Source organism: Streptosporangium sp. NPDC006007 (assembly GCF_040614315.1).
Classification (GTDB): Bacteria; Actinomycetota; Actinomycetes; order Streptosporangiales; family Streptosporangiaceae; genus Streptosporangium.
Genome location: NZ_JBEXUG010000002.1, coordinates 114,025 through 169,956, shown reverse-complemented (window position 1 = coordinate 169,956; position 55,932 = coordinate 114,025). Strand labels below are relative to the sequence as shown.

The following is a 55,932-nucleotide window of genomic DNA, read 5'->3' as shown; positions in this document are numbered from 1 at the left end:
CGTCAGGCCCAGCTCCTTCGCGACGCCCGAGGCGGCCACGATGCAGCCGGTCGCGCCGTCGTTGACCCCGGAGGCGTTGCCCGCGGTGACCCGGCCGTGCGGGCGGAACGGGGTCTTCAGCGCGGCGAGCCCATCGAGGGTGGTGCCGGGGCGAGGGGCCTCGTCGGCGGTCGCCAGGCCCCAGCCCCGCTCGGCCGACCGGACGGCCGTCGGGACCAGGTCGGGCTGGATCCTGCCGTCCGCGTAGGCTTTGGCGACCTTCTCCTGGGAGGCGACGGCGAAGGCGTCCGCGCGCTCCTTGGTGATGGCCGGATAGCGGTCGTGCAGGTTCTCCGCGGTCATCCCCATGATCAGGGCGGAGCCGTCCACGAGCCGCTCGGCCAGGAACCGGGGGTTGGGGTCCACGCCCTCGCCCATCGGGTGGCGGCCCATGTGCTCGACGCCGCCGGCTATGGCGACGTCGTAGGCGCCGAAGGCGATGCCCCCGGCGACCGAGGTCACCGCGGTCATGGCCCCGGCGCACATGCGGTCGATCGCGTAGCCGGGCACGCTCTTGGGCAGTCCGGCCAGGACGGCGGCGGAGCGGCCGATGGTCAGGCCCTGGTCGCCGATCTGCGTGGTGGCCGCGATGGCCACCTCGTCGACACGGTCCGGTGGCAGGTTCGGATTGCGCCGCATCAGCTCGCGGATGACGCGGATCACCAGGTCGTCGGCGCGGGTCTCGGCGTACAGGCCCTTGGGGCCCGATCTGCCGAAGGGTGTGCGCACACCGTCGACGAATACGACGTCACGAGACGAAGGCACGGGGTTCGCTCCTCGTTGCTGGATGGCTTCCCCTCTATGCTACTCGCCGGTAACTAGCTTTGGGGAGACCGGGCCCGGCCGAGATCGCCGGGCGCCGGCCGCCCGGTTCCGCGTGGTCGAGCTGAGGCCGCTCCCGGGAGCGAACGAGGGGACGTGAAGGAGACGCTCGTTCACACCGTCGTCACTGTCAGATCTCGCCCTTGGCCTCCAGCCGGAGAAGCGCCTTGGCCATCGGATGGGCGGTCAGCCCGATCTGCCACTCCCGGGCGCCCAGCTCGCGCAGCCGGGCCGCGATGGTCTCGTCGTCGATGACCGGCGGAGGCTCCCAGGTCAGACGGCGTACGGCGTCGGGCTGGACCAGGTTCTCCGTCGGCATGTGGTGCTCGTCGGCGAGCGCGGCCACCACGGCCCTGACCGCGGCGAGCCGTCGTGCGGCGACCGGGTCGCGGTCCATCCACCGGTTGGCCGGTGGAGGCCCGTCCCCCGGGGCGCTGGGTTGCGGGAGCTGTGACTCCGGCAGCGCGCGAGCCCTGCCGACCGCGGCCAGCCACTCGCGCAGGTGCCGGCGGGCGCTGCGGCCGGTGAACGGGGGGATGTCGGTGAGCGACTTGGTGGTGCGGGGCAGTTCCAGGGCCGCGGTGACGATCGCCGAGTCCGGCAGGACCCGGCCCGGCGCCAGGTCGGACTCGCGGGCCAGGTCGTCCCGGAGCGTCCACAGCTCCCGGACCACGGCGAGCCCCCGCAGTGAGCGGACCTTGTGGATTCCGGAGGTGCGCCGCCACGGGTCCGAGCGCGGCGTGGGGGACTTGTGCGCCAGCACGGCGGCGAACTCCTCCTGTGCCCATGACAGCTTTCCGCCGGCGTCGAGCTCCTGGTAGAGGATGTCCCTCAGCTCGATCAGGACCTCGACGTCGAGGGTCGCGTAGCGCAGCCAGTCCTCCGGCAGCGGGCGGGTGGACCAGTCGGCGGCCGAGTGCCCCTTCTCCAGCCGGAGACCGAGGACGTTCTCCACCATCATGCCCAGCCCGACCCTCTCGTAGCCGAGCAGTCGCCCGGCCAGCTCGGTGTCGAACAGCTCTCGGGGATGGAAGTTGAGCTCTGCCAGGCATGGAAGGTCCTGGGAGGCGGCGTGCAGCACCACCTCGGTGTCCGCCAGGACCGCGTCGAGCTCCGACAGGTCGGGGCAGTGAACCGGGTCGATCAGCGCACTGCCCGCGCCCGCGCGGCGCAGCTGGACCAGGTAGGCGCGGCCGCTGTAGCGGTAGCCGGAGGCCCGCTCGGCGTCGATGGCGACCGGCCCGGTGCCCTGGGCGAAGGCACGGACGGCACGTGCGAGGTCGGCTGGGTCCTCGATGACGGGTGGGATTCCCTCCCGTGGCTCCAGCAGCGGAACGATGGTTGTCTCGTCGGTCACGTTCGGAAGGACTCCGGATCTTCGCGACGGCGTGGCGGCAGGGACGCCACGTCGGGTGGCAGGGGTGGTATGCCGGCCGCCAGGCACATCAGATCGCACCAGGCGGCGACATGGCCGGAGAGGTCCTCCTCCAGCGGAGACCAGGAGGCGCGCAGCTCCAGCTCCGTGGCCACCGGATCTTCGGCCTTGTTGCCGAAGCCTTCGGACACAGCCCTGGTGACGGTGCCTCCGGCCGCGGCGTAGGTGGCGCCGTGCGCGTCGAGTGACTCGGTGAGCCAGCTCCACGCGACGGGACCGAGTAGCGGGTCTTCGGTGATCTCCGGTTCCATGTCCGCCCGGACGTAGGCGACCAGGCGGAAGCGGCCCTCCCAGCCGCGCTGGCCGTCCGGGTCGAAGAGCATGATGAGACGGCCGACCGCGAGTTCGTCGTCGTCGCGGTAGACCGATGCGCCGATGGCGGCCGAGTAGGGGGCGAGACGCTGTGGCGCTGGGATGTCCTCCAGCTCGATCTCCGGTCTGACCTCGGTGGGACGCATGCTCGCCGCCGCGCGCCGAAAGGCGGCGGGAGCAGGCGGAGCGTCACCGACGGTCATATCGGAAGCGTAAGTCGGAACTGAGCGCATGGGGACCACTGGGGTGTGTGTAGGAACCATTGGAGCCGATCAAGCCACTGCCGCCGGTCGGCGGGGAACGAACGTGTCTCCGTCTGCGGAGACACCGGGAAACAGTGCGTGACCGCGCTCGGCACAGGCCCGTTCGGGGCGGTGGCCCGCTCGGTGACCGTCGAGGCAGGAGGGTTGGTCGAAAACCCGCTCGTCGGCACAGGAAGCACAGTGCTCACCGCGGTGTTCGGGTGAACTCCACATCGTGGACATCGCACGGGCCTTTCGTCGGGTCGTGGTCCGACGTTGGCACGTCGCGCCGACATTTCCGCGCAACGTGCTCGGCGTGTCCCGAAAGTGGTGCCGGAATCGATGCCGCGCGGTGACATGGCGAACATTTGGATCAGCCGGGGCCGGGACCGTGTTCGTCGATGGAAGGAACTTTACCCGGAAACATGATCGCCTTGCGCCGTCCGGCGTCGCCGGAAGCCTGCTGACATTGGTTTCCGGTGGACGAAGCACTCGAAACGGGTAGAACCCTATCGTCATCATGACTTGAAGCTGTCTAGGCGTTGTTAGGTGTGATCTCATTTAATAACCGGCGATTTCGTACCCAGAACATCCGCTAACGGCCTTGCTGAGCGGACCGGGCACCCGGCATGGCACCCTGGTGAGGTGACTCCCGAGCTTGCCGACTCTCCGTTCCTGCGCGCCTGCCGTCGCCTGCCCGTCCCGCACACGCCCGTGTGGTTCATGCGCCAGGCGGGTCGCTCGCTTCCCGAGTACCGGGCCGTGCGCGGAGGGGTCTCCATGCTCACCGCGTGCGCCACCCCCGACCTGATCGTGGAGATCACGATGCAGCCGGTCCGCCGTTACGGCGTGGACGCGGCCATCTTCTTCAGCGACATCGTGGTGCCGCTTAAGGCGATCGGAATCGATCTTGACATCAAGCCCGGCGTCGGCCCGGTGGTGGCCGAGCCGATCAGGGACGCCGCCGCGATCGAGACGCTCCGCCCGATCGAGCCCGACGACGTCTCCTACGTCACCGAGGCCGTCCGGGCGCTGACCGCCGAGCTGGGCCCGACCCCCCTCATCGGGTTCGCGGGCGCGCCGTTCACCCTCGCCTCCTATCTGATCGAGGGCGGTCCCTCCAAGAACCACGACCACACCAAGGCGATGATGTACGGCGAGCCGCACCTGTGGCACGCCCTGATGGACCGGCTGACCGGCATCACGCTCGGCTTCCTGCGCGTCCAGCTCGCCGCGGGGGCCTCGGCCGTCCAGCTCTTCGACTCGTGGGTCGGCGCCGTCGCCCCCGACGACTACCGCGAGTTCGTCCTGCCGTACACCCGCCGCATCTTCGCCGGCCTGGCCGGTCTGGGCGCCCCGCGCATCCACTTCGGCGTCGGCACCGGCGAACTGCTCGGCCTGCTCGGCGAGGCCGGGGCCGACGTGGTCGGCGTCGACTGGCGGGTCCCGCTCGACGAGGCCGCCCGGCGGGTGGGGCCGGGCAAGGCGCTGCAGGGCAACCTGGACCCGGCGATCCTGCTCGCCCCGTGGGAGGTCGCCGAGCACCGAGCGGCTGACATCCTGGCCCGCGGGGCCAAGGCCGAGGGGCACATCTTCAACCTCGGCCACGGCGTGCTGCCCGCCACCGACCCCGACCAGCTCGCCCGTCTGACGGACTTCGTGCACGAGACCTCCGCCCGCTGACCCGCCCGCGGCGGGGAGCCCCGCTTCTCGGAGGTGGAGGCCCCCTCCAGGGGAGGGGCACGCCTCGCCGCCCGGCGGCCGGCTCGTCGCGGGGGCCGCCGCCGGATCGGGTCTACGGCCGTCCGGGCGGATCAGCCCCGTCCTCCCGCTCCGGGTCGCCGAGGCCGGCCGCTCCGCCGCCCTGACCGGGGCCGGCGGCGCCGGCCGTCTCGGCGGAGCCGGCCGGCGCCGGCCGCGACGCGGCCCGGACGGCGTCTGCGCTCCCGCGGCTTCTGCGGCGCAGCACGAAGACCGTCAGCAGCCAGAGCGGCACCACCACGATCAACCAGGGGATCAGCACGCCCAGTACGGTCAGACCCACCTTCACGGCCGTGCCGAAGGCCCTCCAGCCCATCCGCAGCCCGCCGAGGAACCCCGACGGCTCCTTCTTGGCCTTGCGGACCACGACCGCCGGGCCGATCAGGTTCAGGGTCAGCGTCGCCATGCTCGTCTGTGAGGTGAGCGTCTTCTGCCGGGCCTGGAGCGACTCAAGCTCGGACTCCCGCTCGGAGACCTCCCGCTCGACCTTCAGCACCTCGCCGATCGTCTTGGCCTTTCCCATCAGCGTGCGCAGCGAGTCGAGAGAGGCCTTGGCCGACTTCAGCCGGCTCTCCACGTCGGCCACCTGCTCGGTGACGTCCTCGGTGTCCTGCTGGAGTGACTCGCGGGTGCCCAGCTCCTTGCCCAGGCGGTCCAGCACGCCGGGATAGGCCGCGGGCGGGATCTTGAAGACCAGGCTCGCCGACCCCTTGCCGCCGGAGTTGGCCTGGGACTTCTCGGTGGCCAGGTAGCCGCCCGCCGTGGTGACCACCCCCCGGGCCCTGTCGGCCGCCACGGCGACGTCCTTGGCCCGGACCGTCATGTCGGCCCGGTAGACGATCGCCCGATCCTGCGGGACCAGTTTCGTCTGCCCGGCCGCCTGCGCGGTCGTGGAGTCCGGGGCGCGCGCCACGGATTCGGCCGTGCCGCCCATCTGGTACGCCGTCCCCTCCGCGGAGTCCGCGGCGACGGCCGGGGCTCCGCCGGAGTCGGAGACGGACTGCGGGGTCATGCCTCCGCAGGCCGACAGGAACAACGCGGTGCCCGCGAGGGGGGCCGCCAGGCGTAAGCCGTACCGGAGTCTGTTCATGCTCTTCATGACGTGCGCCACGCCGGTGAGGTTTGGGGTTGGGAGTCACGATGGAGTCACGTTCTCCTTACCGCCCGCTCATCGGGGTGGGCGGCCGGGAACGTGGGCGCGCACGGAGGGCGGTACGGTCGGGGACATGGAAGGCAACCGGTGCCACGTGGTGGTCGTCGGCGGCGGGATCGCGGGGCTGGCCGCCGCGTGGTACCTGCGGCGGGGCGGCGAAGGCGTCCGGGTGACCGTGCTCGACGGCGCCCGGCGGATCGGCGGCAAGCTGCACGCCGCCGAGGTCGCGGGGGTCTCGGTGGACGCCGGGGCCGAGGCCATGCTCGCACGGCGGCCCGAGGGCGCGGAACTGGCCCGGCTGGTCGGCCTGGGCGACGAGCTGCGGCACCCCGGCACCACCCGGGCGGCCGTCCTGAGCCGGGGCGTGCTCCGGCCCCTGCCCTCGGGGCAGGTCATGGGTGTCCCGTCCGACCTGACCGCGCTCGCCGGATCGGGCATCCTCAGCCCCGGCGGCCTCGCCCGGGTGCCGCTGGACCGGATCCTGCCGCCCACACTTGTCACCACCGACGTGTCGGTGGCCGCGTACATCCGCGCCCGGATGGGCGGCGAGGTGGTCGAGCGGCTGATCGAGCCGATGCTCGGCGGCGTCTACGCCGGCCGGGCCGACCGGCTGTCGCTGGAGGCGACGATGCCCCGGATCGCGGTCGCGGCCCGTTCGGAGCGGTCGCTGCTGACCGCGGCGCGGGAGATCGTCGCCGAGACGCCCAAGGACGCCGGACCCGTCTTCACCACGCTCCGGCAGGGCATGGGCACCCTGCCGGCAGCCGTGGCCGCGGCCTCCGGGGCTGAGGTCAGAACCGGGGTCATGGTCCGGGAGATGAGCCGGACGGAGACCGGCTGGCGGCTGGTGGCCGGACCGGTGCCCGAGCCCGAGGTCATCGAGGCCGACGCGGTGATCGTCGCCGTTCCCGCCCCCTCGGCGAGCCGCCTGCTGGCCGCGGAGGCGCCCCGGGCGGCCGCGGAACTGGCCGGGATCGAATACGCCGGCATGGCCGTCGTCACGCTCGCCTACCCCCGGGAGGCGTTCCCCGAGCCGCCGACCGGCAGCGGCTACCTGGTCCCGCCCGTCGACGGGCGCCCGATCAAGGCGGCCACCTTCAGCTCGGTCAAGTGGCCGCACCTGGCCGAGGCGGACCCCGGCCTGATCCTGTTGCGCTGCTCCATCGGCCGCCTCGGCGAGGAGGCGCTGCTCCAGCGTGACGACGCCGAGCTGGTCGCGCTGGCGACGGCCGAGACGGCCGAGGTCACGGGCGTGCGCGGGGTGCCGCGTGACTCCCGCGTGACCCGCTGGGGCGGCTCCCTGCCGCAGTATGACGTGGGGCATCTCGACCGGATCGCCCGCATCCGCGGCGCCGTCGCCGGTCTGCCCGGCCTGGCCCTGTGCGGTGCCGCCTACGACGGCCTCGGCATCCCCGCCTGCGTCTCCACCGCGCGCACCGCGGCGGCCCGGATTCTGGACCACCTGAATCCCGCGGGAGAATGGCAGCCGAAAGACGAGTCGCTGACAGAACTCACAAAGGGGTGAGGACGACGGACGAGAATCCACGGCCGAAGGCGCGTGACCTCAACCAGGTGATCCGCTACACGATGTGGTCGGTCTTCAGGCTGCGTGAGCGCTGCCCGGCCAGCCGGGAGGGCATGGCCGACGAGGTCGAGGACCTCCTGGCCCAGGTGGCGGAGAAGGACGTGGTCACCCGCGGCCTGTACGACGTGGCCGGATTCCGGGGCGACGCCGACTTCATGTTCTGGTGGCACGCTCCCACCGCCGAGGATCTGCAGGAGACCTACTCCCGGTTCCGCCGCACCGACCTCGGGCGGCTGACCGAGCCGGTCTGGTCGGCCATGGCGCTGCACCGCCCGGCCGAGTTCAACAAGTCGCACATCCCGGCCTTCCTGGCGGAGGAGGAGCCGCGCAGGTACGTCAGCGTCTACCCGTTCGTCCGTTCCCTTGAGTGGTATCTCCTGGATGACGCCGACCGCCGCCGGATGCTGGCCGAGCACGGCAAGATGGCCCGGGAGTATCCCGACGTGCGGGCCAACACCGTCGCCTGCTTCGCCCTGAACGACTACGAGTGGATGCTCGCCTTCGAGGCCGACGAACTGCACCGCATCGTCGACCTGATGCGCGTTCTGCGCGCGGCCGAGGCGCGGCGGCACACCCGGGAGGAGATCCCCTTCTACACCGGCATCCGCAAGCCGGTCAGCGAGCTGATCGCCTCGCTGCCGTAGCCGCCTCACCGTGTGGCCCGCGGTCGCGGGTGCGCGCGCCCGGTGGCGCAAGGGCGGCCGTTTCCGGGGAGTTCCGGGTGTTTCAGGGAGTTTCGGGAGAGCGACCGCTGGGAGGTGACGCCGGGAACGCCCCGGCGAAGGGTTAGCCACGACCCCCGGCGTTTGTAATACTCGGGGAAAGTCACCCGTCTACGTGAGGCCGAGGATTGAAAAGGGGCGAGGAGCCGGCACGGTCCGGGGAGAGGACGGGCGGGCGCCGCGGGAGGGGCCGGACGCGGATCCTGGAGATCTCGGTCGGAACGGCCGCGCTGGCGACCGCACTGCTGGCCCTGGGCGGGGCGCTGCTGCCGGCGAGGCCGCAGACGCAGTGGCAGGCCACGTCGGCCGACGTGATCGTGCCGGAGACCGGAGGGGAAGACCAGGCGGCGGCCGTGACACCGGACGGGACATCACCGGACGGGGAGGTACGGCGGGCGGACGAGACCCGCGCGGCGGGGCTGTCCAAGCACACCGACCGGAAGGCCCTCGCCTACTTCGTGGGTCACAAGGCGACCAAGCGTCTCAAGGACATCCGGATAGTGGGTGGTTATCTGCGGATATATACGAACCTTCCGGAGTCGGCGAGCAACTCGAAGCAGGCCCTCAAGCTCTGCGAGACGGGCCGGGACTATCTCGTCGGAGAGCTCGGCGAGCCCAGGCCGGTGGTCTTCGTCCAGGCGAGGTTCGGTGAGAACGGCAACCCCATCCTCGCCAACATCCTTGGCCCCGGTGACTCCGACTGCCGTGTCACCCATCCCAAGCCCGGAAAATAGTCACCCGGTCCGGGGCCGGAGGGCTCGGGAACGTTCCCGTCCGGTCAGATCACCCGGATCCTGGTCTTGCCGCAGATCCTGCAGCGCTGGGTGATCACTCTGCCGATGGTTTCCACGATCTCCCACCTGTGCCGGAGATGCACGGCCGCTCCTTGAGCAAGAACACGTTTCGGAGGTGCTCGCATACCACGAGTGATGTCGCCTTACCCGGCGAACGGTCCTCCTCACCTTCCCGCGAGGTCGATTGCGGTGTCCGGGGCGCGGGAAGCGCCCCCGGTGGAACGCGGGGCCCGTCCGGGGCCTATTCGGCGGGCTCCAGCCGCAGGGACACCGAGTTGATGCAGTAGCGGTCGTCCGTGGGGGTCGGGTAGCCCTCGCCGTGGAAGACGTGGCCGAGATGGGAGTCGCAGGTGGCGCAGCGGACCTCGACGCGGGCCATGCCCAGCGAGCGATCCTCGATCAGGGTGACCGCGTCGGACTTCGACGGCTCGTAGAAGCTCGGCCAGCCGCAGTGACCGTCGAACTTGGCGTCCGAACGGAACAGCTCCGTTCCGCAGGCCCGGCAGCTGTAGACGCCCTCGGTCTTGGTGCCGACGTATTCGCCGGTGAAAGGGCGCTCCGTGCCCGCCTGACGGAGGACGCGGAACTCCTCGGGAGACAGCTGGACGCGCCATTCGGCGTCGCTCTTGACCACCTTGTCCATGTCCCAAGCCTATGCGCTCCCCGTGGTGTCGACGGTGGAAGGGGAGGGGACACCGCCGTCCGGAATCGCCGGGAGGCGTTCTCCCAGGGCACCGAGGGGGCGGACCCCCGGGGCTTGGAAAAATCTTGAGGGTGAAGCATCCATTGATGCCCGATTTGGCGTCTTTATAGATGTGGGGGGTATTTCGCCTTCCTGTTGAGGGGTGAGATCATCCGTCAGGTCGTCCAAGGATCAACTGGACGGCTGGAAATGCCGCCGGCCGGGTGGCGCGCCAGCGCCCGGGACCGGAGAGCGAGACGGGTGGTCATACGGTCCGTCCCGTTGAGTGCGCGGTCCCGCCGCCGCAGCGGCTCCGGGGCGGACCCACCCGTCCCGCCCACCCCGCCCGTACGGTGCCGGGACGAGGCCGGGGCGGAACCGGGTGTGAGCGGTCACGGAGAGTACGGTCGGACGTATGGCGTCGCCGCACACGGAGCTTCTCGTCGGAGGCAGGACGGTCAGGCTCACCAATCCCGACAAGATCTACTTCCCCCGGATCGGGGTGACGAAGCGTGAGCTGATGGAGTACTACCTGAGCGTGGGGGAGGGGGTCCTGCGCGCCCTGTACGACCGCCCCACCTATCTCCGGCGCTATCCCGGCGGGATCGAGGGGGAGGAGATCTACCAGAAGCGCGTGCCTCCCGGGCGCCCGGAGTGGATGAAGACGGCCGAGGTCCGCTTCCCCAGCGGGCGCGCCGCCGAGACGCTCCGCGTGACCGAGGTCGCGGCCGTCGCCTACTGCGTGAACCTGGGGACCATCGACTTCCATCCCTGGCCGGTCCGCTCCTGTGACGTCGACCACCCCGACGAGCTGCGCATCGACATCGACCCGCAGCCGGGCACCGGATTCGAGCAGGCCCGCGAGGTGGCCTTCGCCGTCCGCGAGGTCCTCGGGGAACTCGGCATGACGGGTTTTCCCAAGACCTCCGGTGGCCGGGGCGTTCATGTCGGCGTGCGGATCGAACCGCGCTGGGACTTCGTCCAGGTGCGTCGCGGCGCGATCGCCTTCGCCCGGGAGGTGGAACGACGCCTGCCACGACTGGCCACCACCGCGTGGTGGAAGGAGGAGCGGGGGGAGCGGGTCCTCCTCGACTACAACCAGAACGCCCGTGACCGGACCCTGGCCGCCGCCTACTCGGTGCGGGCCAGGCCCTGCGCCCCGGTCTCGGCCCCGCTCACCTGGGACGAGCTGGTGGACGCTCACCCCCGCGACTTCGACATCCGTACGGTCCCCGCCCGGTTCGCCGAACTTGGCGACGTGCACGCCGCGATCGACGGGCGGGCGTTCTCCATCGAGCCTCTGCTGGAGTGGTTCGAGCGTGACGGAGGCGAGGACATGCCCTATCCGCCGACCTATCCGAAGATGCCCGGTGAGCCGAAGCGCGTCCAGCCCAGCAGGGCGCGTGACGAGGCGGACGGCTGACCGGGGGCGTCCGTGCCCGGGAGTCAGCCGGAGCGGTGCCGCCGGCCGAGGGTGAAGGAGGCGTTCACCCCGATGATCCCCACCCACATGAGCACCAGGACGAAGCCCAGGGAGTCGCCCAGATCGGCGAAGGCCAGTCCCACCGTTCCCGGCACGCCCAGCGCCAGGGAGATGATGGCCAGGGCCAGCCGCTGGCCGGCGTCCAGCGAGGGGCGGATCGCGGGGCTCTCCTTCTTGGCGCGGGCGGCGACCCGGTCGTCCACCCGCCGGTCGATCTCCAGGTCCACCTTCTCCAGGAAACCCTCGACGAGGGAGTCCTCATACTCGGGGCCGAGCTCGCGGCGGGCTCCGACGGCGGCTCGAAGTTCGTCGCCCGATGATGATCGTGCCATGTTCGAGATATAACGCTTCTTGGCCTTCGTGTCTATGCGAACGCCGTTTTGATCGGTTCGGATGTCGCCGGGCGCGGCGCCGTCCCGGGCCTGCGGGCCTCCACGTCTCCGAGGGCGCGGGCGGGCGCCGGCACGGGCGGTCCCGATGCCCGCCCGTTCAGCCGGGCGTCCGGACATATCTGGTGAAAAGAAAACCGTCCTCCTCCAGCACGTGGGCCAGCCGGAGGCGGGTGACCGATACCGGGCCGTTCAGGACCCGGGCCGCGTCGCCGCCGATCAGCATGGGGCTCACCGTCAGGCACAACTCGTCGACCAGGTCCGCCGCGGCGAGCTGCGCGTTGATCTTCGGCCCGCCCTCGCACAGCACCCGCTCCAGGCCACGCGCGGCCAGCTGCCCGACCGCCTCCGCCAGGTCCACCCGGTCGTCCCCGGCCACGATCACCTCGCCGTGCCCGGCGGCCTCCTCACGCCGCTCGCGGGGCGCCGCGGCGCAGGTGACGACGATGGTCCGCGCGTACGGCTCGGCCTCGGCGAACAGCCGGCCAGTCAGATCCAAATCGAGCCGCCGGGTGACCACGGCCACCGGCGGGGCCGCCGCGCGTCCCCGCCGCAGCTCACGCCACGACTCCCTCGGCCGGGCCGGGCCGTACCCCTCGGCTCTGACCGTCGACGCCCCCGCCAGGATGACGTCGGCCTGGCCGCGCAGCACCCCGAAGATCCGCCGGTCACCGCCGCCCGACAGTCCGCCGGACAGCCCCTCCAGCCAGGTCCCGCCGTCGGCGCTGGCCACCATGTTGAGCCGGACACACCGGCCGTCCGGATAGGCGTAGGCCCGCGCGAGATCGACGTCGTCCGAGACCGCGGGATGGATGAGGCGCATTCCCCCACCCTGGCACAGCGGAGACTCCTGCCCCGCGCGGGGGCCCGGTGCGGGGGGCGGTACGGAGGGCCCGGCGCGGGGGTCGTATGGAACGTTCCCAACACGGACGATAACGGATTAGACGCTCCTAGTGACATCGGGGAGATGTCGTTACATGATTCCTCCAGAACATCGGGGAGGTTGTGTGGGGCTGGTCGCGATCGTGACATGGTTGATCACTGCGATGCTCGGGGTCTACCTGCTTTATCTCTGGCTCTCCGGTGGGGGACTGCGTCAACAGGCGACGAAGGTCACCCGATTTCCCGCCGCGCTGGTCTTCGCCCACCCGGCCCTGGCGGTCTCCGCACTGGGGTGCTGGGTGACCTACGTGCTCACCAACGACCGGACCTACGCCTGGCTGTCCTTCGGCGTGCTCGCGGCGTCCGCACTGCTGGGCTTCGCCATGTTCACCCGCTGGCTGGGCGGGGGCCGGCACGCGCGCGGCGCCGAGCAGCGCTTCCCCGTCCTGGCCGTCCTGCTGCACGGTGTGGTGGGGGTGACCACGTTCGTCCTGGTGCTGCTCAGCGCGGCGGTCGCGAGCGGGTTCTAGGGGCGGCGGCAGCGCAGGATCCGGATGGAGCGCGAGGTCACCGCGGTCCCGGTCTCCGGCCGCAGGGACCGGTCGGCGAGCGGGTTTCCGGGCCCCTCGTCGGCGGTGTCCATCACGACCCGCCACTCTGTCCCGTACCTCGCGTCGGGCAGGGTGAAGGTCATGTCCTCGTGATGACCGTTGATCAGCAGGAGGAAGGAGTCGTCCACGATCCGCTCGCCCCGCGCGCCCGGCTCGGTGATGGCGTCGCCGTTCAGGAAGACGGTCAGCGACTTGGCGTAGCCGGTGTGCCAGTCGGCGGCCGACATCTCCTCGCCGGAGGGGGTGAGCCAGACGATGTCCCGGGTGCCGTCGTCCGCCTTGCGGCCGTGGAAGAACCTGCGCCGCTGGAGAACGGGATGCCCGCGCCGCAGCTCGGACAGGCTCCTGACGAAGTCCAGCAGCCCTCTCTCCTCGTCGACCAGCGACCAGTCGACCCAGGAGACCTCGTTGTCCTGGCAGTAAGCGTTGTTGTTGCCGCCCTGGGTCCGGCCGAGTTCGTCGCCCGCCGACAGCATCGGCACGCCCTGCGAGACGAACAGGGTGGTCAGGAGGTTGCGGCGCTGGCGGCGGCGCAGGCGCAGGATCTCCGGATCCTCCGACGGGCCCTCGGCGCCGCAGTTCCACGACCGGTTGTCGTCGGTGCCGTCGCGGTTGTTCTCCTCGTTGGCCTCGTTGTGCTTGCGGTTGTGGGAGACCAGGTCGGTGAGCGTGAACCCGTCGTGGCAGGTGACGAAGTTGATGGAGGCCACGGGGCGGCGCCCGGAGGTGGCGTAGAGGTCGGCGGAGCCGGTCAGCCGGGAGGCGAACTCCGGCAGCGCGGACCCGTTCCCGCGCCAGAAGTCCCGCACGCTGTCGCGGTACTTGCCGTTCCACTCCGTCCACAGCGGCGGGAAGTTGCCCACCTGGTAGCCGCCGGGCCCCACGTCCCACGGCTCGGCGATCAGCTTCACCTGGGAGATGACCGGATCCTGCTGGATCAGGTCGAAGAACGCGCTCAGCCGGTCGACGTCGTGCAGCTCCCGGGCGAGGGCGGCGGCCAGGTCGAACCTGAACCCGTCGACGTGCATCTCCAGCACCCAGTAGCGGAGCGAGTCCATGATGAGCTGCAACGCGTGCGGTGAGCGGACGTTGAGGGAGTTTCCGCAGCCGGTGTAGTCGAGGTAGTGGCGCCGGTCGCCGTCGTGCAGCCGGTAGTAGGCGGCGTTGTCGATGCCGCGGAAGCTCAGTGTGGGCCCCATGTGGTCGCCCTCGGCCGTGTGGTTGTAGACCACGTCGAGGATGACCTCGATCCCGGCGTCGTGCAGCTCCCGCACCATCGCCTTGAACTCCAGCACCTGCTCGCCCCGCTGTCCGGAGGCGGAGTAGGCGGCGTGCGGGGCCAGGTAGGCGACCGTGTTGTAGCCCCAGTAGTTCGTCAGCCCCCGGGTGACCATCGCGTGCTCGGGCACGAACTGGTGCACCGGCATCAGCTCGACCGCGGTGACGCCCAGGCTCAGCAGGTGGTCGATGACCGCCGGATGGCTCAGCCCGGCGTAGGTGCCGCGCTGCTCCTTGGGCACCGCCGGATGGCGCATGGTGAGCCCGCGCACGTGCGCCTCGTAGATCACGGTCTGGTGGTACGGCGTGCGGGGCGGCCGGTCGTTGCCCCAGTCGAAGAAGGGGTTGACCACCACGTTCTTCGGCATGAAGGGGGCGCTGTCGTCGTCGTTGCGCGTGGCCGGGTCGGCGAAGGAGTAGGAGAACAGCGACTCGTCCCACGTCAGACCGCCCTCGACGGCCTTGGCGTAAGGGTCGAGCAGCAGCTTGGCGGGGTTGCACCGGTGGCCCCGCGAGGGGTCGTGGGGGCCGTGCACGCGGTAGCCGTACCGCTGTCCCGGCGTGATCCCCGGGAGGTAGCCGTGCCACACGAACCCGTCCACCTCGGGCAGGTCAACGCGCTCCTCGCGGCCGTCGTCCCCGAAAAGGCACAGCTCGACCCGCTCCGCCACCTCGGAGAACAGCGAGAATCCGGTGCCCGCGCCGTCCCAGGTGCCGCCGAGTGGATACGCCTCTCCCGGCCAGATCTCGCGCATGTGGCCCTATTCTCCCTCAGTTGAGCCCTCGTGTGCAGGGTGTCGTCGTTCTTGTCGCCCTGCCGGCGGGGGAACACGAATGGTCGGACGGGCTCGGGTCCGTCCTGCGGGAGCGGGGGAGCCCACGGGGTGTCACGTCCTCCTCTCGGGCCGTCCGCTCCGTTGATCGCCGGCGAGCGGCCGGGACGGGCCTTCGCCGGACGGCCGCGGGGGTGGGCACGACGAGGTCGGGCGCCTTGGCCTTCGGATGGTCTGCCCGGTGGGGCGGGGGCTTTTGAGTGTATGTGTCCCCGGGTAGTGGTGGAACCTCGGCGGTGAGGCTCTGACGTGCGCGCTCACCGGTCGCGGGGCGGGGTGAACCGGGATGGCGGAGGGCGCTCGGCGCCCTCTTCCCCGCGCGTGACCGCGCCACTGGAGGGCAGGGCGCGGTCACGGACGGGGGTGATCAGCTCAGCAGCTCGGCGTTGAGGCTGATCGTGGTCCCCGCGAGGGCCTTGCTGACCGGGCAGTTGGCCTTGGCCGTCTCGGCCGCCTGCTGGAACTCCTCCGCCGACAGCCCCTCGACCTGGCCGCGGACCGAGATGACGATCCCGGTGATGCCCTCACCGGGCTGGAAGGTCACGTCGGCCTGGGTCTCCAGGGACTGCGGCGGGGTGCCCGCCTGCGCCAGCCCGTGGGAGAGGGCCATCGAGAAGCAGGAGGAGTGCGCGGCCGCGATGAGCTCCTCCGGCGAGGTCTTGCCGTTGGCCTTCTCCGCCCGTGAGGGCCAGGAGACGTCGAATGTGCCCACCCCGGAGGAGTCCAGCGAGACGGTGCCCGATCCGTCGAGGAGCGCGCCCTTCCACTGAGTCGTCGCGGTGCGTGTCGTCGCCATGCCGATGTCCTTTCGATCACGAAGCGTTAACCACGACCGACCCTACTCGCCGAGATCACGGAGCTCGTCCCCGGAGCGTCCGTTGCCGTCGGCCTTTTCCGGCCGCCACCCGGGCCGCGCGGCACCGCCCCCGCCGTGACCCGCCACAACTTTCCGTGACCGTTCGGGTGACATCTGTAATCGATCCCTTGGTGCTGGACATAAGAACCATGACGGCGGGTGGAGAAGGGGCGGCCATGTCGAAGGAGGAAGAGGATAAGTGGTTCGACTGGATGTTCCGCACCTTCTATGAGCCCGTATGGGCGTACGCGGCCCGCCGGGTCGGCCTCACGGGGGCCGACGACATCGCCTCCTGCACCTTCCAGACCGCCTGGCACAAGAGGCACCGGATCCCGAAGGACGACGAACGGGCCGTCGTCGCCTGGCTGTACCGCGTGGCCTGGGGGCACGTGCGGAACGCCACGCGTGGAGAGGGGCGCAGACAGCGGCTGGTCGGGCTGCTGAGACAGCTCCCGTCCGACCAGCCCGGCGACGGAGCACACGACGAGGAAGAGGTCAGGACCGCGATGGAGACGGCCATGGCGCGCCTGCGCCCCAAGGACGTGGAGATTCTCCGCCTGCACTACTGGGAGGACCTCGCGATCGAGGAGGTCGGCAGGGTCCTCGGCCTGACCCCCAACGCGGTCCGGGTGCGGCTCTGCCGGGCCCGGCTGCGGCTGGCGGAGCTGCTGCGCGGCATGCGCCTGTGGTGCGGGGAGGGAGGCAGGTGACCGCCGAGGGCCGCGACGAGGTCCGTGAGCTCATGGTCAGGCACAATCCGGTCCTCCCGCACGAGGTGCGGCAGAGGATGGGCCGGGGGGACGAGGAGGAGATCCTCCGGAGGATCCTGCGCGACATCGCCTCCCGGCGGACCCGCAGGAGGGGGCCGGCCCTGGCGGTCGCTGCCCTGGGCGCCGCGGCGGCGACGGTGATCTCCCTGTGTCTCCCGCCCGGCGCCCCGCGCACCCCGCCCTCCGCCGGAGCCGTACCGTCCCCCGTCGCCGGGCGCGTCGGCCCGCGGATCACGGAGGATCTGGCGAGGATCACGCGCATCTCGAACACCGAGCCCCTGCCTGCCCCCTCGCCGCGCCCGATGGCCGTCTTCCCCAGGGCGTCGGCCAGGTTGCTGGAGCTGGCGGCGATCGCGGCGGACCGGCCGCGCCCCGTGACGCGCCCGTGGGGCTACGTCACGACCGAGGAGTGGCTGCCCGCCACCACCGTCGCACCGGCCGGCACCACCTCGGAGGTCGTGCCGTGGGTGGTCCGGCGATGGACGCCGGTGAGCGGGCGGGGGACCTACCTCAGGGTGAGGACGGCCGGCAGGCCGTTCGGGGGCGGCGAGGCGGAGATTCCGCCGGAGGCCGGGCGGGCCCGGCCTCCGGCGGACCGGGGCGTCGGCCTGGTCGCGGATCGGGACACCGGCCTGGCCGCGGATCTGCGGCCACGGGCGGCCGAGCTGTCGCGTTCGGCCCCGGAGCTGCGCGGGCAGCTTCTCGGCAGTGAGCCGCAGACCACCATGACGGTGACGCGCCGCCTGGTCAGGGCGGTGGAGAACCTGCACTCCCACGACGTGGTGGAGCCGGCGCTGTCGGCGGCTCTGTGGAGGGTCTTCGCGGCCCAGGACGACCTGAGGCTGTTCGGGCGGGTCAGGGACCGGAGCGGGAGACCCGGGGAGGCGTTCGGATTCGAGGACGGCCCGCTGCTGGGGGTGTTCGTCGTCAGCCCGGCGACCGGGGGGCTTCTGGCGACCGAGCTGATCAGGGTCGGGGGGACGGGCGGCCCGGGGGGAGCCCGTCCCGCCGTCGAGGAGTATCGGACGTATCTCGCCGGCAGATGGGTGAACGGGGCCGGGAGGACCTCGTGACCGGCGGGGCCCCGGGCTGTAGCGGGGCCGCCGCCGGGTCACCGTCGATCCGTGGCCGTTGCGCCGCCGTTGCGCCCCCGTCGATCCGCGACCCGTTCACGGTCCGCCCCCGGCCGATTGGACGGGACGCCGCGGCCGGCGTCCCGCCGGAGTCACGGCCGTTCGAGGCGTCCGGGGGTCAAGGACATCTGCGCAGGCTGGGATGGGCATTCACCCAGCGCTGTTCGCTGATGTCGCTCACATTGCCGTAGCCCTCTCCGGAGGGGAAACAGGCTCCGTCGTCACCGCGGCTTTTCTTGACGAGGAAAACAAAAGGACGGTCGTTCCTGATGGACATGATGACGCCCGTCCAGTTCAGTCTCCTCGCCCCCGTCGCCTTGATGGCCTGCCGGGACCCTTCGAAGGCCCGGCGGTCGTAGAGGCACACCGCGTTGTCGAGGACGCCGTCCCCGTCGCAGTCGCGCTCCGCGCTTCGGCGGGCCGGCCCGCAGGACGGCGGCCGGAACGTTATCACCTCGGAGCCGTCGCCGTAGGAGAGCGTGTCCGGTGGGATAAACCGTGCCTGTGGCGCCTTCGCGAGCTGTTCCTCGACCGCCCGCGCGACCTCGGCCGCGCACCGGGAGGGCGGGTCGGCGGTGGAGGCCGGCGGTGGGGCGACAAGGGTGCCCGACAGGAGGAGGACACAGGCCGCCCCCGGTCCATTCAGGTTGATTCTCATGATTAATCCTTTTTGGGGGAATCGATCGCGACTGCGATATCGATCGCCTTTCGAGGGCCGAGAGTAGACCAGCCAATGGACACCCGCCGCTGAAAGATCGCTTCTTTGCCTCGCTGAAATCAATGAATATCCATGTCTCCACCTGTAATGAACGCCACTCCGGTGGACGTTTACCACCGGAGAACATTTCTTCGGCAGAACGGAGCGCTCCGCATGAGGACCCCCCCTTCGAGCCGTACAGGACACCGTGACCCGCTGCCGCGGGACGGCACCCGCGACTGCGGCGTGCTGGAGCGGGTGATCCACAGGCACTGGTCCGGGACGCCGCGCCGCGATCTGGTGATCGCGGTGGACGAACTGGCCGTTCTCCCGGCCCATTTGGCGACCCGGCTGGCCGAGGACCTCGACGGGATCTGGCTCGGCGCGGACGTGCTTCCCGAGCCGCCCGAACCGGACGACTCCTGTGACGCCCGGGTGGCGGCGCACTCCGCGGGAATCTACGTGGGCCGCACGGTCGTCATCGCGGGCGGGGCGCACTCGTCGGGGGCACTGGTCCATCACATGATCGGGCACGTGCTGTGTGACCTGGACGAGATGGACGAGACCCCCGAATGGCGGCGGATCATGAGCTCCTGCCGCCCGCTCCTCGTCCTGGACCGATACCGGGACTGTTCCTCCGAGTGGTGGGCCGAGAGCTACGCCCTCTGCGCCAGCCACCGGCTGGACCGGCTCGCCCGGCTGCTGGCCGACGACGCCCAGGCCGCCTCAGCCGTGGCGGCCTACCATCAGAGGCGCCAGGGATGGGTCAGATAACGGATCTTCGGCCTGACGGCCGGGCGGCGGCCGATGGGTTCTCACCGGGGACGCCGGGGATGATCGGGTGCCCTTCTCCCCGGGGCGGGAGCCCGGGGCCCCGCGCTCAAGGAGAGTCGACGGGAGAGCCGACGACGGCCCGGTCGATGACGGCCTTGAGATCCAGGCCCGCGGGGAGGGTGCCGAAGGCGCGACCCGCCCCGGCCGACAGCCGGGAGGCGCAGAAGGCGTCGGCGACGGCCGGGGGAGCCAGCCGTACCAGCAGGGAGCCCTGCAGGACCAGGGCCATCTCCTCGGCGACGCGGCGGGCGCGGGCCTCGACGCCGGTCAGGTCGCCCAGAGACCCGCGCAGCCGTCCGGCGGCCTCGTCCAGCCGCCGGTCGGCCCCGGCGGCCAGCGAGACCTCGGCGAAGAACGCCTCCAGCGCCTCGGGCTCGCGGCCCAGGGCGCGGAGCACGTCCAGCGCCGCCACGTTCCCCGAACCCTCCCAGATACCGTTGAGCGGGGATTCGCGGAACAGCCGGGGCAGCTGTGACTCCTCGACGTAACCGTTGCCGCCCAGGCACTCCAGCGCCTCGGCCGCGTGGGCGGGCGCGCGCTTGCACACCCAGTACTTGCCGGCGGCCAGTGCGGTACGGCGCAGCGCGCTCTCGGCGGGATCCCCGGCGACGGCCCGGTCGGCGGCCCCGGCGAGCCGGGTCATCAGCGTGGTCGCGGCCTCCGACTCCAGGGCCAGGTCCGCCAGGACGTTGCGCATCAGCGGCTGGTCGATCAGCCTTCTGCCGAACGCCGCGCGGTGCGTGGCGTGGTGGACGGCCCGTGTCACGCCGTACCGCATGCCGGCCGCCGAGCCGATCACGCAGTCCAGCCGGGTCATGTTGACCATCTCCATGATCGTCCGCACACCCCGGCCCTCCTCGCCGACCAGCCGGGCGGTCGCGCCGTGATACTCCACCTCCGCGCTGGCGTTGGACCTGTTGCCCAGCTTGTCCTTCAGCCGCATCAGGTGGACGGCGTTGCGGGTGCCGTCGGGCAGGACCCGGGGCAGCAGGAAGCACGACAGGCCGCCGGGGGCCTGGGCGAGGACCAGGAACACATCGCACATCGGCGCGGAGTTGAACCACTTGTGCCCGGTCAGGGCGTAAGAACCGTCGCCCAGGCGCTCGGCGCGGGTGGTGCCGGCACGGACGTCCGAGCCGCCCTGCCTCTCGGTCATGGCCATCCCGGCCAGCACCCCGCGCTTTTCCAGCGGCGGACGCAGCCCGAAGTCGTAGTCGCGGGAGGCCAGCAGCGGCTCCCACTCGGCGGCGAGCGCGGGGTCCTGACGCAGCGCGGCGACCGCGGCGTAGGTCATGGAGATCGGGCAGCCGTGCCCGGCCTCAACCTGGGTCCAGAGGTAGAACTTGGCCGCGCGGGCCACGTGCGCGCCCGGCCGGTCGCCTGCCCAGGGGGCGGCGTGCAGACCGTTCTCGACCGCGACGGTCATCAGCTCGTGCCAGGCCTGATGGAACTCGACCTCGTCGATCCGCCGGCCGTACCGGTCGTGGGTGCGCAGGATCGGCGGGTGCTCGTTGGCCAGTCGCCCCCACTCCCCGGCCCGCTCGGAGCCGGCGAGCGCGCCGAGCCGGCGCAGCTCCCCGGTGGCCCAGCCCGCGTTCTCCCGGACCACCCCGCTCAGGAGCGCGGCGTCCGAGGACGACAGATCGTGGCCGGTGAACGGGGGAGCCTGGTTGAAGACGTCATCGGTCACGCGCGGCCTCCGGGAACCCGGCCAAACCTTCGCCGGGTTCTGACAAAAATGTCTCGTTTTCGAGGACTGTCGCATTCCACAGAACCCGGCCTCCTCTGCTCGCGCGAGCACAACGGGTAAACCACGCCCGCCCCGGGAGGCGCGACGGGGTTCCGGCTCCATCCGCGGTCAGAGATCCTTGACCAGGTCGCGGATGTAGTCGTCGTCCTCGTCGCTCTCGGCGAGCACCCGGGACACACCTCGTCGCGCCCGCGGGTCGCTCCGGACGGCCAGGCCCCGGGTGGCCTCGGCCACCGTGGTCAGGTCCTCGTCGTCGAGCCGTGCGGCCAGCGCGTCCCGGATCTGCTCGGTGTCCTCCGTCAGGCACGCCAGGCCCATGGTCGCCCAATCGCGCACCTCCTCGTCGGAGTCCTCCGACATCGAGACGAGCAGCGCGAGCCCGTCGGCGTGGCCGGGTGGCAGGACGGCGGCCAGCGCGGCGGGGTCGGCCTGGGTGCGGGTCCAGCCGCCGGCGGTGATGATCTCCAGCACCTCTGGCAGGGCCCGGGGGTCGGCGTGGTGGCCGAGCGCGCCGAGCACTGAGCGCAGCACCCGCTCGTCGCCCTCGGTGGCCGCCATCCGCCGCAGGATCGGCAGCGTCCGTTCGAGGAACGGTTTGCCGTCCTCGGTGAAGCCGAACTGCGCGAGCACGTCCACGGCGAACTCCCGCTTGCGCGGATCCTCCGCGGCGCACAGCCGCGCCGCGGCCTCGAAGGTCTCCTCGTCCCCCCGCCGGCTCAGCGAGCCCGCCACCGTCCACCAGGTCTCCGCCTCCTCGTCGACGTCCCGGTACGGCAGCGCCCGTTCCACCAGCTCGTCGAAGGGCAGCCGTTCCGCGGTCGCGTCCTCCAGCAGGGTCGCGACGGCCGCGTGACCGCGCTGGCACCGCAACTCGATCACGCGCTCCCCGTCGGGCCCCACGGCGGCGACGGTCACCAGGTCGGTGCCGTCCTTGGCGCGGGTCCGGCCCACCACGAACTGGGACCCGTCGGGAGCCTGCTCGGTGACCTGCTCCAGCAGCGCGCTCTCCAGCTGCGTGCCCAGCCAGTCGTAGGCGATGGCCAGTGGCGTGTCGCCCTCCCCGTCCGGCCGGGAGGGGGAGGCCCCGTGACCGAGCAGTGCGCGTACGGCGCCCAGCGCCCCGCGCCGGACGGCCAGGGTGAGCGCGGTCTCGCCGTCGTCGTTGGCGTCCTCGGGGTCGGCCCCGGCCTTCAGCAGCGTCTGGAGCGCGTCGTCCTGCCCGTTGGAGGCGGCCCAGAGTAGCGCGGTCCATCCCCGGCCCTCCCGCCCGGCCAAAGCGGCTCCGGCGCCCAGCAGCGCCTCCAGGGCCTCGACGTGGTCCCAGGCCGCGGCCGCGCACAGGGGCAGGCCCTCCTCCTCACCGCCGCTGATCCGGTTCGGGTCGGCTCCGTGGGCCAGCAGCGCGCGCACGATCGCCACCCGGCCGCCGGCCGAGGCCGCGTACAGCGCCGTCGTCTCCGCCGCGCCGTCCGGATCCGCGCTCGTCCCACCCTGGAGCAGGCGCTCCACCCGCTCGGCGTCGTTGACGGCCACCGCGTCCAGAAGTTCTTCGTACATGATGGGGACCCTAACCTGTCCCGCCGCACGGGCGGGTCCGGGGCGGCCCACGTGTCCACCGGTTCCGGTAGGTGTAGTCCACCGGGTCCTCCTTACGAAGGATCCACCGTTCCATCAACTCGCGATATGTTGTGAGTTATGAACGATCCCGGTGCAATACGGGTCTCAGACGCCGAGCGGGAGGCCGCCGTCGAGCGGTTGCGTGTCGCCTCCGTCGAGGGCCGTCTGACACTTGGAGAGCTGACCGAGCGCACGGAGGCGGCTTACACCGCCGTCACCCAGGCCGAGCTGGTCGTGATCACCTCGGACCTGCCGTCCGACGGTCAGGGGGCGCCCGGCGTCGCCCACGTCCCCGCCCAGCCCGTGGCGGCGCGGGAGGGCAGGGCGCGGCGGTGGTTCGTGGCCGTGATGGGGGATTCCAAACGGCGCGGCAAGTGGCGGATCGACCAGGGGCTCGGCGCCGTCGCCGTGATGGGCGACGTCGTGCTCGATCTGCGTGAGGCCGAGGTCCGCACCGACGTGGTGGACATCGTCGCCACCGTGATCATGGGCGATGTGAAGATCATCGTTCCGGATGGGGTGGATGTCGAACTCGACGGCGTCGCGATCATGGGGGACAAGAAGGTCCAGGTCATCGAGGCGCCCGCCGGTACGAACGTGCCGCTCATCCGGGTTCGAGCCTATGTGATCATGGGCGATGTGAAGGTGATCGGCGACTCCCGGGCCAAACCCGTCAAGAAACCCTGGGCCGCCTGGCGGGAGCAGTGGCGTGAGCTGCGCGGCGAGCTCATGAGCGAGCCTCGGCAGGCTCTGCCGCCGCCCGACCCGCACCGTTAGGCCGTCCACCCCGGGGCGTGGGCCCGCGGGGTGGTGCCCCCTCCCGGCCGGCGGGACCGAGGTCAGGCGGTGGCCGGCTGGACCGCCGGGCGCAGGGCCTGCTCGTAGCGTTCGACCAGGATGGTCGCGAGCTCCGGGGCGGCACCGAGCACGTCGGCGACGACATCGGCGCCCGAGGCCAGCGTGTCGGCGCGGACCTTGTCGGCGAAGTGCCCCGGGGCCAGCAGATAGGGGGCCACCACCACGCGTGGCGCCCCGGCGCCGAGCAGTCGCCGGACCTCCTGCGCGGGTGTGGGCCCGGTGGCCGAGGCGTAGGCGGCGGTCACCGACCACCAATCACGCCCCCGGGCGCAGTCCCCGGCGATTCCGGCGACCGTCGCGTTGGCCCGCCGGTCACTGGAACCGGCCGAGACCAGTACCACCGCGGTGCAGGGGTCGCCCGGCTCCACCCCGGCCTCGGCCAGTCGCCGCTCCAGAGCGTCGACCATCAGCGGATGCGGGCCCAGCGTGGCGCCCCGGTGCACGTGCAACGGTCTGCGGGCCGTCACCTCGGCCAGCGCACCGGGAATGTCCACGCGGCTGTGGTAGGCGGCGGTGAGCAGCAGCGGCAGCACCACCGCCTCCGACAGCCCGGACAGTGCCATGGCGATCGTCGGGGAGGCGTGGTCGAGGTAGGCGGTACGCACGGTGAGCTCTGGGCGTGCCCGCCGTACCAGGTCGAGCAGGTCCTCCACCGTCGCGGCGGCGCGCGGGTCGCGTGACCCGTGCGCCACCGCGATCAGCGGAGGCCCAGACGGCCCGGACGGCCCGGCGCACACGCGCCGGGCCGTGGTCGCCTCGCGCGGGTACCAGGCCGTGGCCGTGTTGCGGGTGTACCGGGTCATTGGTGGAGGCCGCATTCGGTTTTGGCGGTTCCGGCCCAGCGTCCGCTGCGGGGGTCGTGGCCGGGGGCGACGCGGCGGGTGCAGGGGGCGCAGCCGATGGAGGGGTAGCCGTCGTGGTGCAGGGGGTTGAGGAGGATGGCGTGGTCGGTCATGTAGGTGTCGGCGTCGTCCTGGGTCCAGCGCGCGATGGGGTTGATCTTGACCATCTGGCGTTTGGGGTCCCATTCGACGGGTTTGACGGTGGTGCGGGTGGTGGTCTCGTCGTGGCGGATGCCGGAGATCCAGGCGAGGTAGGGGCGCAGGGCCTGGTTGAGGGGTTCGACTTTGCGCAGGTGGCAGCAGAGGTCGGGGTTGCGGCCGAAGAGGCGGGGGCCGAGGTCGTGGTCCTGCTCGGCGACGGTGCGGGTGGGGGTGACGTCGATGAGGTTGATGTCGTGGACGTGGCGGACGGCGTCGCGGGTGCCGAGGGTTTCGGGGAAGTGGTAGCCGGTGTCGATGAACAGGACGTCGATGCCGGGTTTGACGCGGCTGACGAGGTGGATGAGGAGGGCGTCGCTCATGGAGGAGGTGAGGCAGAGGCGGTCGCCGAAGGTGGCGGCGGCCCAGCGGATGATTTCGGGGGCGGGGGCGTCGTGCAGGAATCGTCCGGCGGATTCGACGAGGTGCCGCAGGTCGAGGGGGTCGCGGTGCCGGGGTGATCGGATGTCGGCGTCGACGGTGGTCATCGGCTGTTCACCTCCTTCTTCTCCTCCGGGTGTTTGTTTCTCCTCTGTTCCCGCTTCTGTCTTTGTCTCTGCGCCGGGTGGGTGGTCGTGCCTTGGCTCCGGGTCATGACCGCGCTCCGAGTCCGAGGAATGTGAGTTTGAAGGCGCGGGCGCAGGAGCGGCAGTACCAGCCGCCGTGGTCCTCGTGGGGCTGGAGGTCCTCCTCGCCGCAGTAAGGGCAGTGGAAGGGGACGGCTCGCTCGCTCATCGGCTTCTCCCCGCGCGGTGGTCGTTGCTAGTGGTGTGGGTGTGCTTGTGGCCGGCGGCGCTGTGGTGGCGGGGGGTCATGTGAGGTCTGTCTCGTCGGCGCGACGGGCCCACTGGGAGAAGGTCTCGTCGGGGTCGCGTTGTTTGGTGTAGGCGCCGAGCACGCGTTCGATGTAGTCGGGCAGGTCGCGGGTGGTGGTTTTGAGGCCGCGGACTTTGCGGCCGAAGCCGGGGGCGGCGCCCAGGGAGCCGCCGAGGTGGATTTGGAACCCCTCGACCTGTTGCCCGGTGTGGTCGGTGACGAGCTGTCCTTTGAGGCCGATGTCCGCGGTTTGGATGCGGGCGCAGGAGTTGGGGCAGCCGTTGACGTTGATGGTCAGGGGCTGGTCGAAGTCGGGCAGGCGGCGCTGGAGTTCGTCGATGAGGTCGGCGGCGACGGTTTTGGTTTCGACGATGGCGAGTTTGCAGAATTCGATGCCTGTGCAGGCCATGGTCTGGCGGCGGAAGGTGGAGGGGTGGACGGGCAGGTCGTGGGCGTCGAGTTCGGTGACGAGGTGGTCGGCTTGGCCGGGGGGGACGTCGAGGATGACCATCTTCTGCTCGACGGTGGTGTGGACGCGGTGGGAGCCGTGTCGTTCGGCGAGATCGGCGATGAGGTGCAGGAGGGTGCCGTTGAGGCGGCCGGCTCTGGGGGCGAAGCCGATGGACAGGTTGCCGTCTTTTTGGGGGAAGACGCCGACGTGGTCGCGGCGGCCGCCACGAGGGGGCGCGGGGGCGGGTCCGTCGGGCAGGGGGTGGCCGAGGTATTCGGTTTCCAGGATGTGCCGGAATTTTTCCGGCCCCCAGTCGTTGAGGAGGAATTTCAGGCGGGCGCGGTGGCGGAGCCGGCGGTAGCCGTAGTCGCGGAAGATGCCGAGGACGGCGCCGTAGACGGCGTTGACGTGGTCGGGGGCGACGAAGACGCCGAGGCGTTGGGCGAGCATGGGGTTGGTGGACAGGCCGCCGCCGACCCAGAGGTCGTAGCCGGCCTGGCCGGTGGGCGTGATGACGCCGACGAAGGCGACGTCGTTGATTTCGTGGACGGTGCAGTGGGCGGGGCAGCCGCTGAGGGCGGTTTTGAATTTGCGGGGGAGGTTGGAGTAGGCGGGGTCGCCGATGTAGGTGTCGTGGATTTGCCGGATGTGGTCGGTGGCGTCGATGGTTTCGTCGGCGTCGATGCCGGCGAGGGGGCAGCCGATGATGACGCGGGGGGTGTCACCGCAGGCTTCGGTGGTGGATAGACCAACGGTTTCCAGGCGGTCCCAGATGTCGGGGACGTCTTCGATGCGGATCCAGTGGAGCTGGATGTTCTGGCGGTCGGTGACGTCGGCGGTGTTCCGGGCGTACTGGGTGGAGATATCGGCGATGACGCGGAGTTGGGTGGTGGTCAGGCGGCCGCCGTCGATGCGGATGCGGAGCATGAAGTAGCGGTCGTCGAGTTCCTCGGGGGTGAGGATGGCGGTTTTGCCGCCGTGGATGCCGGGCTTGCGCTGGGTGTAGAGGCCGTACCAGCGCATGCGGCCGCGCAGATCGGTGGGGTCGATGGAGTCGAAGCCGTGCTTGGCGTAGGTGTTGATGATGCGGTGGCGGACGTTGAGGCCGTTGTCGTGGTGTTTGTTTTCCTCGTTCTGGTTGAGGGGTTGGTGGTGCCCGAGGGCCCATTGGCCTTCGTTACGCGGGGGGGTGGCTGGTTGAGCGGGAGTCGTCATGAGCGCGCGTCTCCTTCGGCGAATCGGTGAGATGATTTCCGGACGCGCGCAGGCGATTCTCGCCGCCTCATGGCCGAGCGCGGTGAGGTGTTCGGTCGCGAAAGAGAAGGACGCCTGTCACGCGCCCGGGCTGGACGAAATCAGCAAGGGGCGACGGTCAACGGACGTCGCAACAGATGGCACTGCGGACACGCAGGAGGTCGACGTGGCGTCGCACGACGAGCAACGGGTCCGCTGGCATGGTCACGACGATACCTTGATGACCCGAGATGTCCAATGTGTGGTCCAAAATCTGGACTCTTCCCAGGCTCAACCTTGGCGTGGCCGGCTCAGGCCGGACTCCTTGACCTCATCCGCGTTATCGGGGGCCTGGTGCTGGCAGTCGCACCATGAGCCGCCCCGGCACTCGTCGTGCCTGCGGTCCTTGCACCTGTCGCAGATCACCCTCCCATTGTGCGGGAGCCTGTGCGGGAGTTCCGCGCGGAACGCCGGCATAGAAGATCTCTAAGGGAGTTCCTTCCAGAACATCGCTCCGTTACCCTTGCCTGAACCCTGACGAGGAGGTGCCGTGGGCCTGATGGGCGAGCTGCTGGCGGATCTACGCGCCGAGACCGACGAGCTCGACACCATGATCCAAGGACTCGATCCGGCCGCCTGGGAGCTGCCGACCCCCGCGGAGGGCTGGGCGGTGCGCGACCAGATCAGCCACCTCGCCTACTTCGACGACGCCGCCGTCACCGCCGCGACCGACCCCGAGGGGTTCCGCGTCACGCTGCCGGCCTTCCTGGCCCGCGGCGACTCCGCGGCGGACGAGATCGCCGCCTCCACCCGCGACCTCGGCCCCGCCCGGCTCCACGACTGGTTCCGCGAGGCCAGGGCCCGGTGCCTGGAGGTCTTCGCCCGGCTGGACCCCGGCACCAGACTGCCCTGGTACGGACCCGACATGTCCGCCGCGTCCTTTGTCACCGCGCGGCTGATGGAGACCTGGGCTCACGGGCAGGATGTGGCGGACGCCCTCGGGGTGGTGCGGATCCCCACCGCCAGGCTCAGGCACGTGGTGACGATCGGGGTCCTGGCCATCCCGTACGGCTTCGCGGTGCGGGGCCTGCCGCCACCGCCCCGCCCTCTGCGGGTGGAGCTGACCATGCCCGACGGGTCGTGGTGGACGGCCGGGCCGGTAGGGGCTCCGGACCTGATCAGGGGGACCGCCCTCGACTTCTGCCTGCTCGTGGTCCAGCGCCGCCATCTCGACGACACCTTCCTGGAGGTGCGGGGCGAGACCGCGCGGACGTGGGCGGGGATCGCCCAGGCGTTCGCCGGAGCGCCGGGTAGGGGGCGGGCCCCTCTCGCATCGGGGATCTCTCAGGGACGCACCCGATGGAGCGGGTCGTGTTCCACCTGACATGCTCAGATCATGCGCACTCTGTTGAATGTCATCTGGTTGGTGTTCGCGGGGATCTGGCTGGCCATCGGCTATGTCGTCGCGGGCATCGTCTGCTGCATTCTGATCATCACGATCCCGTTCGGCGTCGCGTCGTTCAGGATCGCCGCCTACGCGCTGTGGCCCTTCGGGCGAACCGTGGTACGCGACCCCGGCGCGGGGTGCCTGTCCACCGTCGGGAATGTGATCTGGTGTGTCGTGGCCGGGATCTGGCTGGCCATCGGTCACCTGCTGACCTCGATCCCGCTCTTTCTGTCGATCATCGGCATCCCGATGGGGATCGCCAACATCAAGCTGATCCCGGTCTCGCTGCTGCCGCTGGGCGCCCGGATCGTCGACGTGGATGACGCCGACGCGTTTTACCGCAGGTAGCGGCGGCAACGCACCCGAGATTCGATCGTTGCCGAGTGAACTCGTGATCAAGAGACGCTGGGCATACCGTTGGGTGACATGACGTCCACCGACGCTCCGGCAGGCCGGCGCGGACCCGGAAGACGCCCACCGCGTGGGCGCCGGGCCCGCCTGCGCGCCGGCCTGTCCTGGGTGCGCGGCACGGACACGTGGGCACTGGCGAGCGCCACCACGAACGCGGGCGTCACCTACCGGGTGACCGGTCTGGCCGGTGAGGCGGCCTTCTTCGCGCTGCTGTCGCTGCCGCCGTTCATGCTCGGCCTGATCGGCGTGCTCGGTCAGCTCACCCGGGTGTTCGGCCCGGAGACGGTGCAGAACGTCAGAACCTGGATCGAGACCCAGGCCCATCTGCTCTTCACCGACAACGCCGTGAACACCGTCGTCACCCCGCTCATCGACGACGTGCTGAACCCCGAGAACCAGGTCTCGCTGATCTCGCTGGGCTTCCTGCTGGCGCTCTGGTCGGGCTCGCGGGCCCTGTTCGTCTACGTGGACCTGATCTCGGTCGCCTACGGGCTAGGCGAGGAGCGCGGCATCATCCGCACCCGCCTGATGTCCTTCGGCCTCTACCTCGCCGGCCTGATGGTCGGGCTGCTGGTCATGCCCGTACTCGTGCTGGGCCCGGTGGTGCTGCGCGCCGCCCTGCCCCTCGACTACGCCGGGCTGGTGAACAGCCTCTACTGGCCCGTGGTCGTCGTCGGCTCCGTGTTCTTCCTCACCCTGCTCTACCACGTGAGCGTGCCGGTGCGGACGCGCTGGTGGCGGGAGCTGCCGGGGGCCGTACTCGCCCTCATCATCTGGATCGCCTGCGCCGCCGTACTCCGTGCGGTGCTGGCCGTCTGGTTCTCCCCGGTCTCCATCTACGGCTCGCTCGCCGCTCCGATCGCGGTGCTCCTGTGGCTGTACATCACCGCGCTGGCGGTGCTCATCGGAGCGACGCTCAACGCGGAGGTGGACCGGCTCTGGCCTGTGGACGGTTCAGGCCGCGCCGCCCGTGCGGGCTGAGTACCACAGGTCCGCTATCGTCTAAAGCGCGACTGGCGCATTGGGTGGGAGAGACCACCGGGGAGCGGAAGAAGCGGAGGCCGTACGCCTGGGTCTCCGTGCGTTGTCAACCATGACAGGGGAGTGAAGGCGCCATGGGTTCTCTATCTAACGTCGATCCGCAGATCGCCGAGCTCATCAGGGCGGAGGAGCGCCGTCAGGCCGACACCGTCAAGTTGATCGCCTCGGAGAACTACGTTTCCAAGGCCGTTCTTGAGGCCACCGGCACCGTCCTCACCAACAAGTACTCCGAGGGGTATCCGGGCAAGCGTTACTATGAGGGCCAGCAGGTCATCGACCAGATCGAGACCCTCGCCATCGAGCGGGCCAAATCCCTGTTCGGCGTGAACCACGCCAACGTGCAACCCTATTCGGGCTCGCCCGCGAACCTCGCCATCTACCTGGCCTTCCTGAAGCCGGGCGACACCGTGATGGGGATGGGCCTGCCGTTCGGCGGTCACCTCACCCACGGCTGGTCGGTCTCGGCCACCGGCAAGTGGTTCACCCCGGTCCGGTACGGCGTGCGCCAGGACACCGGCCGGGTCGACATGGACGAGGTGCGGGAGATCGCCCTCCGTGAGCGGCCCAAGCTGATCTTCTGCGGTGGCACCGCCATCCCGCGCACCATCGACTTCCCCGCCTTCGCCGAGATCGCCCGTGAGGCCGGCGCCGTCCTCGCCGCCGACATCGCCCACATCGCCGGTCTGGTGGCCGGTGGCGCCCACCCGTCGCCGGCCGGCCACGCGGACGTCATCTCCACCACCACGCACAAGACCCTGCGCGGTCCCCGGGGCGCGATGCTCATGGCCACCTCCGACGAGCACGCCACGGCGCTCAACAAGGCCGTCTTCCCCGGCCTGCAGGGCGGCCCGCACAACCACACCACCGCGGCCATCGCGGTGGCGCTGAAGGAGGCGGCGGCCGACGACTTCAAGGACTACGCGCGCCAGATCGTCCTGAACGCCCAGGCGCTGGCCGAGGAGCTCAAGGGCCGGGGCTTCGACCTGGTCTCCGGTGGCACCGACAACCATCTGATCCTGCTCGACCTGACCCCCAAGGGCATCGGCGGCAAGCCCGCCGCGCAGGCCCTGGACCGGGCCGGTCTGGAGACCAACTACAACAGCGTGCCCTTCGACACGCGCAAGCCGTTCGACCCCTCGGGCATCCGGATCGGCACCGCCGGCGTGACCAGCCGGGGCATGGGCGTGGCCGAGATGCGGCAGATCGGCGCCTGGATCGACCAGGTCGTCAGTGCCCTGGCCAAGGACGAGGACGAGGCCAAGCACGTCGTCACCCGCGTCCACGGTGAGGTGCGGGAGATGACCGGCCACTTCCCGGCTCCCGGTCTGTGAGCTGATCGGTGTGCGGCCCCGGGATCCACGGTGGACTTCCCGGGGCCTTTTGGCGTGCCCGCCCGCCGTACGGGGACACGCGGATATCGGCGGGGAGGCGGGGGAACACCGGGGCGACACGGCGAAAAAGGGTTTGCGGGGGACGGGTGGGCCTGGGGTATGGTGCTGCCGAGGCCGCGGTCACGGAGACGGGCGGCCACCGGCGCTGGAGGTGAGGACTATGCGGGTCGTTCTGATGAACCTGCCGTCAATCAGCCTCCGGGTGCCCGTCTAGCCGACGTCGAGCAGGGGCACCCGCCATCCCAAAGGGTGTACCCACGTTGTTCTCCTCTGCTTTTTCCGATTTCTCTTCTCTGTTCTCGTTCGGCTGGAACGACTCTCTCGCCGCCGAGCTCCCCGCAGGTCTGACCCCCGCCCGGGTGGCGCGGGTCGACCGAGGCGCCGCCGAGGTGCTGCACGCCTCCGGCCGGCTTCAGGTCCACTACGGCGCCCAGGTACGGCGGGCCGCCGCCGCCGATCCGGTCGCCCTGCCCTGTGTCGGGGACTGGGCCGCGCTCCGCGAGCTGCCGGAGGGCCGCTTCGAGCTTGAGGCTCTCCTGCCCCGCCGGACCGCGTTCGTGCGCGGCGGGGTCGGCCGGGTCTCCCGGAGCGGCCTGTCCGGGGACTCCCAGGGGCAGGTGCTCGCGGCCAACGTCGACCTCGTGTTCGTCGCCGAACCGGCCCTGCACGCCACCGACACCGCCGACCTGGGCCGGATCGAGCGGCTGCTCGCGCTGGCCTGGGAGAGCGGCGGGCGGCCGGTGGTGCTCGTCACCAAGGCCGACCTCATCGGCGAGGGCCTCGACTTCCTGATGCGGGAGGTCGCCACCGCGGCGCCGGGGGTGGACGTGCACCCGGTCTGCTCCCTCACCGGAGAGGGCGTCGACATCGTGCGCGGCCATCTGGAGGGGAGGCGCACCGCCGTGGTCCTGGGGGCCTCGGGCGCGGGCAAGTCCACGCTGGTCAACGCGCTCGCAGGGGAGTCGGTGATGGAGACCCAGCAGGTCAGGGCCGGAGACGCCAGGGGCCGTCACACCACGGTGCACCGCGAGCTCATCGCGCTCTCCGGCGGCGGTCTCATCATCGACACGCCCGGCATCCGCCGTATCGGCCTGTACGACATGGGGGAGGGCGTGGACATGGCCTTCTCCGACATCGAGGATCTCGCCAGGCGCTGCCGCTTCGCCGACTGCCTGCACGACAGCGAACCGGGGTGCGCGGTGCTCGCCGCGATCGAGGACGGCTCGCTCCCCGAACGGCGGCTGGACAGCTGGAACAAACTCCAGCGCGAGGCCACCTGGATGGCGTCCAGAGGTGACGCGCGGCTCCGTAAGGAACTGCAGAACAAGTGGAAGATCATCCACAAGGAGATGCGCAAGTCCGGCCGGAACCGTCCCTGACATCCCGGAGCCGCCGGGGTGACGCGCGACCCCCGCCCCCGGCGCACCGGGGGCGGGGGGTGTTCGCCCACGTCACCCGGGTCCGGCTGGGCGCCGTCCGTTTCAGCGACCCGGCGACTGTTCTGTTCTCGACGGTCCGCCAACCATCACTATGGGTTGAGTTTTGCTAACTCTGAGTAGGTAAACCTTTAAGTGTGACAGCTGGTTCGCGGGGACGCGCATCCTCCAGGTGCCTTAGGGCGGCGCGGTGGATCGCGATCCTTCTCTGCCTGGGGCTCTGCCTCGGCTGGCATCCGGGGGATCCGGCTCTGATGGCCGAGCGGCCGTGCGCCGAGACGGTCACGGGTGACCCGCACCCCCTCGACGAGGTGCCGGCCTCGCCGGCCTCTCAGGAGGTCGGCTACCGGCGAGGCCCGTGCGCGCCGACCGGTGCGCCGGGACCGTTCCGCGCCCCCGCGGCGGGCCCGCTCCCGGCCGTACGGCCGGGCCGTACGGTGGCCGCCGCGTTCTTCCCGGTCCCGTCGCCGGCCGGGGCCCATCGGCTGATTCTGCTGGGTGTCTCTCGCATATAGGCCGGACGGCTCGCCGCCCGGACCCCACAGCACCGATGCGAAGAGAGAGCACATGCGAGAGATTCACGCCATCGCCGAGGACTGGGACTTCCAGTGCCTGCGCTGCCTGCACATCTGGGGAGATCTCTACGAGGCCTATCACGCCGCTGACGGGCGTGCCGTCATGTGGCGGAGAAAGGGGATCATCACCACTCCGCCGTGGGTGGACCAGAGCTGCCCTAACTGCTCGGCCTCCCAGGTGAAGCCCCTGCCGTCACGCGGCCGGAGGGACATTCCGCCGATTCCGCCGCAGGGCTGACCGGAGTCTCTCCGCGTTCTCCGCCGGCGGGCGGAGCATCCGGCCGTACACAACAACGTGTGATCTCGCAGGGGAATCAGCGAGATCACACGTCAAGGGGGAAGCCGGGTGGAGGGTACTGCTCAGGCGACGGCGCTGATGCCGGCGCTGGCGGCGCGGCGCATACGACGGCGACGCTCGGAGGCGCGCTCGTCCTCGTTCAGACCGCCCCAGGTGCCGTACTTCTCCGGACGGGACAGTGCGTAGTCCAGGCACTCCGCGCGGACCGGGCACTGGGCGCAGATGGCCTTGGCCTTCCGTTCACGGATGTCACGCTCAGGCTGACGCTCACCGTCAGGACCGAAGAAGAGCACGAGGTCCTCGCCCCGGCACGCGGCGTCATCCTGCCAGCCCCAGCTGGGCCGTGGCCGGGCGGTCTGCCGACGTACCTGAGACATGAGAAAACCACCTTCTAGTGAGAGGTATTCCGGGTTGATGCCGCATTGGACGCTTACAACGCCCCTGGGTCCAACGCCTGGATTGGCCGTGATGTTCCCTTAGTCAGATCAAGACGGGCGTGGTGTACCGCACAGGGGTGAGCCTGTCCAGCGAGACCAGCCGATAGGTAGTGATCGTGTCGGCGCAAGCCGTACCACATGGCGTTGTCAGCGTCATGGGTTCAACCACTACCCGAAAACGAGCGCCACTACCGCGCACAAACGCCTCGGTGGTGATGCCGTCCGACCTGGAGGACTCCACGGCCACTCCGCCGACCGAGAGCTCGCCCGTGTGGGCACGGACGAAATGCTCGGCGGCTTGCAGTGGCTCAGGGATGCCTGCGCGTCCCCGGAAACGGTCGAGGATGACCTCGCCGGACCGGTACGCATCGGCTGCCGCGATCGCGGCAGCCTGAGACATGCTGCCGTAGTAAAGGCCGTGTGGCAAGCACACTAGGTTGGCGGCGTATCGATCGCCACCAACATGTGATGTTTCCCATACTCTGTCTGGCAGCACACGCGCCAGTGACCGAGCGAGAGGTAGTCCAATGCGGGCGCAGCACGCGTTGCGCTTGGCATGCGTGCAGACCAGAAAAACCGGCTCACTCACAAGTATGCAGGACTCCGGGACCACTCCGGCCACCAAGGCGTTCAGGTCAAGATCGTGTGGACCTGCGACGACGCCCTCGGCGAGCCACGGGTGGGCGGACGCGGAGTCGGCGACCATGACGTGAATGCCGGTCTCCGTGGGGTTCCGGCGCCCGGGGCGGCGGATCAGCTGGGGGCGGACGCCGAGATCTGTGGCCCGTTTGATAAGGGTGTGCACACCTTCGGGAAGTCGGCAGTCCTCCAGGTGGGACGCCCAGGGGCCGGGGTGCTCGACAAGCAGCCAGAACCGTGTCCCCACCGTGGCACTGGCGAGAACAGGCAGGTCACCGGTGTGACAGCCTGCGGGATGCGTGCAGCCCCTGACCGTCATATCCGAAACACTCCCCGTGGTCACGCCTACCCCCTATGCAAACTTAGGTAAGACTAACCTAACAGCCTTGAAGGTGTGGTGTGAGACGACCGGAAATCGGGGAGTGTCCGCTCTACGCCTTCGGGCGGGCCGGTGTCAACAGAGCCGCCCAATAAAGTCGTTCCACTCTGCCGGGCCGATGGGCACTGCTTCAATGACCCGGTGCCGGGCCCAGGGGTCCGGCCAACCGGCGGCCTCCCGTCGGCGGGCCGGCGCGTTCCACCCTGAGCCGGCGGTCAGGGTCCGGCGGCCGCCTCTCCCGGCCGGCTCCGCTCAGCGGGCCAGTGCCGCCGTCGCCGCCGGAAGGGCGGCGGCCCGATCCCCGGGGACCAGGCCGATCCGGGTGCGGCGGTCGAGCAGGTCGTCCACGTTCAGTGCCCCCTCGTGCCGGACGGCCCAGACGAGCTCGGCCCCGGTGACCCCGGTGGGCAGCGGCTCGGCCAGGGCCGGATCCTCCACCGCCAGCGCCCGCACCGCCGCGGCCTCGCCCCCGTAACGCTCCACCAGTCGTCGTGGCACCCCGCCGGTGGCGCCGGTGGCGCCGACCAGGGGCAGCCGCGCCGTGCGGCTCTCGCCCGCGCCGAGACGCCCGAGCGACACCGCCCGGTCCACCGCGTCCTCGGCCATCCGCCGGTAGGTGGTGAGCTTGCCGCCCACGATCGTGACCACCCCGTCCCGCGAGGTCAGCAGCGCGTGCCTCCTGGACAGGTCGGCGGTCCGCCCCCGCGCGGCCAGCAGCGGGCGCAGCCCGGCGTAGGCCCCGGCCACCTCGTGCCGGCCGACCGGCGTCTCCAGCACCGAGTTGAGCACGTCGAGCAGGAACGTCACGTCCTCCTCCGGGGCCTCCGGGACGTCGGGGAGCACCCCCTCCACCGGCTCGTCGGTGAGCCCGACGTGGATGCGGCCGTCGGCCTGGGGGAGCACCAGCACGAACCGGTTGCCCTCGCCGGGGATCGGCACGTGCAGCCCGGTGGTGAGCCCCGGCAGGGTCTGTGGCCGGAGCACCAGATGGGTGCCGCGCGAGGGCCGCATCTCGATGCCCGGGATGAGGCCGGCGGCCCAGACCCCCGTGGCGTTGATCACGGTCCTGGCCCGGATCGTGAAGACGTCCCCGGTGAGCTCGTCACGGACCAGAGCCCCGTCCCCGGTCACCTCCAGGGCCCGGCAGCGGGTCAGTACCCTGGCCCCCCACGACGCGGCCGTCCTGGCCAGCGCGACCACCAGCCGGGCGTCGTCCACCAGCCGGCCGTCCCAGGACAGCAGCGCGCCACGCAGCCCCCGCGGGTTCAGCGGCGAGGCCAGGCCGAGCGCCCGTCCGGCGCGGATCCGCGCCGGGCCGGGCAGCAGGCGGCGGGGTGTGCCCGCGGCCGTCCGCAGCCCGTCACCGAGCCGGTAGCCGGCCATCACCGTCGCCGCCCGCGCCCCGGACACCCCCGGGGTCAGCGGCAGCAGGTAGGGCTGGGCGCCGACCAGGTGCGGGGCGGTGCGGCGGAGCAGGATCCCGCGTTCCACGGCGCTCTCGTACGCCACCCCCACCTGCCCCCTGGCCAGGTAGCGGAGCCCGCCGTGGATCATCTTGGAGCTCCACCGGGAGGTGCCGAACGCCAGGTCGTGGGCGTCGATCGCGGCCACGGAGAGCCCCCTGGAGGCCGCGTCGAGCGCCGCGCCGGCACCGGTGGCACCCAGCCCGGCGACCAGCACGTCCACCACGAGGCCGCGGACCTCGGCGAGCTCGCGCGAGCGCCGCGCGGCGTTGAGTGAGGGGTTCACGGTCGGAGGTACCTCTCCAGGAGGGTGGTGAGCTCGGCGTCCAGGTCGTCGCGGGTGAGCGGGGTGAGCATGGCCGGGCCGGACAGCAGGAACGACTGGGCGGTCAGCATGATCGCTCCGGCCAGCCTCGCCGGGTCGCCGGGCCGTACGGTGCCCAGCGCCTGACCCCGGATGAGGGCCGACTCGACCAGCGAGAGCATGGCCTCGTGACTGGAGCCCCTGCGCCGCAGCAGGTACGGCAGGAGCAGCTCCGGGTCCACCTCGACGATCTTGCGCCAGAGCGGGTGGTCGCGCAGCGCCCCTACCACCGCCACCGCCGCGGTGACCGGGTCCTCGGTGGCGAACCGGCCGGCGACGAGCACCCACTCGCGGGTCATCAGGTCGGCGACGAGAGCGCGCACGTCGGGCCAGCGGCGGTAGATCGTCATCCGGGAGAGCCCGGCCCGGCGGGCCACCTCGGTGAGCGTGGTCCGCCGGACCCCGACCGCGAGCACCACCTCCCTGGCCGCGTCCAGAACCGGGTCCGGAACCGGGTCGGGAGCGGTCGGAGCGGTCGGAGCGGCCGGGCCGGGCGACGGCGGGGGGGCGGCCGGGCCGGGAGGCGGACCGGGCACGGCTGCGCCGGACGCCGAGCCGGAAGGCCGGTCGAAAGGCTGATCGGGAGCGGAGGCGGAACCGGGGTCGCCGTCTCCGGACGCGTTGTGACGAATAGACGTCATGTGTCACAGTGTAAAGGTGAAAACTCCGACAGGCGGTGCGGCACCCATGCTCTGGTCCGGCTGGGGCGACCCCGCCAGGGCCGCCGACCTGCCCGAGCCGGTCCGCCGGCTGCTGGGGGACATGCTGGGCGTGCGCGCGCCGGAGACCCCGGCCGTGAGCCTCGGCGAGGTGCGGCTGCCCGCCGTGGCGCTGCCGCCGCCTGTCCTCGCCGAACTGCGTGCCGCCACGGGCGCCGGTCACGTGCGCCTCGACGATGACGCCCGTATCCGGCACACCCGGGGCAAGTCCACCCCCGACCTGATCCGGATGCGCGCGGGTGACGGTTCCGACGCGCCCGACGCCGTGGTGCTGCCCGGCTCCCACGCCGAGGTGCTGGAGGTGCTGCGGGTCTGTGCCGCCCACCGGGTCGCGGTCGTCCCGTTCGGCGGGGGCACCTCGGTCGTCGGTGGCCTGGTGGCCACCCGGCGGGGTTTTTCCGGGGTCGTCGCGCTGGACCTGAGCCGGCTCGACCGGCTCGTCTCGGTGGACGCCGAGTCGATGGTGGCCGAGATGGAGCCGGGGCTGCGCGCGCCGCTGGCCGAGCGGCTCCTCGCCGGGCACGGGCTCACCCTGGGCCACTTCCCCCAGTCGTTCGAGTACGCCACGCTGGGCGGCTTCGCCGCGGCCCGGTCCAGCGGTCAGTCCTCGGCGGGATACGGCCGGTTCGACGACATGGTCGTCGGCATGACCGTGGCCACCCCGCGCGGCACCCTCGACCTCGGCCGCGCGCCCAGGTCGGCCGCCGGGCCCGACCTGCGGCAGGTGTTCCTCGGTTCGGAGGGCGCGTTCGGGGTGATCACCTCGCTCCGGCTCCGTGTCCGGCGGGCCCCCGCCGAGCGGCGCTACGAGGGCTGGCGGTTCGAGTCGTTCGCGGCCGGCTCGGCCGCGCTCCGGCGCCTCGCCCAGGACGGCCCGCCGCCCACCGTGCTCCGGCTCTCCGACGAGACCGAGACGATGGTCGGCCTGGCGGGACCGGACGGGATCGGCACCCTCGCGGCCGGTGCGGGCTGCCTGGTCGTCGCGGGATACGAGGGCGGCGAGGAGGTGCCCGCCAGGCGCGAGCGCGCCGCGGCCGTGCTCTCCGGGCTCGGCGGCGTCCATCTCGGCCCGGAGCCGGGCGAGTCCTGGGCGCGCGGCCGCTACTCGGCCCCCTATCTGCGTGATTCCCTGCTCGCCGCGGGGGCCACCGTGGAGACGCTGGAGACCGCGGGGTTCTGGTCCAACCTGCCCCGGCTCTACGACGCCGTGCGGGGCGCGCTGCACGCCTCGCTCGGCTCGCCGCTGGTGATGTGCCACATCTCCCACGTGTACGACACGGGTGCCTGCCTCTACTTCACGGTCGTCACGGCGCAGGGCGGCGACCCCCTCGCGCAGTGGGAGGCGGCCAAGCGCTCGGCCGGTGAGGCGATCGTCGCGGCCGGGGGGACGATCTCGCACCACCACGGGGTCGGCCGCGACCACCGTGAGGCCCACGCGGCCGAGATCGGCGAGCTGGGCGTGGAGATCCTGCGCGGGATCAAGGACCGGCTCGATCCGGAGGGCGTTCTCAACCCCGGTGTGCTGATCCCCCGGCGGCCGGTCGGCTGACGGCCCCCCGTCCCCGCTTCTGAGGTCGCCGGGCTTCCCCGACCCGGGTGCGTCTTCGTAAGATCAACGCCAAAATACGGTCATGGTTGATATAGGGCGGGTCGCGGAGCGCGGGCGGGAGGTCTCCTCCCGGGTCTCCGAGGAGGGGGCCGGCTGGTCCTGCGTTCAGATCGGCGGCTTCAAGGACCTGCGTCCCAACAGGGACACCTTCACCTGGTTCCGGCCGCGGACCCTCTGGAAGTCCAGGAACGAGATCATCGCGGGCCTGCTGGGCGACCCCTCGGGCCGGCTCCGCTCCCGCTGGACGGCCTCCCAGCGGGAGCGGGGCGTGGATCCCTCCTTCCGGGTTCCCGTGGACGTCGCCCCCGAGTTCTCCTTCCTCGTCCTCGGCGACACCGGCGAGGGGGACGCCTCGCAGTACGCCGTCGTCCCCGGCCTGCTCAAGGTCGGCGAGGGCACCGCGTTCGCCGTCATCGCCAGTGACGTGATCTACCCCGCCGGCTCCGGCAACGAGTACGACGACAAGTTCTTCCGTCCCTACAAGGACTACCGGGCGCCGATCTACGCGGTCCCCGGCAACCACGACTGGTACGACGGGCTCGGCGGCTTCATGCGCGTCTTCTGCGACGCCCCCGCGCCGGAGGCCGCGCCGGGCAGGGCCGGGTTCTCGCTCGCCGGACTGCGCGAGCTGCTCTGGCGCAGACCGGACGAGGTCGACGAGACCGCCCTGGCCAGGGCGCGCGAGCGCAGGGCGCTGCCCGAGCAGCGGGCCGCGCAGCCCGCGCCGTACTGGGCGCTGGAGACGTCCGGCCTGCTCATCGTGGGGGTGGACACCGGGATCCACAGCAGCCTGGACTCCGAGCAGGCGCGATGGCTGCGCGAGGTCTCGCTGGATCCCCGGCCCAAGGTGCTGATCACCGGCAAGCCGATCTACACCCGCAACGAGTACAAGCCGTCCAGGCTCGAAGGCGGCGGCACGATCGACGACATCGTCACCGATCCCGCGCACAACTACGTCGCGGCGATAGGCGGTGACGTGCACAACTACCAGCGCTTCCCGGTCAGGACCGGTGACCGGACGATCCAGTACATCGTGGCGGGCGGCTCGGGGGCCTTCATGCACGCCACCCACACGATTCCCCGGATCACGGTCGGCGGTGTGCACGAGGACGACTACCGGTGCTACCCGCTCCGCGGCGACTCGCTGTCGTTCTACAGCAAGCTCTACAGCGAACGGCTCCGTATGCGCTGGCTCTACCTCACCCCCCAGGAGGGGGTGGCCCTGATGTCGGAGCGGATCGGCAACACCCCGCCCAGGGACATCCCGCCCATCCCGATCACGCGGCGGATGCGGTGGGCGGCCGGGATCCTCGGTGGCCGGCCGATGCCGTTCCGGCTGCCGGTGGGCACGGTCTTCCACCGCTATCTGTCGGAACTGTCCGACTGGGACACCCCGCCGTTCTTCAAGAGCTTCCTGCACGTCTCGGTGACCCCGAGGACGCTGAGGATCCGCTGCTTCGCCGCCACCGGCTGCCTGCCGCAGGAGGTGGAGCCCCCGATGGAGGACGAGGTCGAGATCCCGCTCCCCCCGCCGGGAACCGTCGGCCCGGCGTGACAGGGTGGGCGGATGAACGTGGCAGTCGCCGCCGGCCCCGGCATCGCGGGCGTCCTACGACCCGACGGGCGAGGTGCCGAGACCGTCGCCGACCTGGCGGCGGCCGTGCGGGAGCTGGAGTCCGCGCGGCCCCGCTGGATCTGGGCCGACACCCGGGAGATCTACCCCGCGCTCCTCGACGCCGGGGTGCGCCTGGCGCGCTGTCACGACCTGGCGCTGACCGAGAGCCTCCTCCTCGGCTACGAGGGGCGTCACGGCGAGCCCAGGTCGATCCGGGCCGCCCACGCCCGGCTGCACGGCCTGGAGGTGCCACAGGATCACCACGGTCCGCAGGCGCGGCAGGCGACGCTGTTCGGGGAGGAGCCTCCGCCGCCCGACGCCGACCTGGTCGCCGAGGTCCACGCCGATCAGCTCCGGCGGATCGAGGCCACCGCCGCCCCCGGGCGTTTCCGGCTGCTGGTGGCCGCCGAGTCGGCGGGGGCGCTGATCGCGGCGGAGATGGGCCACGAGGGCATCCCCTGGCGGGAGGACGTGCACGACGAGCTGCTGACCGGCCTGCTCGGCCCGCGTCCGGTGCACGGCATGCGGCCCGCCAGGCTCCAGGCCCTGGCCGATCAGGTCTCGGCGGCCTTCGGCGCGCCGTTCAACCCCGACTCCCCGCAGCAGATCGTCAAGGCGTTCAAGTCCGTGGGCGTGCCCGTCGCCTCCACCCGGGCTCACGAGATCAAGGACGTCGACCATCCGGGCGTGGCGCCCCTGCTCGCCTACAAGGAGCTGGCCAGGATCCACAGCTTCCACGGCTGGTCCTGGGCCGACCAGTGGGTCCGGGACCACCGGCTGCGGCCCGAGTACGTCGTGGGCGGAGTGGTGTCGGGTCGCTGGGCCACCAGCGGCGGTGGCGCGCTGCAGATCCCCAAGGTGATGCGCAGGGTCGTGGTGGCGGACGAGGGCTGGACGCTGGTCGTCGCCGACGCGGCCCAGCTCGAACCCCGGGTGCTGGCCGCGATGGCGGGCGACGAGGGGCTCGCCGGGGCCGCCGGGCAGATCGACCTCTACCAGGCGCTGGCCCAGGCGTTCGGCGGTGAGCGTGACCACGCCAAGATCGCCATGCTGTCGGCGATGTACGGCGGGACCAGCGGTGACGCGCCCAAGCTGCTGGCCGTGATGCGGCAGCGCTTCCCCCGGGCCCACCGGTTCGTGGAGGAGGCCGCCCGGAGGGGGGAGGAGGGCAGATCGGTCCGATCCTGGCTCGGCCGCACCTCCCCGCCGCCCTCGGCCCGCTGGCGGGAGCTGGTCTTGGGCCCGGACGGCGGGCGGGCGGCCCGAGATCGGGGCCGGTTCACCCGTAACTTCGTGGTGCAGGCGACCGCGGCGGAGTGGGCGCTCACCCTGATGGCCGTGCTGCGCGGGCTGCTGCCCGCGCCGGCCGCGCTGGTGTTCTTCCAGCACGACGAGGTGATGGTGCACTGCCCCGCCGGGCTCGCGGACGAGGTGATCGCGGCGGTGGGCCGGGCCGCCGAGGAGGCGACCCGGCTGCTGTTCGGCCCGACCCCGGTGCGCTTCCCGATGCAGGCCGTCGCGGTGCGGTGTTACGCCGACGCCAAGTGAGGGCGGGCGGTCACGTCCGTCTCGGCGTCAGCCACACACCGGTGATCGTCACCATGACCGCCACGCCCGCGCCGAGCACGCCGTAGGAGAGGGTGCCCACGATCACTCCGGCGATCACCGTGCCGGTCGCTCCGCAGACGTTCATCAGCAGGTCCGACAGCCCCTGTACGGCCGGGCGGCGCTCCAGCGGAACGGCCTCGGTGAGCATGGCGGAGCCGGCGATCAGCCCGCAGGACCAGCCGACGCCGAGCAGCGCCAGCCCGGCGGTCACCTGCACGACGTCGTCCGCGTCCGCCAGGCCGGAGAGGACGGCGGAGGCGAGCAGCAGCCCCATGCCGAGCACGAGCACCTGGATCCGGCCGATCCGGTCGGCCAGCCATCCGACCAGCGGGGACAGCACGTACATGCCCGCGATGTGCAGGCTGATCACGATGCCGATGACCGCGTAGGTCGCGCCGCCGTGGTTGAGGTGCACCGGTGTCATGGACATGACCGACACCATCGCCGTGTGGCTGACCGCGATCGCGACGAGTGCCCGGGCCGCGGCCGGCGTCTCGCGCAGGGTCTGCCACGCGGTGCGCAGCGTGCCCTTGCCCGGCTTGCCTGACTTGCCCATTGTGTCCTGGGCGGCCGGGGGAGGGGCGATCGAGCGGGCGAGCAGCAGCGGGTCGGGGCGCAGGCCGGCCAGGATGATGGCCGGCGCGATCACGAAGGTCAGGAGGGCGAGCGCGAACGGGCCGGTATCCGGGGCCAGCCCGAGCAGACGGCCGAGGTGCTCGGCGGGTTCGGCGAGGTTGGGGCCGGCCACCGAGCCGATCGTGGCGGCCCACACCACCCATGACAGGTGCCGGGCCGAGTGACCGGGCGGGGACAGGTCGGTCGCGGAGTAACGGGAGGCCAGGTTCCCCGCGCTGGCACCGCCGAACAGCACCAGCCCGCCGAGCAGCAGCGGCCACGACCGCACGGTGATGGCGATCACCGCGATCAGGCTGCCGAGCAGGGCGCACCCGTAGGCCAGGGTCAGTCCGGCCCGCCGTCCGCCCCTGCCCGAGGTTCTGGCGGTGGGCAGCGCCAGCAGCGCGGCGCCGAGCACGGTGGCCGTTCCGGCCAGTCCGCTGATCGTCACGGAGCCGGAGAGCTCGGCGACCACCAGCGAGCTGAGGGAGAGCCCCATCGCGGCGCCGATCCCGCTGGTGATCTGCGCGCCGGACAGCACGATGAGCATCCGCCGCTGCAGGGCGGCGACTTCTACGGTTTTCTTAGGGGAAATGACGGGATCTGAGGGGATTATGGCCACATGCGAATTTTGTCATTACTGGTCAGGTGGCCAGAGGGCGCGTACCGCCCAGGGTCAGCTCGCCGAGGCGAAGGTGTCGAAGAAGATCTGCCGGAGCTCGTCGCTCCTCTCCCAGTCGAGGTCCTGCACCGTGAAGGTGATCAGGTAGGCGGTCTGGCCGTTGACCGCGACGTAGCGGGTCAGCCCGTGCATGGGAACGGCGCCGCCGGGCTGGACGTAGGTGTACTCCCAGTCGGCGGCCCGCCACGTGCCGTATTGCACGGGCGCCATCCCGATTTCGGTGTACTCGTCCAGGCCCTTCCTGTCGGCCCGTTCGAGCGCGGACATCGGGTCGCCGACCGGGACCTCGGTGACGGCGACGCCCTGCCCGCTGTCCTTCGGCCCAGAGAAGGTCACCGCCCCGCCGTCCCGGGTCTTCACCGTCCAGCCCTTGGGCAGCGCCGCGGAGACGCGGCCCTCGCTCAGCGTCTGGTAGCCCTCCGGGACCTCGGAGGTCACCCGGGACGGTGACACCGGATCGGAGGACGTGGGGGACGCGCCGGTGCCCGGCGCGCCGGAGGAGGACGGCGCGAGCAGCGTGGTGACCAGTACGACGAGCACCGTGACCAGCGCCGCGACGCCCCCGGCCAGCAGCAGGCGCCGTGTCGGACGGCCGTCGCGCATCCAGGCGCCGTCGTCCGGCGCCCGGCGCCGCGAGCCCCTGCGGCCTCCGGACCGGCCGGGCACGGCCGAGGGCTTCGAGTCCCGCGCGGCGTCATGGCCGCCCTGGGGGGCGATGGGCCAGGGCGCGGCCTCGGCCGAGGTGGGGATCTCGGCGGCCGAGGCGGGCGGCCCGGGGGGCCGGGCTCCGGATGACGGGCCGAAGGACGTGGCGCCGGGAAACTCGCCGGAGAGGCCCTCCGGCGGTGGTCGTCCGAGATCGCCGACGGGGCTGCGCAACGCGTCGTAACCGCGTCCGTGCCCTCCGGCGTGGACCCCGGCGTGGATTCCGGCCACGGCCGCCCCCGCGACGGGCCGTCCCGGCGCGGACGGCGGGTCCGGGCGTCCGCCCGCGAGGCCGGAGAGGGCCGCGTGGTCCGCCCGCGGTTCCACCGGCGGGTCGTACGGCACCCGCACCGGGCCCGAGGGGGTCTCGATGATCCGTGAGGGCATCGGACCGGCGGGCCTGTCCGGGCGCGATATGAGGTGCATCGGCACCGAGCCGCCCAGGGCCGGTGAGGGCTCCTCCGTGACGGGCTCCCGGCCGGGGGTGGGCGAGCCGTGGCTGCGCAGCACCCGCTCCAGCAGGTCCGACACCTGCGCGGCGGTCATCCGGTCGGCCGGCTCCTTGCGGAGCAGGCCCTCGATGGCGGTTATCAACGCCCCCGCCCGCTGCGGCCGGCCGGGCTCCTGGGTGAGGATCGCGCCGAGCACGGCCACCGCGTCGGGCCCCTCGTACGGCGGGCGCCCCTCGACCGCCGCGTAGAGCGTGGCACCGAAGGACCACAGGTCGGAGGCCTGCGTATACGGCCGGCCGGAGAGTCGCTCCGGCGGGATGTAGGCGGGTGAGCCCATCAGCAGGCCGGTCTGGGTGATCGTGACGTCGCCCTCTATCGCGGCGATGCCGAAGTCGGTGAGCACCACCCGGTCGGAGGTGAGCAGCACGTTGCCGGGCTTGACGTCGCGGTGCAGGATCCCGGAGGCGTGGGCGTGGCGGAGCGCGTCGAGCACCCGGATGCCGATCTCGGCGGCCTGGGGCACCGGCAGCGGGCCGCTCTGCCGTACGGCCTGCTCCAGGGACCACGCGCGGACCAGCTCCATCACGATCCAGGGGCGGCCGTCCTCCTCGACCACGTCGTGGACGGTGACGATCCCGGGGTGGCTGAGCCGCGCCGCGGAGCGGGCCTCGCGCATCATGCGCCGGTGGGCCACCTGCGTCCCGGCGTGGTCGAGGCCGTAGGGGAGGATCAGCTCCTTGACCGCGACGTCGCGGTCGAGCAGGACGTCGTGCGCGTGCCACACCATGCCCATGCCGCCGCGGCCGACCGGCGACATCAGGCGATAGCGCCTGCCGACCAGCCTGCCCTGTCCGTCCGATGCGGTCGCGCTGATTTTCTCGTCCTCCGAACCGATGGGGGTCCCGCCGAGCAAGCGATCATGCTCCTTCCCCGTAACCAACCCTATTCGCAAGGTTGGCCACGATATCGGGGTTCCAATCGGCAAGGAAGTTGATGTTTACAGAAAGCGCACTGTGACATTTGTCGGCGGCGGACCCTTCCCGGAGGAGGGGGCGTCATCCGCGCTCTGACGTCGGATGACGTGGCCGGCCTCCGTCGTTACGGCCGGGCCGCCCGGTTTCTCGCCGAGGTTTATCGCTTATTTGATCACTTATCCGATTTTGCGCTACGGTCCGCGGCCTCGGCCAGTGCGGTCAGGGCGGAGGTGAAAGCCGAGGCGGGCGGGTTCACCAGACCCGCGCCCACCTGTCCCGTTCCCGCGATCCGGCCGGCGATGCCGGTGTTGACGGTGGGCAGCAGCCCCGTTCTGGCGACCAGTGTGACGTCGACGCCGACCGGCGTGCCCCGGAAGCCGAGACCGGGGATCTGATAGGAGGGGTGCTCGGCGAGGGTGATCTCGTACATGGACCGGGTGGCCGCGGTCGCGTCCGACACGTCGCCGCCGACGAACCGGACGATCGCCGGGGCGGCCGCCATCGCGAAGCCGCCCAGGCCGGCAGTCTCGGTGATCGTGGAATCACCGATGTCCGGGTTGGCGTCCGCCGGGCCGTACGCGCCGAGATAGAGCCCGTCGGGCACGCCCGCGGGACCGGTGAACCAGCGGTCGCCCAGCCCGGAGACCTGGACGCCGAAGTCCGTGCCGTTGCGCGCCATCGCGACGACCAGGGTCGAGCCCGGGACATCCCTGGCGGCGTCCGCGCTCACCTTGCAGGCCGCCATCCCCGCGTTGAGGAAGAAGTGGTCGTTGCCGCCGATGAAACGCAGCACCTCGGCCGCGTGGCGGGGAGCGGCGTCCACGACCCCGCAGGCCAGCTCCCGCACCAGCAGCGAGGTGGCGGCGCGGTTGCGGTTGTGCAGCTCGTCGCCCATCTGCAGGGCCTGCGCGATCAGCGACCTCAGGTCCAGCGGCCCCGTCAGCTCCAAGGTGTCCCGCAGCGCCGGACCGAGCACCTCGCCCATCCAGCGCAGCCGCTCCAGCACCTCGGGGCCGTAGGCGCCGTAGCGCAGCACCTTGCCCAAGCCCTCGTTGAGCGAGCAGTAGGCGGTGCCGCCGTGCTCGGCGTCACGCACCTCGAACATCCACATCGACGGGCTGACCACACCCGCCATCGGCCCCACCGCCCGCCGGCCGTGGCAGGGCTCCAGGCGGGCGTGTCCCGCGGCGAGCCGCCGCTCTGCGTCGGAGACGTCGGAGGCCAGCCCTTCGAGCAGCATCGCGCCGATGAGCGCGCCCCGCATCGGGCCCGAGGCGCGCTCCCAGCCGATCGGCGGGCCGGCGTGCAGGAAACAGCCCTCGGCCAGATCCAGCGCCTCGCCTGCCCGCCGTACCCCGACGAGCCGGGGCCTGGCCGACAGCAGGCGGCCCACGGCCGTCTCGTTGGCGCGGACCCTGCGCGGGTCGGCCAGCACCCGGGCGAGGTCGCCGGCGGTGCCGGGCATCGGCGGGCGCCAGTCCACCCCCACCCTGGGCACGGCCTGCGCGTCCAGCGCCTCGCCGAGCATCTCGGCCCCCACCGTGATCACGCGGGGCTCCCCGGAGAGCATGGGCGGCGTCATGGACCCCTCCTGAGTGAGGAACGGCGGTTCACGACCGGACGGTCGCCACCGCGGCGCGGCGGCCGGATCATCGGAGGCTCGCGACGATATCCGCCGCGTATCCGGCGGCCCGGGCGTTGGAGGCGAAGACCGAGGCCCCCGCGGCCCGCAGCGTCTCCGCCTGGACCTCCAGCCCCTGCGGGTCGCCTCCGGAGCCGACCAGCGCGACGACCACCCGGACCCCCCGGGCCACGGCCGTCGCGATGCCCGGGGCGAGCCGGGCCGAGGGGTCGGGGTCGGCGCCGTGCCCCAGGACCACGTCGAGCAGGGCGACGTCACCGGGCGGCACCTTCGCCAGCGCCTCCAGCCTGAGCGAGGGGTCGATCATCGGATGGGCCCGGCCCCGGGTGTAGGCGTCGTCGCCGAAGTCGGTGAACTCCCCGGTCCCGGCGACCAGCCGGGCCTCGGCGCACAGCGTTCCCCCCGAGTAGACGCCCCACAGCGCCGCCCTGCCCGCCCCGCCGTCCCACCGCGTCCCCGCGTCCGCCGCGTCCGCCGTGCCCTCCGCGTGTCCCGTGTTCCCGGGGCGGATCCCGCCTGGGAGATCGTCCGCCGGGGCGGGCGCGGGCCAGGACCGCCAGACGGGGACCGGCACGCCGAGCGCGCGCAGAGCGGTCTCGGTCGCGGCGGTCAGATCGTCCCGGCCGGGGCCGAGCAACGCGGTCACCACCGGGGTGGCGAGCCCTCCGACGGCCCGCCGCACCGTGTCCCCGACCTCGGGGGCCGGGGGCTTGGAGATCAGGATGATCAGCTCGGTCCCGGGGTCGGCGTCGAGCGCCTCCAGGGCCCGGAGGGTGGACAGCCCGCCCACCTCGGCCGACAGGTCTCTGCCGCCGACGCCCAGCACGTGGCTGACCCCCACGTCGGCCAGGTCCAGCAGGCAGGTCACCTGTTGCGCGCCGGTTCCGGAGGCGGCCACCACCCCGACAGGGCCGGGCCGGAGCACGTTCGAGAAACCGAGGCCGGCGCCGCCGATCACCGAGGTGCCACAGTCGGGTCCCATGACCAGGACGCCCAGTTCCCCGGCGCGCCTTTTGAGGAACACCTCCTGCTCCACCGGCACGTTGTCACTGAAGATCATCACAGGGAGGCCGGCCTCGATCGCGTCCAACGCCTCGGCGAACGCGTACGGTCCGGGCACCGAGACCAGGGCCAGCGTGGCGCCTCCTCCGTCGGCCCCGCCGCGGGCGGTGACGTGGGCGGCGTCACGGGCGGCGGTGCGGACGGCGGTGCGGACGGTGCGTGGCGGGTGCCCGCCGCCCGCGCCCGAGAGGTCGTCGGCCACCCGGACGGCGAGCTCCGCCAGCAACCGGCCGAGTTCGGCGTCCGCCGCCCGCAGGGCCTCCGGCTCGGCCGGGCCGCCGCTCCGCAGGGCGATCAGCAGATCCCCCGGCCCCGCCTCGGGAAGGTCGAAACCCAGGTCGGCGGCGATGCCGAGGTTGAGCTCGGTGGCCATCGCCACAACCGCCACCTCCACCCCGGGCAGTCCGGTGACCGCCTGGCTGACCCGCATCAGGCTCACCGAGTCGTGGTACACCCCCGGGTGCACCCGGACCAGATCAGCGCTCAACCACCCTCCCCTCCAGATCGACGACGGCGGCCAGGCCGATCCGCAACCCCCAGGCGAGGTCGGCCCCCGAGGTGTGACCGAGCCCGAGCAGCCGGTGCAGCGCGAGCGGCAGCGGTTGCAGCCCGGCCAGGCCCCGCAGTACGGCCAGCACCTCACCCCCGGCCTCGCCCCGGGCCGCGCAGTGCAGCAGCGCGGCGGAGATGGAGGTGGTCCTGCCCCGGGCGCCGAAGGTGACCGCGGCGGCCAGCCAGTCGGCCAGCCAGACGGCCCGGCCCACGCCGGCCGAGGTGCCCAGGTGGCGCAGGGCGACCAGCAGTCCGGCGAGCATGTCGTCACCGCTGGGGGTGAGCCCCGGCCCCAGGCCGATGAGCTGTTCGGCGGCCGTGACGGCGTGGAGCAGCGACGCGGTGGAACACCCCTCGGCCAGCAGCCCGGCCGCGTCGTTGCCCTCAAGACCCGGCCGCCTGGCCGAGCGGTCGCACAACTCGGCCATCCTCGGCAGCGAGGAGGCCAGCAGCGCCGGATCCACCGGGCCCAGCGGCGGGGCCGGGTCCCACCAGCGGTGCGCCCGCAGGCTGAGCCGCCCGATCTCGATCGAACCGTCCCCCACGGATGCGTCATCCCCCACGGAGACCCGGGGGACCGGGCCGCCGACGACCATCGCGTTGGGCAGCCGCACGGCCTCCCCGGTCACCACCGCGATCACGTGTGGTTCGAGCTCGGTACGGACCTCCAGGTAGATCCCGGCGGGGAAGGCCGCCAGCACCCGGGCGGGGCTCTTGGGCGACTCCAGCACCGGGCGCAGGGCCGTGCTGGCCGCGCCGGTCGCGTGGGCCGGCTCGGCGGGCCGCCTGGGTCTGGGCCGCGTTCCAACGGTCATCGGCCCCTCCCCGCGGGTTCGGTCTCCGTGACAGGGTCCTTACCCGTGTCCACACCCGTGTCCACGACAGCGCTCGTACCCGCGCCCGTGACGGTGCGGGCACCGGTGGCGGTGTCCCCGCCCGTGTCCGTACCCGTGTCCCCGCCCGTGTCCGTACCCGTTCCGCCGGCGCCCGTACCCGTCCCGGTGCCTCCGATCGCTCCTGTACCGGTGACCACGCCGTTCCCGCCGGCCCTGCCGCTCCGCTCGCTCACGACCCCCCCATCCACCTGAGCCGACGGTAGAACGTTCCCGGATTCCCTCCGTACGGAAAAAGCTGCCAACAGTCAGCCCAAAGGTTGGCTCTTCCTGACAGACGGTCCCATCCGCCACAATCACGTCATGGAACCTCCCGTTCGTCTGGCGAGCACTGGAACGATCACTCATGGCGTCGCGGTCGGCGAGGTCCTCGGCGTCTCGACGCTGGCCGGAGCCCGGCTGATCGCCGGAGAACGAGGCTTGGGCCGGGTCGTGCAGCGGCTCAACGTGATGGAGGTTCCCGACGTCCTGGCCTGGGTGAAGCCGCACGAGCTGCTCCTCACCACCGGCTATCCGCTGCGCAACACCCCCCAGTCGCTCGACCGGCTCGTGGCCGACCTGGACGAACGCGGTCTGGCCGCGCTGGCGATCAAACTCGGCCGCTATCTGGACCGGCTGCCCGACGAGATGGTCAGGCAGGCCGACCGGCTGGGCTTCCCGCTGATCCAGCTCCCCGACGACGTCGGCTTCGACGACATCCTCAACCAGGTTCTCACCGACATCCTCAACCGGCAGGCCGCCGTGCTGGCCAGGGCGGAGGAGGCGCATCGGGCGCTGGTCCAGGTGGTGCTCGCCGGGGGCGGGCTACGCGAGGTGACCGCCGAGGTCACCGCGCTGCTGGGCGTGGCCGTGGCCGTGCTGGACGGGGCCGGCCAGGTGCTGGCCGCCGCGGGCCCCGCCGAGCAGGTGGCCCTGCTGCGCGCCGACCCCGGCGGCCTCCACACCTCGGTCCCCGTCGTCGCGGGCGGCCACCACCACGGCCGGATCGTCGCCTGCGACGCCGCGGGGGCGATCGGCGACAGCGACGTCGGCATCCTGGAACGTGCCGCCACGGTCGCCGCGCTCGTGGTGACCCGGCAGGAGGCGGTCAACGCGGTGGAGAGCAAGTACCGCGCGGACTTCCTGCGCGACGTGCTCGCCGGCCGGGCCGGAGGTTCCGAGCGGGTCGTCGCGCGGGCCAGGGCCTTCGGCTGGGATCTGGAGCGCCCGGTCACCGTGCTGGTGGCCGAGCTCGACCCGGAGGGCGACGAGCGTGTCGCCCAGGACCGCCTGGTGACCTGCTGGACCAGTGCGATGCGCCGCCACGACCGGCGCGGCGCGGTGGCCGGCTTCTCCCACGAGGTCGTCACCGTCGTGGGCGCGGACGTCGACACCGCACGCCTGGCCAAGGACGCCGTCACGGCCTTCGCCGAATGCCTGCCCGCCACCTTCTCCACCGGTGCCAGCCGTACCGCCGCCGGGGCCGAGGCGCTGCCCGAGGCGTACGGCCAGGCACTGAAGGCGGCCAAGGTGGGCCGCCAGCTGCACGGCCCCGGCGCGGTCGCCCACTTCGACCAGCTCGGCGTCTACCGCCTGCTCTCCCTGGTCAGCGACACCGCCGAGCTGCACGCCTTCGTCCGTGAGACCCTCGGCCCGCTCGCCTCCGACACCGACGCCGAGAGCGGTGATCTCCGCCGGACCCTCCAGGTGCTGCTGGAGACCAACCTCAACGTCGCCGAGACGGCCCGCAGGCTGCACTTCCACTACAACACGCTGCGCTACCGGATCGGCAAGCTGGAACGGATGCTAGGGAACTTCACCGAGGACGCCCACCTGCGGCTGAACCTCACCCTCGCGCTGCACGTCCTGCGGATGCGCGGCATCTAGACTCTCGATGGTGAACGAGACCTTTGAGCTGGAAACCGACTACATCCCGCTGTGTGATCTGCTGAAGTACTGCGCCGTCACCGACACCGGCGGCCAGGCCAAGCACTTCATCGCCGAGGGCAACGTCATGGTCGACGGCGAGGTCGAGCTCCGGAAGACCCGCAAGATCCGCGCGGGCCAGGTCGTGGCGGGTGACGGCTTCGAGATCCACGTGATCGCCCCCGGCGCCTGACCTCCGGTGAGGTGCGGGGAGAGGGTTTCGGGGCCGGTGCGCTCGGGAGGTTTCGCTAGGCCCTCGTCCGCCGGCCGGGTGCCGCCGTCGGCCGGTGCGCAGGGCGTTCACCGGTCGGCGCCTCAGATTTGGCAGATCATGACGGTGTAAGGGAATGATCGCCGACCTAATGTGCCCGCAACGACAGCATGGGGATTCGCCGGAGGGATGCCTGCGGGGCGGACACCGGACGCCGGCCCGGTGAGAGGTAGGGCTTGATGATTGCAGGTTGGAAGGAACACGGAGACGGCGGGACCCTGGCGCCGGGAGAGGTCGTCAGGCCGGACGAGCGGCTGTCCTGGCCGCGCATGCTGGGGTTCGGGGCGCAGCACGTCGTCGCGATGTTCGGCGCGACGTTCGTCTTCCCGCTGGTCATGGGGCTCGACCCCAACGTGGCCATCATGTTCTCCGGTATCGCGACGATCATGTTCCTGCTCATCGTGAACGGGAGGATCCCCAGCTATCTCGGGACGAGCGCCTCGTTCGTGGGAGGGGTTATCGCCATCCGGGCGCTGTACGGCGGTGACACGCCCGCGGCCGACGCGATCGTCACCGGGGCGATCCTCGTCGTCGGCCTGGTGCTCGCGCTCGTGGGCGTGGCGATCCACTACCTGGGCGTGCAGATCATCAACCGGATCTTCCCGCCGGTGGTGACCGGTGCGGTCGTCATGCTGATCGGGTTCGGCCTGGCCTACGTCGTCGCCGACGTCTACTGGCCGCAGGACCAGTGGATCGCCCTGATCACGATGACCGTCACCTTCGTGATCATCGTGGTCTTCAAGGGCTTCGTCGGCCGGATCGGCATCCTGCTCGGCCTGGTCACCGGTTTCCTCCTCTCCTGGGGGGCCGACAGGATCCTCGGGAACATCACCGCCTACAACGCGGTCACCGCCAAGGTCGACACGCATCCGCGAGTGAGCTTCGCCGCCGTGGCGGACGCCCCCTGGATCGGATGGCCCGGCACCCACCTGCCCGACATCAGGTTCTCCGCCGTGCTGCTGGTGCTCCCGGCCGTGATCGCGCTGATCGCGGAGAACGTGGGCCACGTCAAGGCGGTCGGGGAGATGACCGGTGTCGACGTGGACCCCTACATGGGCCGGGCGATCATGGGTGACGGTGTCGCCACCGCGGTCGCCGGCACGTTCGGAGGCTCCCCGACCACCACCTACGCCGAGAACATCGGGGTGATGGCCGCGACGAGGGTCTACTCCACCGCCGCCTACTACATCGCGGCCGTCATCGCGATCCTGTTCGGCCTCTGCCCCAAGTTCGGCGCGCTGATCGCGGCGACTCCGGGCGGGGTGCTCGGCGGCATCACCGTGATCCTCTACGGCATGATCGGCCTGCTCGGCGCGAAGATCTGGGTCGAGAACCGCGTCGACTTCTCAGACCCGATCAACATGGTGCCGATCGGCGCGGGCATCATCCTCGCCATCGGCCCGGTCAGGCACATGGTCGGCTCCACCTTCGCACTGGAGGGCATCGCGCTGGGCACCATCGTGGTGGTGGGGGGCTATCACCTGCTGCGGGCGCTGTCCCGCGCGGGGGCGGACGCCTCCGCCGGGCCGGTCTCGCACGAGCGGGAGGCGTCCGGGTGAAGCCGTCCCCCTTCGACTATCACGCCCCCCGCTCCGTCGGCGAGGCGCTGAAGACCCTCGCCGACGCCGGGGAGCACGGCAAGGTGCTCGCGGGCGGCCAGAGCCTGATCCCGATGCTGAACATGCGGCTGGCGGCCCCCGGGCACATCGTCGACATCAACCGGCTCACCGAGCTGGCCGCCGTCACCGTGGAGCCGGGCGGTGTCCGGACCGGCGCGCTGGCCAGGCACGCCCAGGTGGAGCGTTCCCGGCCGGTCGCCGCGGCACAACCCCTGCTCCGCCAGGCGCTCCGGCTGGTCGCGCACCCGGTGATCCGCAACCGGGGCACCGTGGTCGGCAGCCTGGTGCACGCCGACCCCGCCGCCGAACTGCCCGCCGTGCTCGCCCTGCTCGGCGGCTCGGTACGGCTGGCACGCCCCGGCGCCGTCCGGGACGTCCCCGCCGCCGACTTCTTCACCGGCCCCCTGGAGTCGGCGATCGAGCCGGGTGAACTGGCCGTCTCCGCCCTGTTCCCCGCGCTGCCCCCGCGCTCGGGCACCGCCTTCCACGAGGTGGCCAGGCGGCACGGCGACTACGCCCTGGCCGGGGTCGCGGCACTGGTCCGGCTCGACGGCGACCTGCGGATCGTCGCGGCGCGGGTGGCGTGTGTGGGCGTGGGCCCCGTCCCGATGCTCGCCGACGTCACCGAGGTCTGCGGCCACCGGCCGCCGGGCTCGGCCGACTGGGGCGCGGCGGCGCGGGCCGTACGGGGGCGGGTCGAACCGGAGGCGGACATCCACGCGAGCGCCGACTACCGGCGGCACCTGGTCGGGGTGCTGGCGGAGCGGGCACTGCGTGACGCGGCGGAGGAGGCGGCCGATGGGTAAGACGGCGGACATCGCGATCACACTGACCGTGAACGGCCTGGTACGGCGGGTCGAGGTGCCCGGCCGGCGACTGCTGTCCGACTGCATCCGGCACGACCTCGGGCTGACCGGCACGCACGTCGGGTGCGAGCACGGGGTCTGCGGGTGCTGCACGGTGCTGCTGGACGGGGAGCCGGTCCGTTCCTGCCTGATGTTCGCGGTGACCGCAGACGGGCACGACATCACCACCGTGGAGGGGCTCGCCGGCCCCGGCGGCGCGATGTCGCCCGTGCAGCGGGCCTTCGCCGAATGCCACGGCCTGCAGTGCGGTTTCTGCACCCCGGGTTTCCTGTGCACGGTCACCGCCCTGCTCCGGGAGAACCCGGCGCCGACCCGGGAGGAGGTGCTGGAGGGCGTCTCCGGCAACCTGTGCCGGTGTACGGGCTACCAGAACATCGTCAGGTCCGTTCACCGCGCGGCCGAGATCCTCGCGGAGGAGTCGTGAGCGTGCGGAGCGGGAGTCCCGCGAACACGGGGAGTTCCGGGAGTCCGGGTGGGTCCGGGGCTCCCGGAGTCCCGGAAAACCCCGGGAGCCCCGGGAGGCGGGGGGCGCCGGGGCGCCGGAGACCGGTGAGCCGCCGGACGGGAAGAACATGACGACCAAGCTGTTCGGCGAGCCGGTACGGCGCCGGGAGGACCCCCGGCTGCTGACCGGGCGTGGACGCTACGTGGACGATCTCGGCGCGGGCGCGCTGGAGGTCGCGTTCGTCCGGTCCCCGCACGCGCACGCCCTGATCCGCGACATCGACGTCTCGGCCGCGATCGACGTGGACGGCCTGGTGGCGATCTACACCTGGGAGGACCTGCCGGCCCCGCTCGCCGAACCGCTGCCGCTGCTCATCCCGCACCCGGCGCTGACCCACGGCCGTACCGCCCGGCCGCTCGCGCGTGACGTCGTCCGGCATGTCGGCGAGCCCGTCGTGATGGTCGTCGCCCGCGACCGCTATCTCGCCGAGGACGCCTGCGGGCTCGTCCGGGTGGACTACGAGATCCGCGAGCCGGTGGTCGGCCTGGCGACGGCGGCGGAGTCCGCCCGGCTCGTCCACGACGACGTGCCGGGCAACGTGGGCGCGCACCTGGTGCAGGAGGTGCCCTCGGCGGCCGGGCTCGGCGCGCGGGAGGCGATCGACGCCGCGCCGCACACGCTGGCCTTCCGGCTCGACATCGAGCGGAGCGCGTCCATGCCGCTGGAGGGGCGGGGCGTG

Annotated in this window: 52 protein-coding genes and 1 riboswitch (2 of these 53 cut by a window edge); of the genes, 26 read left to right on the top strand and 26 right to left on the bottom strand. The window is 71.8% G+C overall.

What is annotated here, in order from left to right; genetic code table 11:
- The 3 genes from ABZ194_RS02215 to ABZ194_RS02205 all read right to left on the bottom strand — a co-directional run.
- Window positions 1-804: the 5' portion of a thiolase family protein gene (locus ABZ194_RS02215; RefSeq protein ID WP_355591027.1), read on the bottom strand. 396 nt of this gene lie to the left of the window's left edge; only the first 804 of its 1,200 coding nucleotides appear in the window; it begins with the start codon at window positions 802-804; its stop codon lies beyond the left edge, outside the window.
- A 187-nt stretch (window positions 805-991) separates the two neighbouring features.
- The gene (locus ABZ194_RS02210) at window positions 992-2,218 is read right to left on the bottom strand and encodes a ribonuclease D (RefSeq protein WP_355591024.1); all 1,227 of its coding nucleotides are present in this window, start codon (window positions 2,216-2,218) and stop codon (window positions 992-994) included.
- Window positions 2,215-2,811 (bottom strand): DUF3000 domain-containing protein, encoded by a 597-nt coding sequence (locus ABZ194_RS02205; RefSeq protein ID WP_355591021.1) that lies wholly within the window; start codon window positions 2,809-2,811, stop codon window positions 2,215-2,217. The genes ABZ194_RS02210 and ABZ194_RS02205 overlap by 4 nt, the downstream gene beginning before the upstream one ends.
- Window positions 2,812-3,495: 684 nt before the next feature.
- Between ABZ194_RS02205 and hemE the strand changes: the two genes are divergently transcribed.
- Complete coding sequence (hemE, locus tag ABZ194_RS02200) at window positions 3,496-4,533, top strand: uroporphyrinogen decarboxylase (RefSeq protein WP_355591018.1); 1,038 nt, start codon at window positions 3,496-3,498, stop codon at window positions 4,531-4,533.
- Window positions 4,534-4,645: 112 nt separating this feature from the next.
- On the opposite strand, the gene ABZ194_RS02195 is transcribed toward hemE, so the two are convergent.
- A complete protein-coding gene (locus ABZ194_RS02195) occupies window positions 4,646-5,722 on the bottom strand; it encodes a DUF4349 domain-containing protein (protein WP_355591015.1) in 1,077 nt (358 codons plus the stop codon).
- Between the two features lie 115 nt (window positions 5,723-5,837).
- Between ABZ194_RS02195 and hemG the strand changes: the two genes are divergently transcribed.
- The 3 genes from hemG to ABZ194_RS02180 all read left to right on the top strand — a co-directional run bounded on the left by hemG (window position 5,838) and on the right by ABZ194_RS02180 (window position 8,805).
- A complete protein-coding gene (gene hemG, locus ABZ194_RS02190) occupies window positions 5,838-7,289 on the top strand; it encodes a protoporphyrinogen oxidase (RefSeq protein WP_355591012.1) in 1,452 nt (483 codons plus the stop codon).
- Window positions 7,286-7,993 carry a hydrogen peroxide-dependent heme synthase gene (gene hemQ / locus ABZ194_RS02185; RefSeq protein ID WP_355591009.1) on the top strand — a complete coding sequence of 236 codons (708 nt, stop codon included), beginning with the start codon at window positions 7,286-7,288 and terminating at the stop codon, window positions 7,991-7,993. Before hemG ends, hemQ begins: the two co-directional genes overlap by 4 nt.
- Before the next feature lie 206 nt (window positions 7,994-8,199).
- Window positions 8,200-8,805: a hypothetical protein gene (locus ABZ194_RS02180; RefSeq protein ID WP_355591007.1), complete on the top strand. Its 606-nt coding sequence runs from the start codon at window positions 8,200-8,202 to the stop codon at window positions 8,803-8,805.
- A 301-nt stretch (window positions 8,806-9,106) separates the two neighbouring features.
- On the opposite strand, the gene msrB is transcribed toward ABZ194_RS02180, so the two are convergent.
- Window positions 9,107-9,508, bottom strand: a complete 402-nt coding sequence (msrB, locus tag ABZ194_RS02175; protein WP_355591004.1) for a peptide-methionine (R)-S-oxide reductase MsrB — start codon at window positions 9,506-9,508, stop codon at window positions 9,107-9,109.
- Window positions 9,509-9,962: 454 nt separating this feature from the next.
- On the opposite strand from msrB, the gene ligD reads away from it, so the two are divergent.
- A complete protein-coding gene (ligD, locus tag ABZ194_RS02170; RefSeq protein ID WP_355591001.1) occupies window positions 9,963-10,970 on the top strand; it encodes a non-homologous end-joining DNA ligase in 1,008 nt (335 codons plus the stop codon).
- 23 nt (window positions 10,971-10,993) lie between these two features.
- On the opposite strand, the gene ABZ194_RS02165 is transcribed toward ligD, so the two are convergent.
- Window positions 10,994-11,362, bottom strand: coding sequence for a hypothetical protein (locus tag ABZ194_RS02165; RefSeq protein WP_355590998.1), 369 nt, complete (start codon window positions 11,360-11,362; stop codon window positions 10,994-10,996).
- Window positions 11,363-11,519: 157 nt separating this feature from the next.
- Window positions 11,520-12,242, bottom strand: a complete 723-nt coding sequence (locus ABZ194_RS02160) for a pyrimidine reductase family protein (protein ID WP_355590995.1) — start codon at window positions 12,240-12,242, stop codon at window positions 11,520-11,522.
- 184 nt (window positions 12,243-12,426) lie between these two features.
- Between ABZ194_RS02160 and ABZ194_RS02155 the strand changes: the two genes are divergently transcribed.
- A complete protein-coding gene (locus ABZ194_RS02155) occupies window positions 12,427-12,831 on the top strand; it encodes a hypothetical protein (RefSeq protein WP_355590992.1) in 405 nt (134 codons plus the stop codon).
- On the opposite strand, the gene glgX is transcribed toward ABZ194_RS02155, so the two are convergent.
- Window positions 12,828-14,945: a glycogen debranching protein GlgX gene (glgX, locus tag ABZ194_RS02150; RefSeq protein ID WP_355590989.1), complete on the bottom strand. Its 2,118-nt coding sequence runs from the start codon at window positions 14,943-14,945 to the stop codon at window positions 12,828-12,830. The two genes, ABZ194_RS02155 and glgX, sit on opposite strands and share 4 nt — an antisense overlap.
- A gap of 445 nt (window positions 14,946-15,390) precedes the next feature.
- Complete coding sequence (locus ABZ194_RS02145; protein ID WP_355590986.1) at window positions 15,391-15,819, bottom strand: OsmC family protein; 429 nt, start codon at window positions 15,817-15,819, stop codon at window positions 15,391-15,393.
- A 236-nt stretch (window positions 15,820-16,055) separates the two neighbouring features.
- On the opposite strand from ABZ194_RS02145, the gene ABZ194_RS02140 reads away from it, so the two are divergent.
- Together ABZ194_RS02140 and ABZ194_RS02135 are read left to right on the top strand one after the other, a co-directional pair.
- Complete coding sequence (locus ABZ194_RS02140) at window positions 16,056-16,589, top strand: sigma-70 family RNA polymerase sigma factor (protein WP_355590984.1); 534 nt, start codon at window positions 16,056-16,058, stop codon at window positions 16,587-16,589.
- On the top strand, window positions 16,586-17,722 hold the full coding sequence (locus tag ABZ194_RS02135; protein WP_355590982.1) for a hypothetical protein: 1,137 nt from the start codon (window positions 16,586-16,588) through the stop codon (window positions 17,720-17,722). The genes ABZ194_RS02140 and ABZ194_RS02135 overlap by 4 nt, the downstream gene beginning before the upstream one ends.
- Before the next feature lie 178 nt (window positions 17,723-17,900).
- Here the strand turns inward: ABZ194_RS02135 and ABZ194_RS02130 are convergent, their stop codons facing one another.
- Window positions 17,901-18,440 (bottom strand): hypothetical protein, encoded by a 540-nt coding sequence (locus ABZ194_RS02130; protein WP_355590979.1) that lies wholly within the window; start codon window positions 18,438-18,440, stop codon window positions 17,901-17,903.
- A gap of 213 nt (window positions 18,441-18,653) precedes the next feature.
- On the opposite strand from ABZ194_RS02130, the gene ABZ194_RS02125 reads away from it, so the two are divergent.
- Window positions 18,654-19,253 carry a hypothetical protein gene (locus tag ABZ194_RS02125; protein WP_355590976.1) on the top strand — a complete coding sequence of 200 codons (600 nt, stop codon included), beginning with the start codon at window positions 18,654-18,656 and terminating at the stop codon, window positions 19,251-19,253.
- Window positions 19,254-19,359: 106 nt separating this feature from the next.
- On the opposite strand, the gene ABZ194_RS02120 is transcribed toward ABZ194_RS02125, so the two are convergent.
- Together ABZ194_RS02120 and ABZ194_RS02115 are read right to left on the bottom strand one after the other, a co-directional pair.
- Entirely contained in the window at window positions 19,360-21,003 is a 1,644-nt protein-coding gene (locus tag ABZ194_RS02120; RefSeq protein ID WP_355590973.1) for an isovaleryl-CoA dehydrogenase, read from the bottom strand.
- Window positions 21,004-21,171: 168 nt separating this feature from the next.
- Entirely contained in the window at window positions 21,172-22,620 is a 1,449-nt protein-coding gene (locus ABZ194_RS02115) for an ankyrin repeat domain-containing protein (RefSeq protein ID WP_355590970.1), read from the bottom strand.
- 138 nt (window positions 22,621-22,758) lie between these two features.
- Here ABZ194_RS02115 and ABZ194_RS02110 point away from each other — a divergent pair, with 138 nt between their 5' ends.
- Window positions 22,759-23,457 (top strand): DUF1707 domain-containing protein, encoded by a 699-nt coding sequence (locus tag ABZ194_RS02110; protein WP_355590967.1) that lies wholly within the window; start codon window positions 22,759-22,761, stop codon window positions 23,455-23,457.
- A 62-nt stretch (window positions 23,458-23,519) separates the two neighbouring features.
- Here ABZ194_RS02110 and ABZ194_RS02105 read toward each other — a convergent pair whose 3' ends face one another.
- From ABZ194_RS02105 to ABZ194_RS02085, 5 genes are all read right to left on the bottom strand, one after another.
- Complete coding sequence (locus ABZ194_RS02105; RefSeq protein ID WP_355590964.1) at window positions 23,520-24,341, bottom strand: sirohydrochlorin chelatase; 822 nt, start codon at window positions 24,339-24,341, stop codon at window positions 23,520-23,522.
- Window positions 24,338-25,066, bottom strand: coding sequence for a phosphoadenylyl-sulfate reductase (locus ABZ194_RS02100; RefSeq protein ID WP_355590961.1), 729 nt, complete (start codon window positions 25,064-25,066; stop codon window positions 24,338-24,340). The genes ABZ194_RS02105 and ABZ194_RS02100 overlap by 4 nt, the downstream gene beginning before the upstream one ends.
- Before the next feature lie 103 nt (window positions 25,067-25,169).
- A complete protein-coding gene (locus tag ABZ194_RS02095; RefSeq protein ID WP_355590958.1) occupies window positions 25,170-25,313 on the bottom strand; it encodes an Insertion element protein in 144 nt (47 codons plus the stop codon).
- A 76-nt stretch (window positions 25,314-25,389) separates the two neighbouring features.
- Window positions 25,390-27,060 (bottom strand): nitrite/sulfite reductase, encoded by a 1,671-nt coding sequence (locus ABZ194_RS02090; RefSeq protein WP_355590955.1) that lies wholly within the window; start codon window positions 27,058-27,060, stop codon window positions 25,390-25,392.
- Window positions 27,061-27,217: 157 nt separating this feature from the next.
- On the bottom strand, window positions 27,218-27,301 hold the full coding sequence (locus tag ABZ194_RS02085; RefSeq protein ID WP_350917820.1) for a putative leader peptide: 84 nt from the start codon (window positions 27,299-27,301) through the stop codon (window positions 27,218-27,220).
- A gap of 336 nt (window positions 27,302-27,637) precedes the next feature.
- Between ABZ194_RS02085 and ABZ194_RS02080 the strand changes: the two genes are divergently transcribed.
- The 7 genes from ABZ194_RS02080 to ABZ194_RS02050 all read left to right on the top strand — a co-directional run bounded on the left by ABZ194_RS02080 (window position 27,638) and on the right by ABZ194_RS02050 (window position 33,617).
- On the top strand, window positions 27,638-28,462 hold the full coding sequence (locus ABZ194_RS02080; RefSeq protein WP_355591483.1) for a TIGR03084 family metal-binding protein: 825 nt from the start codon (window positions 27,638-27,640) through the stop codon (window positions 28,460-28,462).
- Between the two features lie 12 nt (window positions 28,463-28,474).
- Window positions 28,475-28,873: a YccF domain-containing protein gene (locus tag ABZ194_RS02075; protein WP_355590952.1), complete on the top strand. Its 399-nt coding sequence runs from the start codon at window positions 28,475-28,477 to the stop codon at window positions 28,871-28,873.
- A gap of 78 nt (window positions 28,874-28,951) precedes the next feature.
- On the top strand, window positions 28,952-29,917 hold the full coding sequence (locus tag ABZ194_RS02070) for a YihY/virulence factor BrkB family protein (RefSeq protein WP_355590949.1): 966 nt from the start codon (window positions 28,952-28,954) through the stop codon (window positions 29,915-29,917).
- Window positions 29,918-29,935: 18 nt separating this feature from the next.
- Window positions 29,936-30,018: riboswitch (ZMP/ZTP riboswitch) on the top strand.
- A 33-nt stretch (window positions 30,019-30,051) separates the two neighbouring features.
- On the top strand, window positions 30,052-31,308 hold the full coding sequence (glyA, locus tag ABZ194_RS02065) for a serine hydroxymethyltransferase (RefSeq protein ID WP_355590946.1): 1,257 nt from the start codon (window positions 30,052-30,054) through the stop codon (window positions 31,306-31,308).
- A gap of 419 nt (window positions 31,309-31,727) precedes the next feature.
- A complete protein-coding gene (rsgA, locus tag ABZ194_RS02060; RefSeq protein ID WP_355590943.1) occupies window positions 31,728-32,747 on the top strand; it encodes a ribosome small subunit-dependent GTPase A in 1,020 nt (339 codons plus the stop codon).
- Between the two features lie 311 nt (window positions 32,748-33,058).
- A complete protein-coding gene (locus tag ABZ194_RS02055) occupies window positions 33,059-33,319 on the top strand; it encodes a hypothetical protein (protein WP_355590940.1) in 261 nt (86 codons plus the stop codon).
- A gap of 52 nt (window positions 33,320-33,371) precedes the next feature.
- Window positions 33,372-33,617, top strand: a complete 246-nt coding sequence (locus ABZ194_RS02050; RefSeq protein WP_355590937.1) for a hypothetical protein — start codon at window positions 33,372-33,374, stop codon at window positions 33,615-33,617.
- Between the two features lie 122 nt (window positions 33,618-33,739).
- Here ABZ194_RS02050 and ABZ194_RS02045 read toward each other — a convergent pair whose 3' ends face one another.
- From ABZ194_RS02045 to ABZ194_RS02030, 4 genes are all read right to left on the bottom strand, one after another.
- The gene (locus ABZ194_RS02045) at window positions 33,740-34,054 is read right to left on the bottom strand and encodes a WhiB family transcriptional regulator (protein WP_012893126.1); all 315 of its coding nucleotides are present in this window, start codon (window positions 34,052-34,054) and stop codon (window positions 33,740-33,742) included.
- A gap of 103 nt (window positions 34,055-34,157) precedes the next feature.
- Entirely contained in the window at window positions 34,158-35,072 is a 915-nt protein-coding gene (locus ABZ194_RS02040) for a sucrase ferredoxin (protein ID WP_355591480.1), read from the bottom strand.
- Between the two features lie 312 nt (window positions 35,073-35,384).
- Window positions 35,385-36,881, bottom strand: a complete 1,497-nt coding sequence (locus ABZ194_RS02035; protein WP_355590934.1) for a glycerol-3-phosphate dehydrogenase/oxidase — start codon at window positions 36,879-36,881, stop codon at window positions 35,385-35,387.
- Window positions 36,878-37,600, bottom strand: coding sequence for a TetR/AcrR family transcriptional regulator (locus ABZ194_RS02030; protein WP_355590931.1), 723 nt, complete (start codon window positions 37,598-37,600; stop codon window positions 36,878-36,880). Before ABZ194_RS02030 ends, ABZ194_RS02035 begins: the two co-directional genes overlap by 4 nt.
- 46 nt (window positions 37,601-37,646) lie before the next feature.
- Here ABZ194_RS02030 and ABZ194_RS02025 point away from each other — a divergent pair, with 46 nt between their 5' ends.
- The 3 genes from ABZ194_RS02025 (at window position 37,647) to ABZ194_RS02015 (ending at window position 42,450) form a co-directional block, all read left to right on the top strand.
- The gene (locus tag ABZ194_RS02025) at window positions 37,647-39,227 is read left to right on the top strand and encodes an FAD-binding oxidoreductase (RefSeq protein ID WP_355591477.1); all 1,581 of its coding nucleotides are present in this window, start codon (window positions 37,647-37,649) and stop codon (window positions 39,225-39,227) included.
- Window positions 39,228-39,309: 82 nt separating this feature from the next.
- Window positions 39,310-40,842 (top strand): metallophosphoesterase, encoded by a 1,533-nt coding sequence (locus ABZ194_RS02020; protein WP_355590928.1) that lies wholly within the window; start codon window positions 39,310-39,312, stop codon window positions 40,840-40,842.
- Window positions 40,843-40,854: 12 nt separating this feature from the next.
- Complete coding sequence (locus ABZ194_RS02015; protein ID WP_355590925.1) at window positions 40,855-42,450, top strand: bifunctional 3'-5' exonuclease/DNA polymerase; 1,596 nt, start codon at window positions 40,855-40,857, stop codon at window positions 42,448-42,450.
- 10 nt (window positions 42,451-42,460) lie between these two features.
- Here the strand turns inward: ABZ194_RS02015 and ABZ194_RS02010 are convergent, their stop codons facing one another.
- The 5 genes from ABZ194_RS02010 to ABZ194_RS01990 all read right to left on the bottom strand — a co-directional run bounded on the left by ABZ194_RS02010 (window position 42,461) and on the right by ABZ194_RS01990 (window position 50,009).
- Entirely contained in the window at window positions 42,461-43,675 is a 1,215-nt protein-coding gene (locus ABZ194_RS02010; RefSeq protein WP_355590922.1) for an MFS transporter, read from the bottom strand.
- A gap of 126 nt (window positions 43,676-43,801) precedes the next feature.
- Window positions 43,802-45,877, bottom strand: a complete 2,076-nt coding sequence (locus tag ABZ194_RS02005; RefSeq protein WP_355590919.1) for a protein kinase — start codon at window positions 45,875-45,877, stop codon at window positions 43,802-43,804.
- A 233-nt stretch (window positions 45,878-46,110) separates the two neighbouring features.
- Window positions 46,111-47,520 carry a DUF1116 domain-containing protein gene (locus ABZ194_RS02000; protein ID WP_355590916.1) on the bottom strand — a complete coding sequence of 470 codons (1,410 nt, stop codon included), beginning with the start codon at window positions 47,518-47,520 and terminating at the stop codon, window positions 46,111-46,113.
- 67 nt (window positions 47,521-47,587) lie between these two features.
- Window positions 47,588-49,129, bottom strand: a complete 1,542-nt coding sequence (locus ABZ194_RS01995) for an FdrA family protein (RefSeq protein WP_355590913.1) — start codon at window positions 49,127-49,129, stop codon at window positions 47,588-47,590.
- Window positions 49,119-50,009 carry a DUF2877 domain-containing protein gene (locus ABZ194_RS01990; RefSeq protein ID WP_355590911.1) on the bottom strand — a complete coding sequence of 297 codons (891 nt, stop codon included), beginning with the start codon at window positions 50,007-50,009 and terminating at the stop codon, window positions 49,119-49,121. The genes ABZ194_RS01995 and ABZ194_RS01990 overlap by 11 nt, the downstream gene beginning before the upstream one ends.
- A 381-nt stretch (window positions 50,010-50,390) precedes the next feature.
- On the opposite strand from ABZ194_RS01990, the gene ABZ194_RS01985 reads away from it, so the two are divergent.
- From ABZ194_RS01985 to cutA, 6 genes are all read left to right on the top strand, one after another.
- A complete protein-coding gene (locus tag ABZ194_RS01985) occupies window positions 50,391-51,953 on the top strand; it encodes a PucR family transcriptional regulator ligand-binding domain-containing protein (RefSeq protein ID WP_355590908.1) in 1,563 nt (520 codons plus the stop codon).
- A gap of 10 nt (window positions 51,954-51,963) precedes the next feature.
- Entirely contained in the window at window positions 51,964-52,185 is a 222-nt protein-coding gene (locus ABZ194_RS01980) for an RNA-binding S4 domain-containing protein (protein WP_355590905.1), read from the top strand.
- 257 nt (window positions 52,186-52,442) lie between these two features.
- On the top strand, window positions 52,443-53,822 hold the full coding sequence (locus tag ABZ194_RS01975; protein WP_355590902.1) for a solute carrier family 23 protein: 1,380 nt from the start codon (window positions 52,443-52,445) through the stop codon (window positions 53,820-53,822).
- On the top strand, window positions 53,819-54,688 hold the full coding sequence (locus ABZ194_RS01970) for a xanthine dehydrogenase family protein subunit M (protein ID WP_355590899.1): 870 nt from the start codon (window positions 53,819-53,821) through the stop codon (window positions 54,686-54,688). Before ABZ194_RS01975 ends, ABZ194_RS01970 begins: the two co-directional genes overlap by 4 nt.
- Window positions 54,681-55,172, top strand: a complete 492-nt coding sequence (locus tag ABZ194_RS01965) for a (2Fe-2S)-binding protein (RefSeq protein ID WP_355590896.1) — start codon at window positions 54,681-54,683, stop codon at window positions 55,170-55,172. The genes ABZ194_RS01970 and ABZ194_RS01965 overlap by 8 nt, the downstream gene beginning before the upstream one ends.
- A 148-nt stretch (window positions 55,173-55,320) precedes the next feature.
- A protein-coding gene (cutA, locus tag ABZ194_RS01960; protein ID WP_355590893.1) for an aerobic carbon-monoxide dehydrogenase large subunit crosses the window boundary here: on the top strand, window positions 55,321-55,932 show its 5' end (the start). 1,797 nt of this gene lie beyond the right edge of the window; 612 of the gene's 2,409 nt are visible here — the first part of the coding sequence; it begins with the start codon at window positions 55,321-55,323; its stop codon lies beyond the right edge, outside the window.

Bases quoted from the DNA above. Each gene is read 5' to 3' on its own strand.
- ABZ194_RS02205 (WP_355591021.1), bottom strand. From the start codon at position 2,811: ATGACCGTCGGTGACGCTCCGCCTGCTCCCGCCGCCTTTCGGCGCGCG.
- hemG (WP_355591012.1), top strand. From the start codon at position 5,838: ATGGAAGGCAACCGGTGCCACGTGGTGGTCGTCGGCGGCGGGATCGCG.
- msrB (WP_355591004.1), bottom strand. From the start codon at position 9,508: ATGGACAAGGTGGTCAAGAGCGACGCCGAATGGCGCGTCCAGCTGTCT.
- ligD (WP_355591001.1), top strand. From the start codon at position 9,963: ATGGCGTCGCCGCACACGGAGCTTCTCGTCGGAGGCAGGACGGTCAGG.
- ABZ194_RS02165 (WP_355590998.1), bottom strand. From the start codon at position 11,362: ATGGCACGATCATCATCGGGCGACGAACTTCGAGCCGCCGTCGGAGCC.
- ABZ194_RS02160 (WP_355590995.1), bottom strand. From the start codon at position 12,242: ATGCGCCTCATCCATCCCGCGGTCTCGGACGACGTCGATCTCGCGCGG.
- glgX (WP_355590989.1), bottom strand. From the start codon at position 14,945: ATGCGCGAGATCTGGCCGGGAGAGGCGTATCCACTCGGCGGCACCTGG.
- ABZ194_RS02145 (WP_355590986.1), bottom strand. From the start codon at position 15,819: ATGGCGACGACACGCACCGCGACGACTCAGTGGAAGGGCGCGCTCCTC.
- ABZ194_RS02140 (WP_355590984.1), top strand. From the start codon at position 16,056: ATGTCGAAGGAGGAAGAGGATAAGTGGTTCGACTGGATGTTCCGCACC.
- ABZ194_RS02130 (WP_355590979.1), bottom strand. From the start codon at position 18,440: ATGAGAATCAACCTGAATGGACCGGGGGCGGCCTGTGTCCTCCTCCTG.
- ABZ194_RS02125 (WP_355590976.1), top strand. From the start codon at position 18,654: ATGAGGACCCCCCCTTCGAGCCGTACAGGACACCGTGACCCGCTGCCG.
- ABZ194_RS02115 (WP_355590970.1), bottom strand. From the start codon at position 22,620: ATGTACGAAGAACTTCTGGACGCGGTGGCCGTCAACGACGCCGAGCGG.
- ABZ194_RS02110 (WP_355590967.1), top strand. From the start codon at position 22,759: ATGAACGATCCCGGTGCAATACGGGTCTCAGACGCCGAGCGGGAGGCC.
- ABZ194_RS02105 (WP_355590964.1), bottom strand. From the start codon at position 24,341: ATGACCCGGTACACCCGCAACACGGCCACGGCCTGGTACCCGCGCGAG.
- ABZ194_RS02100 (WP_355590961.1), bottom strand. From the start codon at position 25,066: ATGACCACCGTCGACGCCGACATCCGATCACCCCGGCACCGCGACCCC.
- ABZ194_RS02095 (WP_355590958.1), bottom strand. From the start codon at position 25,313: ATGAGCGAGCGAGCCGTCCCCTTCCACTGCCCTTACTGCGGCGAGGAG.
- ABZ194_RS02090 (WP_355590955.1), bottom strand. From the start codon at position 27,060: ATGACGACTCCCGCTCAACCAGCCACCCCCCCGCGTAACGAAGGCCAA.
- ABZ194_RS02085 (WP_350917820.1), bottom strand. From the start codon at position 27,301: ATGCCAGCGGACCCGTTGCTCGTCGTGCGACGCCACGTCGACCTCCTG.
- ABZ194_RS02080 (WP_355591483.1), top strand. From the start codon at position 27,638: ATGGGCGAGCTGCTGGCGGATCTACGCGCCGAGACCGACGAGCTCGAC.
- ABZ194_RS02075 (WP_355590952.1), top strand. From the start codon at position 28,475: ATGCGCACTCTGTTGAATGTCATCTGGTTGGTGTTCGCGGGGATCTGG.
- ABZ194_RS02070 (WP_355590949.1), top strand. From the start codon at position 28,952: ATGACGTCCACCGACGCTCCGGCAGGCCGGCGCGGACCCGGAAGACGC.
- glyA (WP_355590946.1), top strand. From the start codon at position 30,052: ATGGGTTCTCTATCTAACGTCGATCCGCAGATCGCCGAGCTCATCAGG.
- ABZ194_RS02055 (WP_355590940.1), top strand. From the start codon at position 33,059: ATGGCCGAGCGGCCGTGCGCCGAGACGGTCACGGGTGACCCGCACCCC.
- ABZ194_RS02050 (WP_355590937.1), top strand. From the start codon at position 33,372: ATGCGAGAGATTCACGCCATCGCCGAGGACTGGGACTTCCAGTGCCTG.
- ABZ194_RS02045 (WP_012893126.1), bottom strand. From the start codon at position 34,054: ATGTCTCAGGTACGTCGGCAGACCGCCCGGCCACGGCCCAGCTGGGGC.
- ABZ194_RS02040 (WP_355591480.1), bottom strand. From the start codon at position 35,072: ATGACGGTCAGGGGCTGCACGCATCCCGCAGGCTGTCACACCGGTGAC.
- ABZ194_RS02030 (WP_355590931.1), bottom strand. From the start codon at position 37,600: ATGACGTCTATTCGTCACAACGCGTCCGGAGACGGCGACCCCGGTTCC.
- ABZ194_RS02025 (WP_355591477.1), top strand. From the start codon at position 37,647: ATGCTCTGGTCCGGCTGGGGCGACCCCGCCAGGGCCGCCGACCTGCCC.
- ABZ194_RS02020 (WP_355590928.1), top strand. From the start codon at position 39,310: ATGGTTGATATAGGGCGGGTCGCGGAGCGCGGGCGGGAGGTCTCCTCC.
- ABZ194_RS02015 (WP_355590925.1), top strand. From the start codon at position 40,855: ATGAACGTGGCAGTCGCCGCCGGCCCCGGCATCGCGGGCGTCCTACGA.
- ABZ194_RS02010 (WP_355590922.1), bottom strand. From the start codon at position 43,675: ATGCTCATCGTGCTGTCCGGCGCGCAGATCACCAGCGGGATCGGCGCC.
- ABZ194_RS02000 (WP_355590916.1), bottom strand. From the start codon at position 47,520: ATGACGCCGCCCATGCTCTCCGGGGAGCCCCGCGTGATCACGGTGGGG.
- ABZ194_RS01990 (WP_355590911.1), bottom strand. From the start codon at position 50,009: ATGACCGTTGGAACGCGGCCCAGACCCAGGCGGCCCGCCGAGCCGGCC.
- ABZ194_RS01985 (WP_355590908.1), top strand. From the start codon at position 50,391: ATGGAACCTCCCGTTCGTCTGGCGAGCACTGGAACGATCACTCATGGC.
- ABZ194_RS01975 (WP_355590902.1), top strand. From the start codon at position 52,443: ATGATTGCAGGTTGGAAGGAACACGGAGACGGCGGGACCCTGGCGCCG.
- ABZ194_RS01965 (WP_355590896.1), top strand. From the start codon at position 54,681: ATGGGTAAGACGGCGGACATCGCGATCACACTGACCGTGAACGGCCTG.